At 66.0% G+C, this 57671-nt stretch carries 42 protein-coding genes, 1 tRNA gene and 1 pseudogene (1 of these 44 running past the window's edge); 30 read left to right on the top strand and 14 right to left on the bottom strand.

The window, feature by feature from the left end; genetic code table 11:
* Together QP140_RS02955 and QP140_RS02950 are read left to right on the top strand one after the other, a co-directional pair.
* Positions 1 to 912, top strand: partial view of a sugar phosphate nucleotidyltransferase gene (locus tag QP140_RS02955; RefSeq protein ID WP_070758273.1) — the 3' portion only. The gene continues 201 nt to the left of window position 1, outside the view; 912 of the gene's 1113 nt are visible here — the last part of the coding sequence; the start codon falls outside the window, past its left edge; the stop codon is at positions 910 to 912.
* A 487-nt stretch (positions 913 to 1399) separates the two neighbouring features.
* Positions 1400 to 1708 (top strand): WhiB family transcriptional regulator, encoded by a 309-nt coding sequence (locus tag QP140_RS02950; protein ID WP_012359725.1) that lies wholly within the window; start codon positions 1400 to 1402, stop codon positions 1706 to 1708.
* Positions 1709 to 1832: 124 nt separating this feature from the next.
* Here QP140_RS02950 and QP140_RS02945 read toward each other — a convergent pair whose 3' ends face one another.
* On the bottom strand, positions 1833 to 2297 hold the full coding sequence (locus QP140_RS02945; RefSeq protein WP_070758275.1) for a metallopeptidase family protein: 465 nt from the start codon (positions 2295 to 2297) through the stop codon (positions 1833 to 1835).
* A 79-nt stretch (positions 2298 to 2376) separates the two neighbouring features.
* On the opposite strand from QP140_RS02945, the gene QP140_RS02940 reads away from it, so the two are divergent.
* From QP140_RS02940 to manA, 3 genes are all read left to right on the top strand, one after another.
* On the top strand, positions 2377 to 2859 hold the full coding sequence (locus QP140_RS02940; protein WP_284758148.1) for a DUF3499 domain-containing protein: 483 nt from the start codon (positions 2377 to 2379) through the stop codon (positions 2857 to 2859).
* A 76-nt stretch (positions 2860 to 2935) separates the two neighbouring features.
* Positions 2936 to 4324 (top strand): phosphomannomutase/phosphoglucomutase, encoded by a 1389-nt coding sequence (locus QP140_RS02935; protein WP_070761499.1) that lies wholly within the window; start codon positions 2936 to 2938, stop codon positions 4322 to 4324.
* A gap of 129 nt (positions 4325 to 4453) precedes the next feature.
* On the top strand, positions 4454 to 5725 hold the full coding sequence (manA, locus tag QP140_RS02930) for a mannose-6-phosphate isomerase, class I (RefSeq protein ID WP_284758032.1): 1272 nt from the start codon (positions 4454 to 4456) through the stop codon (positions 5723 to 5725).
* Between the two features lie 95 nt (positions 5726 to 5820).
* Here manA and QP140_RS02925 read toward each other — a convergent pair whose 3' ends face one another.
* Entirely contained in the window at positions 5821 to 6645 is an 825-nt protein-coding gene (locus tag QP140_RS02925) for a hypothetical protein (RefSeq protein WP_070761494.1), read from the bottom strand.
* A 223-nt stretch (positions 6646 to 6868) separates the two neighbouring features.
* Here QP140_RS02925 and ahcY point away from each other — a divergent pair, with 223 nt between their 5' ends.
* The 8 genes from ahcY to secA all read left to right on the top strand — a co-directional run bounded on the left by ahcY (position 6869) and on the right by secA (position 18096).
* The gene (gene ahcY, locus QP140_RS02920) at positions 6869 to 8356 is read left to right on the top strand and encodes an adenosylhomocysteinase (RefSeq protein WP_148813296.1); all 1488 of its coding nucleotides are present in this window, start codon (positions 6869 to 6871) and stop codon (positions 8354 to 8356) included.
* Between the two features lie 63 nt (positions 8357 to 8419).
* The gene (locus tag QP140_RS02915; RefSeq protein WP_284758030.1) at positions 8420 to 9115 is read left to right on the top strand and encodes a dTMP kinase; all 696 of its coding nucleotides are present in this window, start codon (positions 8420 to 8422) and stop codon (positions 9113 to 9115) included.
* An 81-nt stretch (positions 9116 to 9196) separates the two neighbouring features.
* Complete coding sequence (mtrA, locus tag QP140_RS02910; RefSeq protein ID WP_070758285.1) at positions 9197 to 9877, top strand: MtrAB system response regulator MtrA; 681 nt, start codon at positions 9197 to 9199, stop codon at positions 9875 to 9877.
* Positions 9878 to 9880: 3 nt separating this feature from the next.
* Positions 9881 to 11956, top strand: coding sequence for an MtrAB system histidine kinase MtrB (gene mtrB / locus QP140_RS02905; RefSeq protein ID WP_284758029.1), 2076 nt, complete (start codon positions 9881 to 9883; stop codon positions 11954 to 11956).
* Positions 11953 to 13683: an MtrAB system accessory lipoprotein LpqB gene (gene lpqB, locus QP140_RS02900; protein WP_070758288.1), complete on the top strand. Its 1731-nt coding sequence runs from the start codon at positions 11953 to 11955 to the stop codon at positions 13681 to 13683. The genes mtrB and lpqB overlap by 4 nt, the downstream gene beginning before the upstream one ends.
* 110 nt (positions 13684 to 13793) lie before the next feature.
* Complete coding sequence (locus QP140_RS02895) at positions 13794 to 14513, top strand: ComF family protein (protein WP_284758028.1); 720 nt, start codon at positions 13794 to 13796, stop codon at positions 14511 to 14513.
* 136 nt (positions 14514 to 14649) lie between these two features.
* A complete protein-coding gene (gene hpf / locus QP140_RS02890; RefSeq protein ID WP_012359737.1) occupies positions 14650 to 15327 on the top strand; it encodes a ribosome hibernation-promoting factor, HPF/YfiA family in 678 nt (225 codons plus the stop codon).
* Positions 15328 to 15501: 174 nt separating this feature from the next.
* On the top strand, positions 15502 to 18096 hold the full coding sequence (secA, locus tag QP140_RS02885) for a preprotein translocase subunit SecA (RefSeq protein ID WP_284758027.1): 2595 nt from the start codon (positions 15502 to 15504) through the stop codon (positions 18094 to 18096).
* Positions 18097 to 18166: 70 nt separating this feature from the next.
* Here the strand turns inward: secA and QP140_RS02880 are convergent, their stop codons facing one another.
* Positions 18167 to 18946, bottom strand: a complete 780-nt coding sequence (locus tag QP140_RS02880; protein WP_284758026.1) for a hypothetical protein — start codon at positions 18944 to 18946, stop codon at positions 18167 to 18169.
* A gap of 114 nt (positions 18947 to 19060) precedes the next feature.
* Here QP140_RS02880 and QP140_RS02875 point away from each other — a divergent pair, with 114 nt between their 5' ends.
* Together QP140_RS02875 and QP140_RS02870 are read left to right on the top strand one after the other, a co-directional pair.
* A complete protein-coding gene (locus QP140_RS02875; RefSeq protein WP_070761479.1) occupies positions 19061 to 19471 on the top strand; it encodes an HAD family hydrolase in 411 nt (136 codons plus the stop codon).
* A gap of 1 nt (position 19472) precedes the next feature.
* Positions 19473 to 19991 carry a DUF6912 family protein gene (locus QP140_RS02870; protein ID WP_284758024.1) on the top strand — a complete coding sequence of 173 codons (519 nt, stop codon included), beginning with the start codon at positions 19473 to 19475 and terminating at the stop codon, positions 19989 to 19991.
* A gap of 130 nt (positions 19992 to 20121) precedes the next feature.
* Here QP140_RS02870 and rsgA read toward each other — a convergent pair whose 3' ends face one another.
* Complete coding sequence (gene rsgA / locus QP140_RS02865) at positions 20122 to 21132, bottom strand: ribosome small subunit-dependent GTPase A (protein ID WP_070761475.1); 1011 nt, start codon at positions 21130 to 21132, stop codon at positions 20122 to 20124.
* A 3-nt stretch (positions 21133 to 21135) separates the two neighbouring features.
* Positions 21136 to 22515, bottom strand: a complete 1380-nt coding sequence (gene aroA, locus QP140_RS02860) for a 3-phosphoshikimate 1-carboxyvinyltransferase (RefSeq protein WP_284758022.1) — start codon at positions 22513 to 22515, stop codon at positions 21136 to 21138.
* 37 nt (positions 22516 to 22552) lie between these two features.
* On the opposite strand from aroA, the gene QP140_RS02855 reads away from it, so the two are divergent.
* Positions 22553 to 23251 carry an SOS response-associated peptidase gene (locus tag QP140_RS02855; RefSeq protein ID WP_284758020.1) on the top strand — a complete coding sequence of 233 codons (699 nt, stop codon included), beginning with the start codon at positions 22553 to 22555 and terminating at the stop codon, positions 23249 to 23251.
* A gap of 270 nt (positions 23252 to 23521) precedes the next feature.
* Here QP140_RS02855 and QP140_RS02850 read toward each other — a convergent pair whose 3' ends face one another.
* The gene (locus QP140_RS02850) at positions 23522 to 29626 is read right to left on the bottom strand and encodes a G5 domain-containing protein (RefSeq protein WP_284758019.1); all 6105 of its coding nucleotides are present in this window, start codon (positions 29624 to 29626) and stop codon (positions 23522 to 23524) included.
* 369 nt (positions 29627 to 29995) lie between these two features.
* Here QP140_RS02850 and QP140_RS02845 point away from each other — a divergent pair, with 369 nt between their 5' ends.
* Positions 29996 to 30628 (top strand): sigma-70 family RNA polymerase sigma factor, encoded by a 633-nt coding sequence (locus tag QP140_RS02845; protein WP_070761648.1) that lies wholly within the window; start codon positions 29996 to 29998, stop codon positions 30626 to 30628.
* Between the two features lie 12 nt (positions 30629 to 30640).
* Positions 30641 to 30925 carry a mycothiol system anti-sigma-R factor gene (gene rsrA, locus QP140_RS02840; protein WP_284758018.1) on the top strand — a complete coding sequence of 95 codons (285 nt, stop codon included), beginning with the start codon at positions 30641 to 30643 and terminating at the stop codon, positions 30923 to 30925.
* Positions 30926 to 30997: 72 nt separating this feature from the next.
* Here the strand turns inward: rsrA and QP140_RS10400 are convergent, their stop codons facing one another.
* Together QP140_RS10400 and QP140_RS02835 are read right to left on the bottom strand one after the other, a co-directional pair.
* Positions 30998 to 31072, bottom strand: a complete 75-nt coding sequence (locus QP140_RS10400; protein WP_012359748.1) for a 50S ribosomal protein bL37 — start codon at positions 31070 to 31072, stop codon at positions 30998 to 31000.
* A gap of 134 nt (positions 31073 to 31206) precedes the next feature.
* Positions 31207 to 31467, bottom strand: a complete 261-nt coding sequence (locus tag QP140_RS02835; protein WP_148812280.1) for a WhiB family transcriptional regulator — start codon at positions 31465 to 31467, stop codon at positions 31207 to 31209.
* 661 nt (positions 31468 to 32128) lie between these two features.
* Here QP140_RS02835 and QP140_RS02830 point away from each other — a divergent pair.
* Positions 32129 to 32542 (top strand): hypothetical protein, encoded by a 414-nt coding sequence (locus QP140_RS02830; RefSeq protein WP_070758715.1) that lies wholly within the window; start codon positions 32129 to 32131, stop codon positions 32540 to 32542.
* On the opposite strand, the gene QP140_RS02825 is transcribed toward QP140_RS02830, so the two are convergent.
* Positions 32539 to 33825, bottom strand: a complete 1287-nt coding sequence (locus QP140_RS02825) for an Rv3212 family protein (protein ID WP_284758016.1) — start codon at positions 33823 to 33825, stop codon at positions 32539 to 32541. The genes QP140_RS02830 and QP140_RS02825 overlap by 4 nt on opposite strands.
* Positions 33825 to 35303, bottom strand: coding sequence for a DEAD/DEAH box helicase (locus tag QP140_RS02820; RefSeq protein ID WP_284758014.1), 1479 nt, complete (start codon positions 35301 to 35303; stop codon positions 33825 to 33827). Before QP140_RS02820 ends, QP140_RS02825 begins: the two co-directional genes overlap by 1 nt.
* 103 nt (positions 35304 to 35406) lie before the next feature.
* Between QP140_RS02820 and QP140_RS02815 the strand changes: the two genes are divergently transcribed.
* The 7 genes from QP140_RS02815 (at position 35407) to QP140_RS02785 (ending at position 48491) form a co-directional block, all read left to right on the top strand.
* Positions 35407 to 35640 carry a DUF3107 domain-containing protein gene (locus QP140_RS02815; protein WP_070761653.1) on the top strand — a complete coding sequence of 78 codons (234 nt, stop codon included), beginning with the start codon at positions 35407 to 35409 and terminating at the stop codon, positions 35638 to 35640.
* A gap of 31 nt (positions 35641 to 35671) precedes the next feature.
* Positions 35672 to 36676 carry a DUF3152 domain-containing protein gene (locus tag QP140_RS02810; protein WP_284758011.1) on the top strand — a complete coding sequence of 335 codons (1005 nt, stop codon included), beginning with the start codon at positions 35672 to 35674 and terminating at the stop codon, positions 36674 to 36676.
* 13 nt (positions 36677 to 36689) lie between these two features.
* Positions 36690 to 37844, top strand: coding sequence for a TIGR02569 family protein (locus QP140_RS02805; protein ID WP_284758009.1), 1155 nt, complete (start codon positions 36690 to 36692; stop codon positions 37842 to 37844).
* A 63-nt stretch (positions 37845 to 37907) separates the two neighbouring features.
* Positions 37908 to 41450, top strand: a complete 3543-nt coding sequence (locus QP140_RS02800) for an ATP-dependent DNA helicase (RefSeq protein ID WP_284758008.1) — start codon at positions 37908 to 37910, stop codon at positions 41448 to 41450.
* Positions 41451 to 41453: 3 nt separating this feature from the next.
* Complete coding sequence (locus QP140_RS02795) at positions 41454 to 45128, top strand: UvrD-helicase domain-containing protein (RefSeq protein ID WP_284758007.1); 3675 nt, start codon at positions 41454 to 41456, stop codon at positions 45126 to 45128.
* A 138-nt stretch (positions 45129 to 45266) separates the two neighbouring features.
* Positions 45267 to 46340 (top strand): potassium channel family protein, encoded by a 1074-nt coding sequence (locus tag QP140_RS02790; protein ID WP_148812292.1) that lies wholly within the window; start codon positions 45267 to 45269, stop codon positions 46338 to 46340.
* Complete coding sequence (locus tag QP140_RS02785) at positions 46341 to 48491, top strand: ATP-dependent DNA helicase UvrD2 (protein ID WP_284758003.1); 2151 nt, start codon at positions 46341 to 46343, stop codon at positions 48489 to 48491.
* Positions 48492 to 48516: 25 nt separating this feature from the next.
* On the opposite strand, the gene QP140_RS02780 is transcribed toward QP140_RS02785, so the two are convergent.
* Positions 48517 to 49491, bottom strand: a complete 975-nt coding sequence (locus QP140_RS02780) for a hypothetical protein (protein ID WP_284758001.1) — start codon at positions 49489 to 49491, stop codon at positions 48517 to 48519.
* Positions 49492 to 49666: 175 nt separating this feature from the next.
* Between QP140_RS02780 and QP140_RS02775 the strand changes: the two genes are divergently transcribed.
* Positions 49667 to 50263: a M48 metallopeptidase family protein gene (locus tag QP140_RS02775; RefSeq protein ID WP_070761659.1), complete on the top strand. Its 597-nt coding sequence runs from the start codon at positions 49667 to 49669 to the stop codon at positions 50261 to 50263.
* On the opposite strand, the gene QP140_RS02770 is transcribed toward QP140_RS02775, so the two are convergent.
* Positions 50260 to 51894 carry a zinc-dependent metalloprotease gene (locus QP140_RS02770; RefSeq protein ID WP_284758000.1) on the bottom strand — a complete coding sequence of 545 codons (1635 nt, stop codon included), beginning with the start codon at positions 51892 to 51894 and terminating at the stop codon, positions 50260 to 50262. The genes QP140_RS02775 and QP140_RS02770 overlap by 4 nt on opposite strands.
* A gap of 183 nt (positions 51895 to 52077) precedes the next feature.
* Here QP140_RS02770 and QP140_RS02765 point away from each other — a divergent pair, with 183 nt between their 5' ends.
* The gene (locus QP140_RS02765; protein ID WP_284757999.1) at positions 52078 to 53154 is read left to right on the top strand and encodes a YlbL family protein; all 1077 of its coding nucleotides are present in this window, start codon (positions 52078 to 52080) and stop codon (positions 53152 to 53154) included.
* A 25-nt stretch (positions 53155 to 53179) separates the two neighbouring features.
* Here the strand turns inward: QP140_RS02765 and QP140_RS02760 are convergent, their stop codons facing one another.
* Positions 53180 to 53716, bottom strand: coding sequence for a PPA1309 family protein (locus tag QP140_RS02760; protein ID WP_043951981.1), 537 nt, complete (start codon positions 53714 to 53716; stop codon positions 53180 to 53182).
* A gap of 141 nt (positions 53717 to 53857) precedes the next feature.
* Here QP140_RS02760 and QP140_RS02755 point away from each other — a divergent pair, with 141 nt between their 5' ends.
* A complete protein-coding gene (locus QP140_RS02755) occupies positions 53858 to 56863 on the top strand; it encodes a UPF0182 family protein (RefSeq protein WP_284758147.1) in 3006 nt (1001 codons plus the stop codon).
* Between the two features lie 211 nt (positions 56864 to 57074).
* Positions 57075 to 57148, top strand: a tRNA-Met gene (locus QP140_RS02750).
* A gap of 116 nt (positions 57149 to 57264) precedes the next feature.
* Here QP140_RS02750 and QP140_RS02745 read toward each other — a convergent pair.
* Positions 57265 to 57671 (bottom strand): annotated as a pseudogene (locus tag QP140_RS02745) (IS1249 family transposase); the annotation flags it as partial.

Raw genomic sequence — 57671 nt, 5'->3', positions numbered from 1 at the left:
CTCGGCACCAGTTTCAAGGCGGAGGTCTTCGAGCAGTACTTCGGCGACGGCTCCGAGATGGGGCTGGAGATCGAGTATGTCGTCGAGGACGAGCCGCTGGGCACCGGCGGCGGTATCCGCAATGTCGCGAGTAAGCTGCGCCACGACCGCGCGATGATCTTCAACGGTGACGTGCTGGGCGGCACGGACCTCGGCGCGATCCTGCGCACCCACGTGGAGCAGGACGCGGAGGTCACCCTGCACCTGCTGCGCGTGGCCGACCCGCGCGCCTTCGGCTGTGTGCCGACGGACGAGTCCGGCCGTGTCGAGGCTTTCCTGGAGAAGACGGAGGACCCGCCGACGGACCAGATCAACGCGGGCAGCTACGTCTTTAATAGGGACGTCATCGAGTCCATCCCTCAGGGACGTGCGGTGTCCGTGGAGCGGGAGGTTTTCCCGGAGCTGCTGAACCGCGGGGCGCGCGTGTTCGGGCACGTGGATCAGGCCTACTGGCGCGACCTGGGCACCCCGGGGGACTTCGTGCGTGGTTCCTCCGACCTGGTCCGTGGGATTGCTCCCTCGCCGTTGCTGGAAGGACGTCACGGTGAGGCGCTGGTGGACGAGTCCGCCGCGGTGTCCAGCGGTGCGCTGGTTTATGGCGGTTCGGTGATCGGCCGTGGTGCGGAGATCTCCGGTGGTGCTCGCGTGGAGTCCTCGGTCGTTTTTGATGGCGTGCAGATCGAGGCTGGGGCCACGGTGGAGCGCTGCGTGATCGCGGAGGGGGCGCGCATTGGGGCGCGGGCGCACCTCGAGGACTGCGTGATCGGCGAGGGGGCCGTGATCGGTGCCCGCTGTGAGCTGGAGTCCGGGGCGCGCGTGTGGCCGGGCGTTGCGATTCCGGACGGCGGAATCCGCTTCAGCAGTGACGTCTAGCGCAGCCTGGTCGCGCTAGGGGCGGGGGTCGGTAGACCCCACCGGCGACACCGGTGAGGCGTCATGCTGGCCCTGCGGCGGGACTTTCGGGGGTGGAAATAAAAATTCTTCGAATTTCCAATATCTTGTGCGTGAGACGTCACTTCCGCTGATCGCAGGCCCATATGTAGTGGTTCCGGTGGGGGTGTGCGGAATATCTCGTTACCTTCGAACGTCTGTTCTAGATGTCTGCTGCGGACGATATAGTGACCTCTGTGACAGCTGTGACTTTTGGGGCGGGCGGGATTTTCAGAAAGTTTGACGGGACGTAACTACACGTGTGTAATCTTCGATATAGCTGCAATAACAACACACCCGGTGAGGCGCTTGACTTTCACCTCAGGCGATACCTTCACAGCGCCGGGAGTGCGAACCAGTAAGGAGTATTGCCGTGGATAAGCCAGCGAGCTCGGCCTATCCCGCCCCGCCGCAGCAGGGGTCGGCGGCAATGGAAAGGGAGGCTCGAGTGGACACAGGTGCCCGCCAGCACAACCTCTTCGACCTTACGCAGGATTTCGACAAGCTCTTCGACGCCGTGGAGCAGGACTGGCAAGAGCAGGCGCTGTGCGCCCAGACGGACCCGGAGGCCTTCTTTCCGGAGAAGGGTGGCTCCACCCGCGAAGCCAAGCGGATCTGCATGGCCTGCGGGGTGCGCGATGAGTGCCTCGAGTACGCCCTCGCTAATGACGAGCGTTTCGGTATCTGGGGTGGCCTCTCCGAGCGCGAGCGGCGCAAGCTGAAGAAGCGCCTCGGCTAACAGTCCGGACGACACCCCGGCCGCTATGGCCGGACTGCACGAGTGACCTCACGCGCCCTGAACGGGACCGCGTGAGTTTTTCTTTTCCCGGGGGCTTTCCCCGGCGTTCCCGCGCAGTGGCCGACTAGCGATCCCAGTCGAAGCGCGGGTCGATGATCTCCGGGCCGACGTTCAGATAATGCGCGACCAACCGGGTCACGATGTAGCGGAGCATGTCCGCCCGCTCCTCTTTGCTGCGCGCCCGCATCTCCACGGGGCGGCGGAATACGATCAGCCGGGGGCGGGTGGGGGAGCCGCTGGAATCCACGCCCGCGGGGATCAGCCGCCCCAGCGGCACCTTGCCGTCGGCGACGACATCCGAGGGCCACTGCGTGTAGCCGTGTTGCAGGCGCATGCGGGGCACTAGGTCCACCGCCAGATCCAGGGAGACGAGCTGATCGTCGAAGCGGTCGAGGATCCGCTCGTAGGCGTCCAGCACCGCCTGATCAAAGTCCTCAGAGCGGGTCCGGTAGCGCGGCAGATCCGGCAGCAAAATGCCGCGCGGGCCGCGCCCCCGGGGGTCGTTCCTCACTCTGCGGATGTGACTCATGGATATTGAGCCTACGCGGTTGGCGGCCTCGCGCCCCGCGGCGCGCGGGCAGATGTGAAAGCTGGTGAATCTGGCTAAGATGTTCCGCGTGACTGTACACCGAAATTGCTCCCGCCCCGGCTGCCAGCGCCCGGCCGCGGCGACGTTGGAGTTTAATTACGCGGATCAGATCGCCATCATCGGACCGCTGCAGCCGGCCGGCAATCCCCACCGCTGGGATCTCTGCGAGGACCACGTGGAGCGCACGTCCGTCCCGCAGGGGTGGCGCCTCGTCCGCAAGACTGAGGACGCGACCCCGCCACCGGCGCTCGGCGGCACGAGCACCATCGGAGCCGCCGACGGCTACGCGGCGGACGACGGGGCTGATGAGGAGGAGCTCCTCGCCCTCGCCGAGGCGGTGCAGCAGGCCTACGAGGAGTCCGGCGAGCTGCCGAACGACCCGGGCCCGCGGCTGGTGCGCCGAGAGGAGATCCCGCTGCCCACCGGCCACCACCCGGCCCGCGGCAACCTGCCGAGCAGCCGCCCCCGCCGCCACCTGCGTGCGGTGCAGGAAAACGACTAGAATCTGACCTAGCACCAACGCCGACCCCGCCCGACCGCCCAGCCTGCGCTGGGCAGCATTGCAATCAGGAGAAAATATGGCACAGCAGTCCGCTCAGCGCGATATCGACGCCGTGAACGCCGTCATCAAGGCCTACGACGTCCGGGGCGTGGTCGGCGACCAGGAGGGTCAGATCAACGAGGGCTTCGTCCGCGACGTCGGGGCCTCCTTCGCCCGCCTCATGCGCGCAGAGGGCGCGAAGAGCGTGGTCGTTGGCCACGACATGCGCGATAGCTCCCCGGGCCTGGCCGCCGCTTTCATCGAGGGCGTGACCGCCCAGGGGTTGGACGCCGTGAACCTCGGACTGACCAGCACCGACGAGCTCTACTACGCGGCGGGCGTGGGGGAGTGCCCGGGCGCGATGTTCACCGCCTCCCACAACCCAGCCCAGTACAACGGCATCAAGCTCTGCCGTGCCGGTGCCAAGCCGGTCGGCCAGGGCACGGGTCTGGAGCGCATCGTGGAGGAGCTCGTCGCTGGCGTTCCCGCGTATGACGGCGAGCCGGGGACGTCCTCCGAGAAGGACGTTCTCGACGGCTACGCGGACTACCTGCTCTCCTTGGTCCCGATGGACATCCGTCCGCTGAAGGTTGCGGTGGACGCCGGTAACGGCATGGGTGGGCTGACCGTCCCTGCCGTGTTCGGCAAGCTGCCGGTGGAGCTGAAGGACCTCTACTTCGAGCTGGACGGCAACTTCCCGAACCACGAGGCCAACCCGCTGGAGCCGAAGAACCTGGTGGACCTGCAGAAGTTCACCGTGGACAACGGCTGCGACCTGGGTATCGCCTTCGATGGCGACGCCGACCGTTGCTTCATCGTCGACGAGAACGGGGATGCGGTTAGCCCGTCCACGGTCTGCGCGATGATCGCCGAGCGCTACCTGGGACAGAATCCGGGGGCGACGATCATCCACAACCTCATCACCTCGAAGTCCGTCCCGGAGATCGTCTCCGAGCTGGGTGGTACCCCGGTGCGCACCCGCGTGGGCCACTCCTTCATCAAGGCGAAGATGGCCGAGACGGGCGCGGTCTTCGGCGGCGAGCACTCCGCTCACTACTACTTCTCGGACTTCTTCAACGCGGACTCCGGCATGCTGGCCGCGCTGCACGTGCTCGCTACCCTCGGCGCGCAGGATAAGCCGCTCTCCGAGCTGAAGGGCAAGTACGAGCGCTACATCGCCTCCGGCGAGATCAACTCCGAGGTCGCGGATCAGGCTGCCAGTACCAAGGCGGTCGTGGCGGCCTTCGCGGATCGCACGGAGAACAGCGACGACATGGACGGCGTGACCGTCGAGCTGACCGGCGGCGCATGGTTCAACGTGCGCGCGTCGAACACCGAGCCACTGCTGCGCCTGAACGCCGAGGCGGCGACCCAGGAAGAGGTGGACGCGATCGTCGAGGAGGCTCTGCGTCACATCCGCGGCTAGCTGCGGGAACTCCGCGGGCACGCCCCGCGGATTACCGCCGGCGGGCGGGTGAGAGGCTAGAATAGCCGGCTAGTTGAATGGCCGACCCCGCGGCGGTAAGCGGTCAACGAGCGTTGAAGGCTGAGGAAAGTGTATCTACTGAAGGGCAACATCCACTCTTTCGAGTGGGGCTCCGCTGAACTCCTTGCGGGAGTCATGGGGCGCCCTTCGCCGACCCCGGAACGCGAGGCGGAAGCGTGGTTTGGCGCACACCCGGGCGGTCCCAGCGAAATTCTTGCGGACCCGGCTGGTGCAGGATCGGGGCTGCCCCACGACCTGGCCGAGGCTATTAGTCAGGATCCGGCGGGCCAGCTGGGACCGGACCTGGCTGAGCTGCCCTTCCTGGTGAAGCTGCTGGCCGCCGATAAGGCGCTGAGCATCCAGGCGCACCCCTCCAAGGCGCAGGCCGAGGCCGGGTTCGCCGCGGAGAATGCCGCCGGGCTGCCCGCGGGTGATCCGACGCGTAATTACCAGGATAAGAACCATAAACCGGAGCTGCTCGTCGCGCTGACGGAGTTCCACGCGCTCGCTGGCTTCCGGCCAGTGGCGCAGACCGTGGAGCTGCTGCGCGAACTGGACGTGCCGGAGCTGGCCCCGCAGTGCGAGGCGCTCGCGGCCACCCTGCCGGGGGCGGAAGGTAGTGCGGCTCGGGTCACCGAGCCGGCTGCCCTGCGCGAGGTGCTGGGCGAGTGGCTGAGCCTCTCGCCCGGCGATGCTGAGAAGCGCGTCGCCGCCCTGCTTCAGCGCTGCGAACCGCTATGCGGAGAACCGGGTGTCCTGGGGGAGGCAGCCCGCACGGTGGTGGAGCTGCAGCGTGATTACCCTTCCGACCCGGGCATCCTGGTCGCCCTGCTGCTCAATCGCGTGTCTCTGCGCCCCGGGGAGGCGGTGTTCCTTGCCGCAGGCCAGCTGCACGCCTATCTGAAGGGCATGGGCGTGGAGGTCATGGCGAACTCCAATAACGTGCTGCGCGGTGGCCTGACCGCCAAGCACATGGATGTCGCCGAGCTGCTTAATATTTTGGACGCCTCGCCGCTCGCCGAGCCGCGCTGCGAGGTTTTCGCTGACGGCGACCAGGCGACGGCCGAGTACCGCACCCCGGTGGCGGACTTCCGGGTGCGCACACTGCGACCAGGGGCCAGCATGGTGGTCGAGGAGCCAGCGGTGGTTCTGGCCGCTGGCGGTGAGTTGACGGTGACGTCAGCGACGCAGGAGCTGCCCGTCGCCTCCGGTTCCGCGGTGTGGGTGGGAGCTGCCGACGGCCGCGTGTCCGTTACTGCTCGCGGTGAGGGGACTCGGGAATCTGAGTTCGACGCCACGGGCTTTATCGTGACCGTGGGGGATGCCGCCGCGCTCGACTAGCCTCGCTGCGACGGTGTCATGTAGTCCCGTGGGCGAATTGCTCTGGCTACGGGGTATCGCTCGACATGCGCGGGGAAGGGGTCTGCCCCGGTGCTTTAGCGCCCTGGGCGGGGCTTCGGCTCGGGGGTTGGGGTCGCCTCAGGCTGCGGAGAGTCCTGCTTGCCTGCTTCCGCACCGTCCGTTTTGGTGCCCTTATCCGGCTTCGTGGATGGGGCGGGCGTGCCGCCCTGGCCGCTGTCGCTCGAGCCTGTATTCGGTTGATCGGGCTGCTGACCCGGGTCGGCCTCGCCGGCACCCGGTGTCGTGGTCGTGCCGTCCTGCACACCTGGCTTCCCTGGCTTCGGTGTCGTTGGATTGGACGGCTTCGGGTCGCCCTTCGACGGTGGCTTCCCAGGAACCCCGGGCAGCTTGGTCGGCCACTCAGAGGGCAGGGGTGGGAGGTTCATGTCCGGCATCTGCGGCTGCTTCGGCAGCTTCTGCGGGGACGTGCCGCTGGGCTCTGCGTCCTCCACGATCGTCTGCTGTGGGGAGGGCGCCTGGTAGCCGCCCCGCCAGGTGTCCGGCGGCAGGAGCGGGTCGTTGCCCAGCGGGGCGAGGTTGCCGCCACGGGCGAGCGCGTCGATCTTCTCGGTCGGGTCCGTAGGGGTCCCGTTGCCATTCATGCCCTCGCCCTGCTCCGGCGCGGGGGAGGACGTGGATCGGGTGGCCTTCGAGCTGGTGTTCGTGGCGGTGGACCGGGAGGCCTGATCGCTGGCGAGCTCGCTCGTCGCCGAGGTGTTCGTCTCGTCCGGGCCGGCCGCGGTGTTGGACACTGCTGAATTCCAGGTCCAGACGGTGATGCCCACAGCGAGTGTCAAACCGGCAGCGGCGAAGCTGAGGATGCCCTTGGAGCCGGAGCGCGGCTCGTCCGTGTTAGTCACGGCACTGTCCTCCTTTGCCTGCTTGTGCTGCGCGTGATGATGCGGAGCGCCGATCGACGTCTTTTATAACGTTTTCATCACGCTATCTGATCTTGGCAGCTCACGCCACCCCCACCGCGAGATTATTTCCCTCCGCCCCACGCCCAGGGCGGCACCGTGTCGGGTGGGGCGGCTAGACTTAGGCGAGTTAAAGCATTCGGAAACCCAAGGAGAGTATTCGACCATGGCAACCCTGACTCCAGACAGCATCGGAGACCTCGAGTTCAAGATTCGTGACCTCAGCCTCGCTGAGTCCGGCCGCCACCAGATCCGCCTGGCGGAACACGAGATGCCGGGCCTGATGGAGTTGCGCCGCGAGTACGCCGACGAGCAGCCCCTGGCCGGCGCTCGCATCGCCGGTTCCATCCACATGACGGTCCAGACCGCCGTCCTCATCGAGACCCTCACCGCCCTTGGCGCGGAGGTTCGCTGGGCTTCCTGCAACATCTTCTCCACGCAGGACGAGGCCGCCGCGGCCGTCGTCGTCGGCTCCGGAACCCCGGAGCAGCCTGCGGGCGTGCCCGTCTTCGCCTGGAAGGGCGAGTCCCTGGCCGAGTACTGGTGGTGCCTCGAGCAGATCTTCACCTGGGGCACCGACGCCAACGGTGAGGCCATCTACCCGAACATGATCCTGGACGACGGCGGCGACGCCACCATGGCCGTCATCAAGGGCAAGGAGTTCGAGCAGGCCGGCCTGGTGCCGGAGCCGGGCGAGGGCGACTCCGATGAATACGGCGAGTTCCTGGGCATGCTGAACCGCGTCTTCCAGCGCGATAACACCTTCTGGACCAACAACGCCGAGCAGATCAAGGGTGTCACCGAGGAGACCACCACCGGCGTGCACCGCCTGTACCACTTCGCCGAGCAGGGCACCCTCCCGTTCCCGGCGATGAACGTCAACGACGCGGTCACCAAGTCCAAGTTCGATAACAAGTACGGCACCCGCCACAGCCTCCTGGACGGCATCAACCGCGCCACCGACATGCTCGTCGGCGGCAAGTCCGTCCTGGTCTGCGGCTACGGCGACGTCGGCAAGGGTTGCGCCGAGGCTTTCGCTGGTCAGGGCGCGCGCGTCGTCGTCACCGAGGCGGACCCGATCAACGCGCTGCAGGCGCTGATGGACGGCTTCCCGGTCGTCACCGTCGACGAGGCCATCGGCGAGGCGGACATCGTCATCACCGCGACGGGCAACCTGGGCATCATCACCTTCGAGCAGATGCAGAAGATGAAGGACCACGCCGTCCTGGGCAACATCGGCCACTTCGACAACGAGATCGACATGGCCAGCCTCCTGCACCGCGACGACGTCACCCGCGTGAACATCAAGCCGCAGGTCGACGAGTTCAGCTTCCCGAACGCTGAAGGTGAGCAGATCAGCATCATCGTCCTCTCCGAGGGGCGCCTGCTGAACCTGGGTAACGCCACCGGCCACCCGTCCTTCGTCATGTCCACCTCCTTCGCGGACCAGACCATCGCGCAGATCGAGCTGTTCAAGAACACTGATCAGTACAGCAACGAGGTCTACCGCCTGCCGAAGATCCTGGACGAGAAGGTCGCCCGCATCCACGTCGAGGCGCTCGGCGGCAAGCTCACGAAGCTGACCAAGGAGCAGGCGGAGTACATCGGCGTGGACGTCGAGGGCCCGTACAAGCCGGAGCACTACCGCTACTAAAGGCACGTCCCCGCCCGTTGCTGGGGCGGGGAACGGTAGGAAAGTAGAGACCGAGAAGAACCCATGATCATCGCTTTTGAGGGCATCGACGGCGCCGGGAAGAATACCCTGGTCACCGCGCTGGAGGCCGAGTTGCTGGCCCGGGAGCTGCCCGTCGCGCGGGTGAGCTTCCCCCGCTACGAGGACTCCGTGCACGCCCAGCTCGCGCAGCGGGCACTGACCGGCAAGATGGGGGATCTCATCGACTCGGTCCACGGCATGGCCACCCTCTTCGCGCTGGACCGTGCGGAGGTCGCCGAACAGCTGGAGGACCTGGATGCCGATGGCTACATCGTGCTGATGGACCGCTTCGTGGCCTCCAATGCGGCGTACTCCGCGGCCCGGTTGGCTGGCGAGGCGGCCGAAGGCGAGGAGCCTGTGGAACCCGCCGAGCACCCGGTCGTCGAGTGGGTTCGCAGTCTAGAGGTCGATGACCTGGGTTCCCCGGTGCCGGACCTGCAGGTGCTGGTGGACGCTAGCGCGGAGGTCGCCGGCGAGCGGGCGAAGTCCCGCGAGCAGCAGGACGCTGCCCGCACCCGCGATGCCTACGAATCCGACGGCGGGCTGCAGCAGCGCACCCTCGAGGCCTACCGCAGCTTGGCCACCGCCGAGTGGCTGGGCCCGTGGCAGGTCGTGGCCTCGGAGGCCGGGGGCGTGGCCGAGCGGGCCAGCCAGCTCGCCGACCGGATTGAGGGCGAGTACCGGGAGCTGGACTCCTAAACCCGGCGGGCATGTCTGCCCGGCATAGTACAAAGAAGCTAAGACTTTAAACTCAAGAAAAATGAAGGAAGCACTGCGCTCATGACAGCCAAGATTCTGGTGGTCGACGACGATCCGGCGATCTCGGAGATGCTCACCATCGTGCTGCAGAACGAAGGTTTCGAGACGGTCGTGGTCGGCGACGGCAATGACGCCGTCACCGCAGCCCGGGAGCACGACCCCGACCTGATTCTGCTGGACGTCATGCTGCCCGGAATGAGCGGGATCGACGTCTGCCGCACGGTGCGCGAGTTCTCCACGGTGCCGATCGTGATGCTCACTGCCCGCACGGACACGGTGGACGTCGTGCTCGGCCTGGAGTCCGGCGCGGATGATTACATCACCAAGCCCTTCAAGCCGAAGGAGCTCATCGCCCGCGTCCGCGCCCGGCTGCGTCGCAGCCCGGAGGAGGCCACTGAGTCCACCACCATTCGCGTGGGAGAGGTGGAAATCGACACGGCTGGCCACGAGGTCACCCGGGGCGGGGAGGTCATCAACCTGACCCCCATCGAGTTCGACCTGCTGACCACCCTGGCCTCCCGGCCGGGGCAGGTGTTCAGCCGCGAGGAGCTGCTGGAGAAGGTCTGGGGCTACCGCAAGTCCGGCGACACCCGCCTGGTGAACGTGCACGTCCAGCGCCTGCGCTCCAAGGTAGAGCGCGACCCGGATGACCCGCAGGTGGTGCTGACCGTCCGCGGTATCGGCTACAAGTCGGGCGAGTAGCGTATGCCCAACCCCGTCCCGCCGAATGGCCCGGCCGAGCCCGATGCGCTGACTGATACCGAGTCGCGCCGCCCGGCCGGCTCGCCAGCGCGCGCGGATGGGGATACCTCGCCGCTGAGCACGGGCGTGGATCGTGTCGCGCAACGAGGGGAGAGTGCCTCTCCGGCAGCGTCCGCTGGGGAGGGCGAGCCACGGGCGGAGGCTGCTGGGGCAGGGGCGTCCTCGGAGCTGGACATCGCGCCGGAGTCGGGGCCGGAAAAGCCCACGTGGCGCTCCGCGCTGCGTCACCCTGCCGCTACGGCGAAAAGCCTGTGGTACCGCCTGCTGTTCAAGTGGCGCACCTCGATCCAGGTGCGCGTGATTGGCTCCGTATTCCTCTCCTCGGTGCTGGTCATTCTGGCGCTGGGCTTCGTGCTCATCAGCTTTTTGAACCAGCAGCTGCTGAATGCGAAGTACTCCTCGGCAACCGAGGAGATTCACCGGGCACGTGCGACCGTGGAGGAGCAGATCGCCGCCACGGATACCTCGAACCCGCTGCCCGTGCGGCTTAGCGCAGCCAGGGCAGTGCTGGCGGACTCCGGCTCCACCGCGAAGGCCAATTCCGCGGTCTACGAGCCGGTGCTGATGGCGAGCTCCTCCGCTGGCGACGAGGTCCGGGTGCCGCAGGAAGCGGTGATCCCGACGAAGCTGCGCAACTTCGTACAGCAGGGGCAGGTTTCCTACCAGTACACGACGATGACGGAGGGCACGGAGACCTTCAAGGCCCTGGTCATCGGCACGCCCGTGGCCAGCGATGTGTCTGGCATCGAGCTGTACCTAGTGATGCCGCTGGATGCGGAGGAGTCCACCTTGAACCTGATGCGCGGCCTGCTGCTGGCGGGCGCGATCGTGCTGCTGGTTCTCCTGGTGGTCATCGCGTGGGTTTTCGCCCAGCAGCTGACCGTCCCGGTGCGTTCGGCTTCCCGCATCGCGGAGCGCTTCGCGGCCGGCCATCTGCGCGAGCGTATGGTCGTGGAGGGCCAAGACGAGGTCGCGCGCCTATCCATCTCCTTCAACGAGATGGCTGAGTCGCTGTCCGCGCAGATCCGCAACCTGGAGGAGTTCGGCTCCCTGCAGCGCCAGTTCACCTCGGATGTTTCCCACGAGCTTCGCACTCCGCTGACGACCGTGCGCATGGCCGCGGACCTCATCAATGACAACGCGGAGAACCTCGACCCGTTAACCGCGCGTGCGGCGGAGCTGATGGACAAAGAGCTCGATCGTTTCGAGATGCTGCTGGGCGATCTGCTGGAGATCTCGCGCCACGACGCGGGCCAGGCGAACCTCTCTGCTGAGAAGATCGATATGCGTGGTGTCGTCCACTCCGCGCTGGCGCAGGTGCGCGGCATCGCGGAGGACCTAGGCGTGGTCTTCAACCTCGACCTGCCGGAGGAACCAGTGACCGCGGAGGTGGACTCCCGCCGCGTGGAGCGCATCCTGCGCAACCTGCTGGCCAACGCCGTGGACCACTCCGAGGGGCACCCGGTGGAGGTGACCTTGGCGGCCACGGAGCGCAACGTGGCGATCACCGTCACGGACCACGGCGTGGGCCTGAACCCGGGCGAGGAGGAGATGGTGTTCAACCGCTTCTGGCGCTCGGACCCATCCCGCGAGCGCCGGACGGGTGGCACGGGCCTGGGCTTGGCGATTGCCAGGGAGGATGCCAAGCTGCACGGCGGTGTGCTGGACGCCATCGGCGAGCCCGGGGTGGGCTCTTGCTTCCGGCTGACGGTGCCACGCAAGGCGGGCTCGAAGGCCGGGATCTCGCCACTGCCGCTGGCCGTCCCAGCGGTGGTCGAGCACGATACCGAGGACGTCCAGACCGATGGCGTCCAGGATGCCGAGCCCCAGGACGCCCAGGTCCAGGGCGATGAGCGCCAGGTCGAGGGAATAGGGGCAGCTGGAGCCCAGGCCAATGCGGAGAATGAGGGTCAGCCTGTCGACAACGCGGCGGAGCAGCATGATGAGCACGCGGCGGACCCTGCGCCGGGCGCTTTTAGCAGTGAAGAGGCCCCACGGCCGGAAGGGGAGGACTCGTGAGGAAGCTCAAACTGATCGGCACCACGCTGGTGGCCTGTGGCACTCTCGTGGCCACCGGATGCACGACCTTGCCGGGCGATTCCGCCCCGGAGGTGATCAGCTCCTATTCGCCCATGCCGGACGTGGAGGACGTCGTCGAACCGAAGGACAACCAGCCCTCGGACCTGCTGCTGCGCGATTTCTTCGCGGCGAGTGCCCACCCGGTCAGCGACTACGCTGCGGCCCGGAAGTTCCTCACTACCGAGCGGGCGGATCAGTGGCACCCGGAGCGTAAGACGAAGGTGCTGGACCGCGTGTTCATCAACTCTGATGGCGCGGTGCGTGACGGAAAGATCACCTACCGGGTGCGCGGCAACGTACTGGGCACGCTCTCCCCGGGCGGGGTGTTCACCCCGGAGTTCACGGGCTATGAAACCACCTACGAGATGGTGCAGGAGCGGGGCCAGTGGCGGATTTCCAACCTGCGCGACGCGGTGGTGCTGGACCGCGCGGACTTCTTCTCTGCCTACGAGGCCCGGGACCTGTACTTCGTGAACCCGCGCGGCTCGATGCTCGTACCCGATCGGCGCTGGGTATACACCCGCCAGCAGTCCATCGGGGCCTCGATGGTCTCTCTGCTGAACAATGGCCCGAACCCGCTGCTGGGCGACGCAGTGAACTCGCTGATTCCGCCGATGGCGACGGTGCGAACCCAGCGGACCGGGGAGGGCGAGTTTGAGGTCGAGTTCACCGGCCTGACCGGGCTGAATCCGGAGGCTCGTCGGCTGCTGGGTGCCCAGGTGGTGTGGACGTTGGCGGGTGCGGACGTGCGCGGCCCGTACCGGTTGATCGCGGACGGCACCCTGCTCTCCGAGGAGGTGGGGGAGACGTGGCGGGTCAATGACGTCTCCGAGTTCGACCCACGAGCCAGCGCTGCGGGGACGCTGCGTGCGGTCTCTGGTGGCCAGGTGCGTGAGCTCAGCGAGTCGAACGCCGATGCCGTGGCGATGGGCGGCTGGTTGGCGTCGAACTACATCGAGTCTTTGGCGGTCTCCTCCCAGGAGAACATGTTCGCTGCCGTCGCGGGGATGGGCGAAAGGCCGCGTCGCCTGCTGGTCGGCAAGTCGGAAGGAGCGCCGCAGGAGCTGTTGGAATCCAAGTCCCTGACCCGCCCGACGTGGAGTGGCGACGCCCACGCCCTGTACACGGTGGCCGATGGGCAGGAAATCAAGCGTTTCGTGCGTTCTGGGCGTACCGGAAACCTCGTGGAGGAGCCAGTGGACGCTGAATCGGTGGAGCGCCTGGGGCCGGACGCACGGATCAGCATGTTCCGGGTCTCCCGCGATGGCGTGCGCGCCGCCCTGCTGATCGACGGCAAGGTGTACGTCGCGGTCCTGCACGACCGCGAGCGTGGTGGGGTGCGCCTGGGCAAACTCGAGGAGATCGGCTACCAGCTGGGGGACACCGCCGTCTCCGTGGGCTGGCAGCACGACGGCACGCTGCTGGTGGGCACCCGCGCCAACGACGCCCCGGTGTGGCACCTGGCGGTGGACGGGTCGATGGCCCGGCAGGAGTCCGCGCGCAACATCGCGGCCCCGGTGGTGGCGGTGACGTCCACGGGGCAGGCGCTGTACGCCACGGATGGTCGGGCGCTGGTGATGCTGAACCGGGATGATTCCGACCCGAAGTACTGGCGCGAGGTGCCGGGGCTCGTGGGGCAGCGGGCGATCCCGGTGGTCGCCCACTAGCGTTGCGCGATTGCGGGGGCGGGGAACCCTGGAAGAAAATGTCCGATCCCGGGGCTCCCTGGGCGATGCCGGGGTAAAACAAGGGGAGTACGGGGACAAGGGGGCTCTACGTGTCAGCTGGGGGCTGGATCGAGACCGCGGCGGATCTACTGCTGCGTAACGACTGCATGTGCTGCGGCCGGGTCGCGGAACGGGCCAGCCGGGCAGGTGGCTTGGCCGGGGCGGCGCTGTGTGCCGACTGCGCCCTCGAACTCACGGTGGCTCCGCAGCGGATCGACCCGCAGGTGCCGAGCGTTCCGGTGTTCGCCTGCGGGCCCTACGGCGGTGCACATCGGGCGATCGTGCTCGCGGCCAAGGACCACATGCGGGCACCCGCCGCGAAGGTCATTGGCCGGGTGTGGGCCGGGGCGGTGGAGTACCTCGCGGCCGGGGGAGAACTCCCGCACCCCAGGATGTGCCCGGTCGCGCTCGTCCCAGCGCCCACGCGCCGGGCGGCGGCGAAGGCCCGGGGCGGGGATATCGTCACGGCGGCCGCCCGGGAGTTGGCGCGCACACTGCCTGGGGCGCAGGTGGCGGCCATCGCCGAGCTGGACGACCGCGCCCCGGACGCGGTGGGGTTGAGCAGGCTGCAGCGGCGGGCCTCCCTGGCGGAGAACCTGCGGCTGCACCGAGGTGACGTCCGAAAACTGGCGGAATTCAACCGTGCGGGAGGGGAGGTACTGATCCTGGATGACGTCTGCACGACCGGGGCGACGATCGCCCAGTTGGCACTGGCGCTGGCGGCCCGAGGCGTGCGCGTCCGGGCGGCGCTGACGGTCTGCCACGCATAGCGAAAAAGCTCCACCAGGGGTTTGAGAGTACGCTGCAGCCGGGGTGGCGGATCGGTATAGTTGCGGGTGAAGCATTCGTTACCAGCCAGCGGTAATTCCGTCGCTGGTCTGAAGCGAAAGAACCAGGAGGGTGAGCATGTCGACCGACAACAAGAAGGCTGATTTCCAGGCTGAGGAGCAGGCTGTGCCGAACGCTCAGGTTGAGATCACCGGTCGCAATGTCACGGTGCCAGAGCACTTCGCGGAGCGCGTCAACACGAAGTTGGCCAAGATCGAGCGCCTGGACCCGACCCTGACGTACTTCCACGTGGAGCTCAAGCACGAGAACAACCCACGCCGCGCTGATGAGTCCGATCGCATCCAGATCACCGCGTCCGGCAAGGGGCACATCGCCCGCGCCGAGGCGAAGGAGGACTCCTTCTACGCCGCGCTCGAGGTCGCACTGGCCCGCATGGAGCGCTCCCTGCGCAAGGTGAAGGTACGCCGCAAGACCCCGAAGTCCGGCCACCGCGCGCCGGTCGGCATGGGCGAGGCAACCGCAGCCCTGGTCGAGGAGGCAAAACCGCACCAGGAGGAGAAGCCGGGCAAGTACGACGTCGACCCGTACGAGGATCAGTTCCAGCCGGGTCAGGTCGTCCGTTCCAAGACTCACTCCGCTAAGCCGATGAGCGTCGACGAGGCGCTCAGCGAGATGGAGCTGGTGGGCCACGACTTCTACCTCTTCGTTAACGAGGAGAACTCGCAGCCTTCCGTGGTGTACCGCCGCCACGCTTTCGACTACGGCCTCATCACGCTGAAGCCGGAAAACAACTAGCGGATAACTCCTGAACTCGGGGTGGCCACGAAGCCTAGAGCCGTGTGGCCGCCCCGAGTTTTTATGTGTTGCCGTCAGCCCCATCGAACAGAGTAGAATGATGGGCTGATCATGCGTCGAAGCTAAACAACGAACGTACGAGACGTAGAAAACGTAGAAAAGGACGAGCAGGTCGTGCTAGGACTATCCAAGATTTTGCGCTGGGGCGAGGGTCGTGCCGTCAAGCGGCTCGACAAAATTGCCGATCAGGTTCTCGAGCTAGAGGACGAGTACTCGGCACTCAGCGACGAGGATCTCCGGGCGAAGACGGATGAGTTCAAGAAGCGCCTCGAGGACGGCGAGAAGCTCGACGACATCCTGCTCGAGGCCTTCGCCACCGCCCGTGAGGCCTCCTGGCGCGTGCTCGGCCAGAAGCACTACAAGGTGCAGGTCATGGGCGGTGCCGCGCTGCACTTCGGCTACGTGGCGGAGATGAAGACCGGTGAGGGTAAGACCCTGACCTGTGTGCTTCCCGCTTACCTCAACGCCCTCGAGGGCAAGGGCGTCCACGTCGTCACCGTGAACGACTACCTGGCAAAGCGTGACTCCGAGTGGATGGGCCGCGTCCACCACTTCCTTGGGCTGAGCACCAACGTGATCCTCTCCGAGAAGCGTCCGGCGGAGCGTCGCGAGGCTTATAACGCGGACATCACCTACGGCACGAACAACGAGTTCGGCTTCGACTACCTGCGCGACAACATGGCGCACTCCCTCGACGACCTGGTGCAGCGTGGCCACCACTACGCCATCGTCGACGAGATCGACTCCATTCTTATCGACGAGGCCCGCACCCCACTGATCATTTCCGGTCCGGTGGAGGGCTCCTCCCAGTGGTTCACCGCGTTCGCGCGCATCGCGCCGCGCCTGACCCGCGACATCCACTACGAGGTCGACGAGCGGAAGAAGACCATCGGCGTGAAGGAGGAGGGCGTCGAGTTCGTCGAAAATCAGCTCGGCATCGATAACCTCTACGCCCCGGAGCACTCCCAGCTGGTCAGCTACCTGAACAACGCCATCAAGGCCAAGGAGCTGTTCATCCGGGATAAGGACTACATCGTCCGCGACGGCGAGGTCATGATCGTCGACGAGTTCACCGGCCGCATCCTGGACGGGCGCCGCTACAACGAGGGCATCCACCAGGCCATCGAGGCCAAGGAGAACGTGGAGATCAAGAACGAGAACCAGACTCTCGCGACGATCACCCTGCAGAACTACTTCCGCCTCTACGACAAGCTGTCCGGCATGACCGGTACCGCGGAGACCGAGGCTGCGGAGCTGAAGCAGACCTACAAGCTGGATGTGGCCCCGATCCCGACGAACCGCGAGAACCAGCGCGTCGACAACGTGGACCTGATCTACAAGACGCAGGAGGCGAAGTTTGAGGCAGCTGCCGAGGACATCGCCGAGCGCGTGGAGAAGGGCCAGCCGGTGCTGGTCGGTACCACCTCCGTGGAGCGTTCCGAGTACCTGTCGAAGCTGCTGCAGCGACGCGGCATTAAGCACAACGTGCTGAACGCGAAGTACCACGAGCAGGAGGCGGAGATCGTCGCCCGCGCTGGTCTGCCGGGTGCGGTGACCGTCGCGACGAACATGGCCGGCCGCGGTACGGACATCGTGCTGGGCGGTAACCCGGACATCATTGCCGACCAGGATCTGCGTGAGCGCGGTTTCGACCCGGTGGAGGACCCGGAGGCCTACCAGGAGGCCTGGGATGAGGAGATCATCAAGGCCCGCGAGAGGTCCAAGAAGCAGGCTGAGGAGGTCCGCGAGGCCGGTGGCCTCTACGTGCTGGGCACGGAGCGCCACGAGTCCCGCCGCATCGATAACCAGCTGCGTGGCCGTTCCGCGCGTCAGGGTGACCCGGGCGAGACCCGTTTCTACCTCTCCATGCGCGACGACCTGATCACCCGTTTCGTGGGCCAGTCGATGGAGGCGATGATGACTCGCCTGAATATCCCGGATCACGAGGCGATCGACTCGAAGATGGTCACCAACGCCATCAAGGGTGCGCAGTCCCAGGTGGAGGCCGCGAACCTTGAGATGCGTAAGAACGTCCTGAAGTACGACGAGGTCATGAACGAGCAGCGCAAGGTGATCTACGCCGAGCGCCGCCAGATCCTCGAGGGCGAGGACGTGCAGCGTCAGATCCGCGGGATGCTGGAGGACACGATCACCGCGTACGTCACCGCGGCGACCGCCGAGGGCTACGTGGAGGACTGGGACCTGGACGAGCTGTGGCAGGCACTGCAGTCGCTATACGGCCCGACGATGAGCTACGAGTCCCTGATCTCCGGCAGCGAGTACGGCAAGCCGGGCGAGCTGAGCTCCTCCCAGCTGCTGGAGGCCGTTCTGGCGGACGCGAACGCGCAGTACGACAAGCTGGAGGACGCGGTCATCGAGATGGGCGGCGAGGAGCAGATGCGCGGCATGGAGCGCGGCGTGCTGCTGAACGTCGTGGACCAGAAGTGGCGCGAGCACCTCTACGAGATGGACTACCTCAAGGAGGGCATCGGCCTGCGCGCGATGGCGCAGCGCGACCCGCTGGTGGAGTACCAGCGCGAGGGTGGAGACATGTTCAACCGCATGAAGGAGGGCATCCGCGAAGAGACGATCCGTCAGCTCTTCCTGGTGCGCACCCAGCTCGCCCAGGCGGGAGCCTTCCAGGTGGAGGACCCGGCAGAGAGCGACGGCGACGAGAACGCCAAGCCGGAGCACACCATCGGCGGCTAGTCAGGCAGCGGCTAGGTTGGCCGCCCGGGTCGGCGGTCGGCTGGTCGGTGGCCAGCTCGTCGGCGGCTAGCTAGATCAGGTGGATGTGTTCCACCCGCCACAGGCCGGCACGGAGCTCGCCCCGCGAACGTTGCGGGGAACGGGTACCGTGCCGGCCTTCGCCGTCGTCGAGGAAGCCCGCGATGGCGCGCACGCGACCGTCGTAGAACGCGGAGGCGGAGAAGCGGATCTGCCCGAAGCGGGTTTTCTGGGCGTGCACCCGCAGCAGCCGGGCACCACCCGTGGCGAGGCTGGTGGCGCGGCGGAGGTCCTCGATCACGGCCGGGGAGTAGGGCCCGCGCCGCAGGCTCATCGGGGCGCGGCGGCCTTCCCTCGCCTCCAACCACAGGACGATCCAGCGGCTCAGCGTCGCTAGGTCCACAGTGCCCTGCGGGCTGCTGTTCGAGCTGTCTGCCGGTGCCTGCTCCGGGGACGACGCCACCGGCACGGTTGCCGGGAGGGCTCCAGGTTCCCGGTGGTTCTTCTTCGTGCCTGCCTCTACCGGCCCAGCTCCCGCCGACCCTCTCGCCGCAGTCGGCCCAGGCACCGCCGCTGGAGCTGCGCTGAGGAAGCGGCCCGCTGGCCCCTCCGCCCGCAGCCCCGCGGGGATGCGCAGGAAGTTATAGCCCGGCTTCGGTGTGGACGCCAGCGGCGGGATCTTCTTCGGCTTCCTCCCAGGCGTTTTTACTCCGGCCAGCTGTACCCCGCCACCATGCCGCTCACCTCGAGTGGTGTCACCTCGCGCGGCCCTGTGTGTCGCGCTGGTTTCAGCCCCGCGGCTACCCGGTTTGGTCAGTGTTGGGCTCGTCATCTTTCCCCCTTGTCCCCATGCTGCCTCCCGCGCATCCCCCGATGCGCGCAGCCTGTGCGCCTCAGCGTAGCCGAGTGCTGCGCGCCGGTAGTGGAAAATGGCAGAATATAGGGCATGCGAGGACTAGTTGTTGACCATAATGGTGTGCTCGATGGAGCCGAAGAAGACCGCCGCCGCTGGCGCAAGCTGCTGAGCGCTGTCCGCGAGGAGGGGCTGGCCGTGGCCATCGTCTCCAACGCGCCGGATGACGCCTCCTCCGACCCGATCCGTCAGTGGGAGAAGGACGGCTACGTGGACACCGTCGTCCTTTCCGGCGAGGTCGGCGTCGAGAAGCCGGACGAGAAGATCTTCCAGGAGGTCGCGAACCGCCTGGAGCTGCCCGTGAACGACCTGGTGCTGGTGGATGATTCCATCATCAACGTCAAGGGCGCGGTGGAGGCCGGCATGATCGGCGTGTACTACCAGCAGTTCGACCGGATGATCGTCGAGGTGCAGAATATCTTCGAGCTGGAGGGTGAGTTCTAGGATGCGCGTTTTCATCCCAGCGACCCACTCGATGCTCGCGGATTTCGCCCGCGACCAGGTGCTTCCGATCCGTTCCGGGGTGGTGTTCGGGCTGACCCAGGCGGTGCGTGATTTCTACACCTCCGGGGATGACGAGGAGCTGGAGTACACGGCTTTCCTGGATGCCGCGCGTGCGTCGTTGCGGCTGTTGGCGACGGAGGACGCCTCCGGTGCCGACGAGAAGTTCCCGAACCGCAGGGTCGTCTTGGCTGCGGATATTCCGGACACCAACCTCACCGCCGATCCGACTGGCGGGGATTCCGTGCTGCGTGTGGACCCTGCTCAGCTGGAGCTGACGCAGCTGCGCGCGATCCACACCGATGACGAAGACGCGGAAGCGGCCACGAAGCGGGCCAAGGAGTGCATCGATGATGCGGACCTAGGGGATGAGGACGCGGAACTCGCGCTGGGGGACTGCGAGGATAACCTCATGAGCTGGTACGACAGCAAGGAGCTGGGGGTGCTCGTCGACCTGATGTAGCGGGAGGCTACTGAAAGGTACGGGAGCTACTGAAGCTACGCGGCAAGCCACAGCCCGCGTGCGCCGCCAATTCGGCGGCCCGCGCGGGCTTATTTGTGTCTATGGCCTTGCCTGGGCCTGGGCTATGTGGCTATTCCGTCTCGAAGGGGAGCTCCCACTCGTTGTTGCTGCGCAGCGCGGTCAGCAGGCGGCGCACCGCGGCGGCCCGGCGCCCGGAGGCGCCCTCCAGGGTGTCGAGCGCGCACTCCGGGTCCGCTGGCGGGCCCAGGTGCGTGCAGCCGCGGGGGCAGTCCTGCACGACCTCCCGGAGGTCGTCGAAGACCTGCACCACGGTGTCCGGGTCCACGTGGGCCAGCCCGAAGCTGCGGATGCCTGGGGTGTCGATGATCCAGCCGCCACCGGGAAGGGGCAGGGCGACGGACTGGGTGGAGGTGTGGCGGCCCTTGCCGACCCCGGAGACGTCCCCGGTTTCCCGGTCGGCGTCCGGAACCAGCCGGTTGACCATCGTGGACTTACCCACACCGGAGTGGCCGATCAGGGCGGAGACCTCGCCGGTGATGACCTCGGTGAGCTCTGCCAGCTCGTTGCTGGTGCCGGTGTAGTGCACGGGCACGTCCAGTTCCCGGAATTCGGCGGCGAAGGCCTCCGGGTCTTCCAGGTCGGTCTTCGTCAGGCACAGCACGGGCTGCAGGCCACCGACGAAGGCGGCGATCAGGGCGCGCTCCACGAACCCGGCCCGCGGTGGTGGGTCGGCGACGGCGGTGACGATCAGCAGGTTCTTCGCATTCGCGACGACGATGCGCTCGTAGGGGTCGGTGTCGTCCGCGGTGCGGCGCAGCACGGTGTCGCGCTCGGCCTGGCGGACGATGCGGGCCAGCGTGTCCTTCCGCCCGGAGGTATCGCCCACCACGCCGACGCGGTCGCCGACGACGATGGGGGTGCGCCCCATCTCCCGGGCGAGCATGCAGGTGACTTCCACGCCGGTCTCGTCGAGAACCACGCCCCAACGCCCCCGGTCGCGGGAGATCACCATGCCCCACTTGGCGTCCTTGTGCTTGGGGCGTTGCTTGGTGCGGGGCCGCGATCCCCGGCGGTTGGGGCGCACGCGGACGTCGGACTCATCCCACTGGTAGCGTGCCATCGCTTAAGCCTCCCCGGTGCCGCTGGCAGCGGTGGTGTCGGTGCCGTCCAGCATCTGGGCCCACATGTGTTCGAAGCCGGGCATGGTCTTGGCGGTGGTGGCGATGTCCTCGACTTCCACGCCGGGGACCAGCAGGCCGATGATGGCGCCGGCGGTGGCCATCCGGTGGTCGGCGTAGGAGCGCCAGCGGGCACCGGCCAGGGGGACGGGGGTGATGTGCAGGCCGTCTTCGGTTTCGGCGACGTTCCCACCGAGCGCGTTGATCTCCGCGGCGAGGGCGTGGAGGCGGTCGGTTTCGTGTCCGCGCAGGTGCGCGATACCCCGCAGTCGGGTCTCGGTGGTGGCCAGGGCGGCCAGGGCTGCGACGGTGGGGGTGAGTTCACCGATGTCGCCCATGTCCCAGTCCACCCCCTGCAGGGGGCTGGTGGCGCTGGCGGTCAGGGTGCCGTCTGCCAGGGTGACGGTCGCTCCCATGGCTTCGAGGATGGGGCGGATCTGGTCGCCTGGTTGGGTGGTTGTGGCAGGCCAGTGCGGGATGCTCACCGCGCCCTTGGTCAGCGTGCCCGCGGCGAGGAAGGGCGTGGCGTTGGAGAGGTCCGGTTCGATCACCCAGTCCACGGCCTTGATGGGGCCGGGGTGGACCGTCCAGGTCGGGTTGCCGGTGGTGTCCTCCGTCCCTGTTTCGACGACGACGCCCGCCTGGGCGAGCATGTCGATTGTCATGTCGATGTGGGGCTTGCTGGGCACGGAGGTGCCGGTGTGGACGATGCGCACGCCGTCGGCGAAGCGGGCGCCGACCAGCAGCAGCCCGGAGACGAACTGGCTGGAGCCGGAGGCGTCGATGCGGACCTGGCCGCCGGCTGGGGCAGCGTCGCCCGTGGTGGGGAGGACGGTGAAGGGCAGGGTGCTGGTCTCCGCGTTGGGCTCGGTGGCGTCCGTGCCCTCGCCGATCCCGGCGCCGAGGCCGCGGATGGAGTCCAGGGTCTGGTCCATGGGGCGGCGGCGTGCCTGGGGGTCGCCGTCGAAGCTGACGGGGGCGGTGGCGAGTGCCGCGATGGGCGGGACGAAGCGCATGACGGTGCCCGCAAGGCCACAGTCGATGTGCCCGCCGGTGAACTGGGTGGGCGGGGTGATGCGCACGGTGGCAGCCGCACCCTCGGAGCTCAAGATCTCTACACCCACCCCGAGGGTGCGCAGCGCGTCGAGCATGAGGTTCGTGTCGCGGCTGATGAGGGTGTTGGTGATGGTGGCCGGCCCGTCGGCGAGCGCTGCGAGGACGAGCGCGCGGTTGGTGATGGACTTGGAACCGGGAACGGGCACCGTCGCTGTGACGGGGCCAGATGCGGTGGGGGCGGGCCAGGCGGGGTGGGTGCTAGTCGACATGGCTCTAGTCTCTCATCTTTTGGGGATAATGGGTCCCATGTGTGGCCGTTATGTCCTTTACAGTACGCCCGAGCAGCTCGTGGACGCCGTGCGGCGCCGGACCGGGCAGCAGCGGGTCGCGATGGTCGGGGAGGGGCTGCGGGAGAACTACAACATCGCGCCCACCCACACGGTGCCGGTGCTGCGGCCGTTCCGTGGCGTACCGACGCTCGGGCCGGCGGTGTGGGGTTATCCGCCGAAGACGGTCTTCAACGCGCGCGGGGAGACCGCCTTCGATAAGCCAACCTTCGCCAGCTCGGAGCCGTGCGTGTTCATCATGGACGGCTGGTACGAGTGGCCCGCCGACGAGGATCCCGCGCCGGGGGATCGGCGGAAGCAGCCGTGGTTCACGCACGCGGGTGGTGAACCGATCTTCATCGCCGGGTTGTGCAAGGCGGTGGATGGGGTGGTGTACGCGACGATGGTGACCACGGCGGCCACCCCGGAGCTGGAGTGGCTGCATCACCGGATGCCGCGGGTGCTGGTGCCGGGCGAGGGGAGTGGCGCCGATGGCGGCGTGACTCGCGGGGACGGCGCGGCCGATGAGGTGCGCCGCTGGCTCGAAGGTGACGAGGCGACGTTGCGCGCGATGGCTGAGGCAGCTCCTCAGCACGGGTTGGGTGGCCTGGTGAGCGAGAAGGCGGATAAGGCGGTCGGCAACGTGGCTAATAATGGGCCGCAGTTGATCGGCCGGTAGCTCGACGCGTGGGGTTTGAGGGGTGGGGTGAGGACGGGGCTTGCCTGCCCGGAGTTAGCGGCGGGGAACAGGGGGAGTGGTTGGTGCAGGGGCAGAGAGCGTCCGTGTCGCTGGGGTCGGGTTGTGCCGTGTGGTTGCTTAGGTAGTGCGGGTGTGGGTGGGAATGCGGAAGCGGCGGGAGCCGCGGGGTGTTCCCCGCGGCTCCCGCCGCTTCTATGTCGGGTCAGTGTTGAGGTGTGGTGGCCTCAACGCTGACCCGGGGTGCGCTGTTTAGTACAGGCGCTTGCGCAGAGTCATCAGCGCGGTGCCGATGAGGATCAGCAGTGCTGCGATCCCTGCTGGCATGGCGATGCTTGCGCCGGTGCGTGCCAGTGCGGACTGGCTGCTGGACTCGGCCTGCTCTGGCTGGCTGCCCTGCTGGGCAGAGCTGCCGGAGCTACCGGCGGAGCCGGAGGAACCGGAGCTGCCACCCGAGTTACCCGGAGCAGCTGGCTGCTCGCTCGGCTTCTCGGACTCGCCTGGCTCCTTGTCGCCCGGCTTGTTCGGCTCGGACGGCTTACCTGGCTTCTCGTCGCCCGGCTTGTTCGGCTTGGACGGCTTCTTGTCGCCTGGCTTGCTTGGCTCACCCGGCTTGTTGTCGCCCGGGGTGCCACCACCTGGCTTGTCGCCCGGCTCCGAAGGATCGTTTGGCTTTGGATCCTTCGGGTTCTCTGGGTCCTTCGGATCCTGAGGGGTCTGGCCGCCAGGGTTGTCGCCCGGGGTCTGGCCGCCTGGGTTGTCGCCCCCAGGGTTGTCACCTGGGTTGTCGCCGCCAGGGTTGTCGCCAGGGCCCTCGCCTGGGTTGTCGCCCGGATCCTCACCTGGGTTGTCACCCGGGTTCTCGCAGTCGCACTTGGTGCCCACGCGGATCTTACGATCCTGCTTTTCCTGCGTCACCGTCTCGGAAGTCTCTGGCTCGCCTACCGGCTGGCCGTCGACGAGCTTCCAGGTCTTGGAAACTTCCTTCTCACCGAGCACGCCAGCCTGATCCTCTTCAATCTTGCCGGCTTCGAGGTTCGGGTCGTACTCGATGATGGTCTCGTACGGAATCACCTCGGTGTGCTTGTCCGTGAGCTCGGTCTCAATGCCCTTAGCTGGGCCGACCTCGATGATGCGCGGGGAAGGCTTGCTGATCTCCTTAGAAGACTCCTGCTTGCTCACCTCGCCGTTATCAACGGTCACCTTGACGGTGTGCTTGACCTCGCCAGGGGTGCCCTCCTGGATAACCTTGGTCTCGCCTGGCTGCAGAGCCGGGTTCACGCGGATCTCGGTCTCATACGGGGTCTTTTCAATCCACTCGACATCCGTGGAAACAGCCTCGGTCTTGGTGCCCACGCGGATGATCTGGTTCTTCGGCTCCTTGGTGCGCTCCGAAGTGATCTTCGGCTCGCCAACGAGCTTGCCATCCTTAAACTCCTGCGTGGAGGTGATGGTCTCCTCACCATTCTCACCCGGGGTGATCGCCGTTTGACCTGCCGGGAGGTCGGGGTCAGTGATAATGGTCGTCTCGAACGGGATGACCCGCTTCTCAGTACCAGTGACCGTCTGATCCTCAGGCGTCGGACCGTACTCGATGATCTCGTCAACCGGATCCTTGGTCTGGCTCTCCTCCGCCTTTACCTCGGCGTTATTACCCACAGCGGTGAAGTCAGCAGTGTAGGTCTTCTCACCAGGCACGCCCTTCTGGAAGACCTTGATCTCACCCGGCTTCAGCTCCGAGTTCGGGCGGGTCACAACATTGAACGGAACCTGGGCAGTCCAGGTGACCTTTGAAGACGCCTCGGACGGCTTGGTGCCGACCTTGATGACCTGATCGACCGGCTGCTTGGTGATCTCCTCAGAGATCTGCGGATCGCCCGGCTTGGAGTTGACGATGTCGCGCGTGATCGTCACAGTCTTCTCGCCCGGCTCACCCTTGGTGGTCACCTTGGACTCGCCGGCAGGCAGTGTCGGATCGAACTCGATCTTCACGCCGAACGGAACCTCAGACTTAACGGTCTCAGTGTTGGTACCAGTGGTCTTGGTGCCGATGCGGATCTTGGCATTCTTCGGTGGCTTGGTCTGCTCGATGTTGATGCTCGGCTCGCCGTCCGGCCTGCCGTCCTTGATCTTCTGGGTAGAAGTGATGGTCTGTTCACCCGGCTCGCCAACAACCTCGGTGACCGACTCGCCAGCCGCGAGCGTGTCGTCGTAGACGTACTCAATCTCGAACGGGACCTCTTGGGTCTTCGTGCTGGTCAGCGTCTGATCCTCGATACCCGGTCCATAGTGGATGATGCGGGTCTGCGGTTCCTTGGCCACCTTCTCCTCGCTCACCCAGGCATCGTCGCCCTTGGCGGTGAACTTGGCGGTGTAAGTCCGCTCGCCGTTTACACCTTCCTGGATGACCTTGGTCTCACCCGGCTTGAGCGTCGGGTCAGCCTTGATCTCAGTCGGGTATGGGATCGGGAACGTCCACGTGACTTCCTTGGCGCTCTCGGCAGGCTTGGTACCGATGATGACGACCTCGTTGACCGGATCCATCGGCTTGCCAGTTGCTGGATCGACGACGCGCTCCCACTTGCCGTCCTTGTTCATCTTCTCCTTGCCCGGCTCGCCCTTGGTTTCTACCTTGTACTCGCCAGCAGGGATGGTGTTGTCGTATTTGTACTCGACCTTGAACGGAGCTTCACGGGTTGGAACGTCAACAACGTTTACGACAGCGTAAGCGGTATCGGTAGAGCCGTCCTCGTAGGTCACGGTAACCGGGATCTTGACCTGGGCACCTGGCTTCGCATCCGCGGGTGCGGTTGCGGTGACCTGGCCATTGTCGTCAATGCTGACGTTCCAGCCGGTAGGAACATCGCCCAACTTGTATGGGTTTTCCTTCGCGACGTTGACGTTCTCCGGCTTGTCGAGATCCAGCGGTAGCTTGGCGGACCCGCCCGGGTACACCGTCTCCTCAGGATACGTCGGGTTAGCCTCCCATTTGTTGGTCAGCTTGACCACGGTGCCAACAGGGACCTCATCAATCGAGCCGTCAGGGTAATTGACGGAGACGTGGTACTTGCGCCTATCGCCGGGCTTAGCGTTTGCCGGCGGGGTCACTGAAACTTCGCCGGTGGCGGGATCGATCTTGTACTTCCATCCGTCAACGGTGTCTTCAGTTTTCGGCTTGTCGCCGTCCATGCCGAAGGAGAAGGTCGAACCATCCGGAATGTTATTCCGATTGACGTTTCGCTTCACCTCTTCGCCCGGGGCCGCATCCTGAACGGAGTAGGAAGGCTCATATACATCATTCTGCGACTCCCTCACTTTGAACGGCGCCAAGACAGTGTCCTGAGAACCGTCGAGGTAGGTCACGGTCACAGGCACCTGGATGCCGTCGCCGGCCTTGGCCGTCTTCGGCGGTGTAGCCGTGACGATACCGGCCTCGTCAATAGTGACAGTCCAGCCGTCGACGGTCTCCGGCACGGAGTAGCGCTTCGACGGCTCTGTAGCCAGATCACGCTCAGGAATCTTCGTATCTTCCGTGATGGAGGAGGCGACACCCTCGCCTGGCTTGGTGGTCTTCTGCTCATATTTCGGTTCATAAATCTGACGCTGCGCGCCCTGTGCCACCACAGTAGCGATGGTGAAGTCCTTCGACCCATCCTTGTAGGTCACACGAACTGGAATATCCGCAGACGAGCCCGGAAGAACGTTCTTACCAATTGGCGTGGTGATCTCACCGGTTTCCGGATCGATCTTCACCTGGTCCCAGGTGAGGTTACGCGGCGGCGCAATGTAGTCCGGGTCCTTCGGGTCGGTCACGAGGGAGAAGCGTGGCTCCGAGTCGTCGCTCAGATTCTTGCGGTCAACCTGGCTTGTCACCGTGGTTCCGATCTTGCCGTTTACCGTCGGGTAGGTTGGTTGGTTGATTCGCGAGTACGAACCGACAACAGTGAAGTCTGCTGGTACCTCAGCCGTGGAGCCATCCGGGTAGATGACATGTACTGGGATGGAGACAGCCTCACCGTTCGGAATGTTCGAATCCGGGGTTGCTGTAACAGTACCGCTTTCGTCGATACTGAACTCCCAGCCCTTCGGCCAGGTCTTCCTATCAGGCAGCTTGAACTTGGCTAGCTTCGGGTCAGGCAGCAGGCTCTGGAAATCGGAAGTAACCGAGTCCCCTGCCTTGGTCAGCTTCGGCAGGTAGTGCGCGGTATCCTCACCCGACTTGTTACCGATCACACTGATGGCGCCGGTGGTGATTTGCGGGTTTGCGCCGGTGGCATAATGCACCTTCACCGGCACGGTCAGCTGCGCACCCGGGAAAACATCATCCGGGATAGTGGTGGATAGGACACCGGTGTTCTCATCAATCTTGATAGTCCACTCACCGGCCTTGTACTCGGTGGTGCCATCCTCGAAGGTGTAGCGGTTCGGCTCTTCGTCCGTTTCCTTGCCGCCCTGACCCACCGGAGGCATGACTGGCTGGAGCGATACCTCTTCACCAACCTGGCCAGAGACTGCGGCGTAGTCCGGCACCTTCACACTGTTGATAACCTGGAAGGTAGTCTTGACAGTATCGGTCGTACCATCAGGGTAGATAGCCTTGATCTCGGGTGTGATCGTGGAGAAGTTCGGTGCACCCACAGGCGAGGTCGCGGTAACCTTGCCGTTTTCATCCACGGTGACCTTCCAACCGTCAGGAACGGTGCCCTCGACCACCTCATAGGACTTTGGCTGGACCGGGTCGCGATCCTCAAAGGAGGGTTCCACAGTCAGCTGAGCGTCCATGCCTTGACCCGGAATGCCCGTGGTGGTTCCAGGGCTGACCAGCGTAGTGACCTGGGTGTTGTTGGGGTCCACAACAACGAGCAGAGGAATGACGTCCCGGGAGCCGTTAGAGTAGGTCACAATGATGCGAGGCTGCGCAAAGGTGCCCGGGTTTGGGTTCTTCGGTGCAGTGACGGTGACCTCGTAGGTGTCGCGATCCAGTTTGGCGTCCCAGCCTGAGTATACGAACTGCTTATCCAGCTTGACCTCGGCTTCAACGCCACCGTCCTCACGCTTTTTTACCAGATTGGCGATCTTGTCACCGGCTTGCGGGAACTTGATAACCTGGCGCTCCGTGATAACAGGTCCGTTCGGGCCCTCTACACCGGAGATGATGGCCTGCTGGGCAGGGTCATACTTGGGGTCGTGGAATTGGGTGTCGTCGAAGCTCCACTGGTGGTTGGCAATAACGTTCGCCTGGTTGTAGCGGGTCAGCGAGTTGGAGCTGTCGAAGACCCCGCCGCCGCCAAAGGCGTTGTTGCGAGCAGCAGCCTGCAACTGGTCAACGGTACGCGGCTTAGCAAGCACGCTAAAACGCATACCCTGCTGGTCGCTCAGGTCCGTACCCTTGTACGCCGGCATGGTGTAGAAGATCTCGCCGGTGTCCTGGTCAATGCTTACGCTCGACGTGCCACCACCAGAAGCGTCGGTGTCACTCGTGCCGATGAAGTTGCCCTGCGCGTCGTAAGCCTCCACGACCATGCGGGACAGGGAATCGTCCGTGCCGCCGTTCTGCACCTTGGGAACGTTGATCTTGCCGACCTTGAGCTTCTCGCCGGGCCTAATGACCAGCTTCTCCCGATTCTCCCACGACACCGTGATCGGGTTACATTCAATATTCTCGCTCGGCCACGGGTTTACAGTAGCGCTGAATTCCGAGCTGGAACCTTGTGTGGCTTGCAGCACACCCGAAGGATTGTCCTTCTTGTAATTGCCCTGCCAGGCGTAGCGCACGGGATTGTCGGCAGTGGCCGAAGCGAACTGCTTGACTTTCTCATCGGTCAGTTCTGCGTAGAGATTCAGGTTTCGTTGTGTGCGAAAAGCAGTAATGTCAATGCTTTCGTCGGCCTTGTCAGTGACGCTCTTGTCAAGGAAGATCTGGCCAGCCTCCATGGAAGGCACTTCGCCGGTATTCAAGTAGTCGCCAAGGTTCGCGCCATTGGTGAAGTACCAATCGGCGAATGTGCGGTCCTTCGAGTTATCAAAGGAGACGCTTAAGCCCCACAAGGTCTTGTCGGGGCTGGTCTCACTCGGCTCCAGGGTGTTCCAGCTGAAACCAGCCTGGCTACCATCCGGTTTGTTTGTCGCTGTAACAACACACGACCCGGCCGGCAGGTCGGACGCCTGCTGGGCATCCTTCTCCACCGCGCCGGACTTGTCGCGGATGCCACCGCTGAGGGTGGCAGCGGTGGCCTCAGGCGTGAGATCACCGTGAGAGAAGATGCTGAGCGAACCCAGCGCGAGAGTGATGGCGGACAGTGCAGCAACGCCAGTGCGTGCGTGACGCCGCGGAACCCTGTTCTGAGAGGAGTTCATTCCCCGGTCCTTCCTTAAAAACTGAGATGTCTCGGTGCATCCGAAGCGTGGAAACGCACAGTCGGGTCTATCTAAGGCCAAAACTGCATCCGCAGCGTGGAAACGCTTGCGGTGCAAAATCCCCTTAGAGTGCAGCAAAAATTATACTCCCCTCAGGGTGAGCAAACAATCGGGATTGTGTAGCAAAGCCCCTAAAAGTGCAGCTCGGGCGGTGTTCTTAGTCACACGAAGGGGTGCAGGCCCTGGAGCACTGGCTTAGGCAACCTTAAAGGGGCCGTTAAGGGTTGGACCGCAGCGGAGCACTCGTTGCGCGGGGAATAGAATGGTTCCACACCACGTTGCAAGAATTGACCCAGCAGAGAGGAGAACATGAGTTCCCCCACCCCCCAGCGCGCCGCCACACTGCGCACCGAGGAGCCCGACGAGGAGCTGCTCGCCCGCTTTGAAAGCGACGCGCTACCGCTGCTGGACCAGCTGTACGGTGCGGCGTTGCGGATGACTCGCAACCCCGCCGATGCGCAGGACCTCGTGCAGGATGCGTACATCAAGGCCTTCCAAGCCTTCCGGTCCTTCAAGCCCGGCACCAACCTCAAAGCCTGGCTATACCGCATCCTCACGAACACTTACATCAACGAGTACCGCAAACAGCAGCGCCGACCCTATGAATCCTCCGCGGAGGACATGACCGACTGGCAACAGGCCGACGCGATGTCCCATACCCCGGACGGCCTCGCCTCCGCGGAAATCGAGGCGCTCAAACGAATCCCGGACCAGCGCATCATCGACGCACTGATGGATATCAGCGAGGACTACCGCATGGTGGTCTACTACGCGGACGTCGAAGGCTTCGCCTATAAGGAGATCGCGGAGATTCTCGACGTCCCCATCGGCACCGTCATGAGCCGCCTCCACCGGGGCAGGAAGGCGCTGCGCAAGAAACTGAAGGACGTCGCCGCGGAGCACGGCATCGGCGTCGAAGAAGAAATCAAGGCGAAGGGATAGGCGAGAAGCACAATGAGTGACAACGTTGAGCCGAATGCAGGAACCCCTCGGCGCGACATCGAATGCCGCGACCTCGTGGACGTCCTCTACGAATATGTGGACGGCGGATGTGATGAGAGCCTCCGAGCCCAGTTGCAGGAACACCTCGACAACTGTCCTAGCTGCGTGGAGAAACTCGGCGTGGAACGCGAAATCCGCCAACTGCTACGGGTTCGCTGCACCCAAGCCGCGCCAGTGGAGCTGCGTAGCCGCATCACCAGCCAGCTGAGGGTGGTCTACCGCGCATCCCCGGGATAGGGGATGAGAAAACGGGCCCGGGAGTTTCCTCCCGGACCCGTTCAGCGACACCCCAGCGCGGGGTGATCGGCATTATGCGTTTGGACGCTTGCCGTGGTTCGCCTTGTTCTTGCGACGGTCCTTGCGCTTACGGCCACGCTTGCTCATGAATTCTCCTTAAAGCATGTGCACCAGCGCTCCCAGGGGAGTAGCCGGCGCAGCGATCGGGCAATGAAATTATTTAACCGCTATAGTCTATCCGCCCAGCAGTGGGCAGCGGAAATCAGGGGCAGCGGGAACTATTAAGCGTTCGCGCGGGCGCGGGTGCGAGCGCGGTTGTTGCGGCGCTTGAGCACGCGACGCTCGTCCTCAGACATGCCGCCCCACACACCGGCGTCCTGGCCGGAGCTGATTGCCCACGCGAGGCAATCCGTGGTCACTGGGCAACGGTTGCACACCAGCTTCGCCTTCGCGGTCTGGGCGAGAGCCGGGCCGGAGTTACCGACTGGGAAAAACAGCTCGGGGTCTTCCTGGCGGCATACAGCCTTGTGGCGCCAATCCATGATCAAGTCCTTTCATGCCTATCGGGCGGTCGTAGTGGTCCGGCACGCCACGGGGGTGGCCTGGCGGGGTTTTCTGCCAGCAGGGAACCGGCAGAAAGGTTAACGGGCGGTTAACTGCGAATCTTTGGGGCATCCCAATGGTTGCTGGCTTCGGCTGCCTGTGGGTGGCCAGTGCGCGGGGCCGATGGTGTCGTCGATGGCGCTCCAGGGAAGGAGCGAGCACGGCCTCGCGGCGCCTTGGCGCAACGCAGTGGGATGCGAAGAATCGCGGGTAAGGGCAGGTCGGGCGGTGTGGAACGAACATGGGTGCCAGGAAAGTGGCACTGCGATACCCGCGCTATGGCATGACTGAAATGTCACAACATAAACGTGAGTAGGCTGTTGTTCCCCCACCGCCTTCGCGGTTACATCAAGGAGTATGGCATGTATTTCCCAGGTTGCCTAGAGTTAACCCAGAAAATGTGTCCAAGCTCACACTGTTTCGATTTGGGTAATGGCTTCAGGTGACGTAGGGACCCTTTATTCGTCTGGTCGGTTTGTCTGGTTGGCACGCTGTGGCTGCGCGGGACGGCCTGCTTCACGCCGGCGCTTCACTAAAGCTTCCAGGAAGGCGGAGCAGCCAGAAATGGGAAGCAAGCCCGCTAAGGCTAGACTCATCGGCATGAGCTCCCCGAAGAACTACTCCAAGCCACCCACAGTGATCCAATACGCCGGCATCTACGGCCTGATCCAGGGCCTCATCGGCATCGCCTTCGGCATCTTCCTCGTCGTCCGCGAAGCCCAAGGCTTCCACGACCCCACCGCGAAAATCAGCGGCTACGGCACCGCCCTGTGGTTCTTCTTCATCTTCGGGGCCGTCGCCGTCTGTGGCTACTTCCTCTACCGCGGACGGTCCTGGGGACGCGGCCCGGTGGTCATGCTGCAGATCTGCCTCGTTCCCGTGGCTTATTACATGTTCCGTTCCGGACGTCCCGAGCTGGCCGTTCCCACCACGCTGGTCCTGATCCTTGGGCTCGCACTGCTGTTCAACCCGACCGCCATCAACTGGTGGACGATGGACCACTACCGCGACTAAGAGCCGAGCACCACGAGCTCGTCACCGCGCTGCTCCACCACGACGTCACCGCTGACCCGCAGGTGTACTGGCGAACCAGCGGCGAGGCCATCCCGGCGGACCGAGAGTGTCCGCTCCTTCTTCTTGTGCTCCGTGTCGTAGACCTGAATGCCACCCTCGACCGGAACCAGCAGCCGGTCAGCCATATTTGCACCTGCGCCCAGCGCGCCGCGCACCGTGAACTCCGGGGCCAGGTGTGTCGGGTGGAAACCCACCACCGAGTCGCCCGTCCACCAGGTCATATTGTGCGGCAGGTCCGCCGTGACCGGCAGCACCGGGCCGTCCTGATCGGAGCTAGCAAGCACCGGGGCGGCAGGCATCGGGTGGTGGCTGACCTCGCCGGAATCGCTCGCCACAATCAGCTGTGGCTTCCCATCGCCGCGGGCGCCCTTCGGCGCGTACACCGCCGCGTGGTGCTGCGCGATCGCCACCAACTGCCCATCCCTGGGCACGTAGAAGGTGTGGAGATCCTCCGGGACGTCCGAGCGCTCCGGCTTGGTCTTGAGTAACCGCAGCAGCATCTTGTCCTCACCCTCGCAGTGCTGGGTCGTCGCCAGCAGCTCGGTGCGGGTCAGGGCAGAGGTAAACGGGCAGTCTGCGTAGCGCTGCTCCTCCTTCTTCACCGGGGTTTCCTGGCGGCCCACCTCCGTGGTGCGCACCAGGTCGCTGCGCCACAGCTCCACCCGGTGCGGGGAGACGATACCCGTGGAGTCATTCGAACGCAGCGCCGTGGCGGAATCCTCCGCCAGGGCCGAGCGGGTATGGGCGTACTCGCCGGTACCAGCGGTCAGGCTCACCACGTCCCCGCAGCCCTTCGGTCCACGATAAACCGCGACGATCCGCTCGTTGCTGAAGGTCACATCGCACAGCGGCAGTCCCCGGTCGTAGGTCCACGCCACCTCACCAGAGCGGAGGTCATGCATGGACAGCACATCGTCCTCGGCGGTGAGCACACCACCGGCAAGCAGGATCGGGGCGAGCGTCTGTGGGGAGGAGCCCCGCCACAGCTCCCGGAGCTTTGTTGGCGCGGCCTCAGCCGCCGCCGGGGCGGAAAGAGTGGAGACCTGGGTGCGCTCCACCCGGCGGGCGTCCGAACCCCACCAGCTGGCGGCCAGCACCACCACGAGAACCAAGGCGATCGCGCCCACCGCGAGGAAATCCTTGCGAGAGGCCCGCTCCGGGCGGGGCCAGCGGTGCTGCTGAGATGTGGGTGGGGCGGGCTGGGCAGGGGAGTGGGGCGCCATTAGTGCTGTGCCCCACCATTCCCGCCGCGCGGGCGACCACCACGGCCGCGGCCATACGCACTCTGGGCGCGACCGCGAGTCTCGTGACCGCGGCCGCGACCACCCTGGCCGCGAGAGCCCGCCCTCTGGCCGCGCTCACCGCGACCGCCACGGGAACGCCGAGCCGGTGCCGTCGCCGCCGCAGAACCAGCAACCCGACGATTCGGTCCCACCCGGTCACCCAGCTCCTCATCCGTGGGCAGCCCCAGGACCTCCAGCAGCTCAGGGGACTGGGAGAACCACTGCGGGGGATTCTCCAAACCCAAGCCCAACGCCTCACTGATGTGGTCCCACCGGGGCACTTCATCCCAACCGACCAGCGTGATCGCGGTGCCGTCCTTGCCAGCGCGCGCCGTGCGACCAATCCGGTGCACATACGTCCGCTCGTCCTCCGGGACCTGGTAGTTGACCACATGGGTGACATCCGTGACGTCGATGCCACGGGCAGCCACGTCCGTGGCCACCATGACGTCCACCGCACCATCCCGGAACAACTGCAGAGACTGCTCGCGGTCCGCCTGGCGCATATCCCCATGAACCGCGCCGACCCTAAAGCCCCACGCGGCCAGGTCCTCTGCGACCATCGCGGCCTGGCGCTTCGTCGGGGTAAATACGATCGTCCGGCCCCGGCCCGGGCTTTGCAGAATCCGGGAAAGCGTAGACATCCGGTCCAACTTGTGGGACTGGAACGCGATCTGGGTCACCCGCTCGTGCGTATCCGCCGCGGCCGTGGAATCCGCCTGAATCATCACCGGCTGCTTCATGAACTGCCGCGACAAGCTCAGGATCGGCCCCGGCATCGTCGCGGAAAACAGCATCGTCTGCCGGTCCGTGCTGGTCAGCGACATAATCTGCCGAATATCATCCAGGAATCCCTGGTCCAGCATCTCATCGGCCTCGTCCAGCACCAGCACCTCCACCCCGGACAGCTCCAGCTCACCGCGGCGGTGCAGATCTAGCAGGCGGCCCGGCGTGCCCACCACCACGTCCGTGCCCCGGCTCAATGCCCGAATCTGCTGGTTGAAGCCCACCCCGCCATAGATCGGAGTGACCGTCACCCGGTGCTTCGTTGACGGAATCACGAGGTTCGCCGCAGCCAGCGTGAGGTCCTCCGCCACCTGCAGGCACAGCTCGCGGGTGGGAACCACCACGAGGCCGCGGACGCTGCCATCGAGTTCGGTGATGCCGGCGTCGTCGAAAATCCGGTCCAACAACGGCACGCCGAAACCCAACGTCTTACCCATTCCCGTGCGGGCCTGACCGATCAGATCATCGCCCCGCAACGCGATCGGCAGGGTTAGTTCCTGGATCGCAAACGCCGTGGGCATACCCGCCTGCTCCAAAGCCTCGGCGATCTCGGCTGCCACCCCCAAGGAACGGAACGTGGGCCCAGGGGCAGCCCCCGAGTGATCATCGGAGGGGAGATGGGGCGCTGGCACGGTCGGAACCTCCCTAAAACAAGGCAGTACTATGATGGTCACATTAGCGCACCGACCAGTGCGCCAGATCTTTCAAGAACCAACGGACGGAGATCGAGAAAGCATGCAACTGAAGATCGGCTTCATCAACTCCCAGCGCGAGCTCGCCATCGACCTCGACAAGAACGAGGTCAAGCAGGCAGAACTCGTCGAGGAGCTGCAGAACTTCCTGACCGACGGCACCGCCACCACCACCGTGGTCGAGGACGCCCGCGGCACCAAGACCGTCCTGCTGCGCGAGCAGATCGCCTACATCCAGGTCGGCGCCGAGAAGCCACGCTCCGTGGGCTTCATCTGATCCGTTAAAGGGCAGATAGAAGTTGAGCGAGGTGAGTAACCCCCAAGGCACGGGTAGCGAGAACACGCAGGACGGGCCGCGTCACCAGCGTGCGCGCCGCGAGGAATTTGCGCTGCCCGCGCCCGAACACGCCCACACCCCGCCCCGGATCGACCGGCAGTCTCAGGGGCAGGGGCCTCACTGGCTCAACTTCAGCGACCCCCGCGTCCGCATCGGGATCGTCGCGGTCCTCGCGCTGGTCAGCGTGCTCGTCCTCGTCGACGCCCTCCGTGGGGCAGGGGAGGACGCCGCCACCGACGTGGCAGCCACCAGTAACAGCGACGACCCAGCCGAGGGCGCTGCCGGACCCGTCCCAGGTTCCGGTTACGGTGACCTGCCGACCGGACAGCTCCCACCCGGCGGACCGGTGACCGAGAACAGCAGCGGCAACTTCCGCACCGTCGGCGCCCCAGGTCCGAAGGTCGGCGACGGGAAACTCTTCACCTACACCGTCGAGGTCGAGGACACGATCAACACCGCCGCCTTCGGCGGGGACGACGCCTTCGCCGCGACGGTGGACGCGATCCTGTCCGACCCGCGCGGCTGGACCGGGCGCGGGAAGTTCGCCTTCCAGCACGTCGCAGCCGGGGAACTACCGGAGGGTAAGGAACCCGACCTGCGGATCCAACTGGCCTCCCAGAACCACACCCACGAGGTCTGCGGCAACACCTTCAAGCTGGAGACCAGCTGCTTCTACTCCGACGGCAACCGGGTCGTCATCAACGAATCCCGCTGGATTCGTGGCGCGATCCCGTTCCAGGGGGACCTCGGGGCCTACCGGCAGTACGTCATTAACCACGAGGTCGGCCACGGCATCGGATTCGCCGCACACCAGCCCTGCCCGAAGGACGGGCAGCTCGCGCCGATCATGATGCAGCAGACCTTGAGCGTGGATAACCGCGTCCTCCGGGAGATCAGCGACGAGGACATCTACGAGGAAAGCGACTCCACCTGCCGTGCGAACCCGTGGCCCTACCCGGTTGCGGAAGAACAATAAGAGGTGACCCGCCGTGAATGATGCCCACTCTGCTCGTGACGCTGGTCGCTCTGCCGGTGCTGCTAGCTCCGGCGCAGCTAGCCCTGCTGGCGCGCTGGGCACCCCGCCGCCAGCCCACATCCTCAACGGCTTCCACGCGCATGTGGACGACCCCGTGCAGCTGGATCAGCCGTGGTCATACGGTTGGCGCTGCGACCGCGCGGTGATCTCCCTGGCTGAGGAGCCAATGCGTGCGTCCTGGATCGCCAAAACCACCGCGAAGATGCGGCCCGCTGGGGTGGGCGTATCCCGCCCCATGCTCTCCACCGATGGCCGGTACACGGTCTCCGGGTGGCGGGCACGGACCTTCCTCTCCGGGCACCGCGCGCCGCGTTTCGACGAGATGGCCGCCGCTGCACTGCGCATCAACGAATCCCTCCGCGGCCTGCCACGACCGGAGTTCCTGGCGCCCCCGGAGCTCACGGGCACCTGGGGGCAAACGGAGATCTTCGTCGCCGCGGATGCTGCCGCCTTCGCCGAGCAACCCCAAGAGTGGATCGCCCCAGCCATGGATGCCGCGGCGGTGCCCCGCAAGGACATCGCCGAGGCTCTGGCCAAGGCCGTGGAAATCACCGCACTGCGCACCGAGATCACGGCGGAAGACCAGCTGGTCCACGGCGACGTCATCGGTTGCATGATCTTCGACGGTGCCGCCGACCCCGCGATCACCGACCTGGTGCCTGCCTGGCACCCCACCGGCTGGTCCGTTGCGCTGCTCGTCGTCGATGCGATGGCCTGGGGCAACGGGGACGACGCCCTCCTGGACCGCTGGTCCCACATCCCGGACTTCATGCAGCTCGCCCTGCGCGCCGTGCTCTACCGGCTCGCGCTGCACGCCATGCTGCCCAACTCGCGGCCGGAAGCCTGGCCGGGGCTGTCGCGCACCGCGGACGTCATCGCCGCGCGCGAGCAGCAGAACGAGGCACGGCAGGAGTGGGAAGACGAGGGCGAACCTGCGGAAGAAAGCGGGGAGCACGTCGGGAACGAGGCCGAGGAATCGGTGAGCGAGCCGGCCGTGGAACAGGGCAGCGACGAGACCGGCGAGCATGCCGACGAGGATGGCGCCGAGGATTCCGACGAGGGTGGCGCCGAGGACGTCGATAAGTACCCTGATCAGGGGCGAGAGTAAGAAAATCGAACACCGCGGAAGGACGCGGCGGGGCGTGTCTGCCCCGGGTGCCATACTGTTGGCATGACGGACACAGCCAAGAATCAACAGCCGACCGCCGTGGCCTCACCGAGCACGCCGAAGGACCGCTTGGGGGCGCGCGAGGCGGCGAAGGTCGTGCTGCAGCCACCACGCCGGGTGGGGGAGGAAGGCCACGAGTGGGACGGGCTTGCTGGGGCCATCGTCACCGGCGATGAACGCATCGATAATTCCGCGCCGTGGACCGTCCTGGGCGGTCCGGGGACAGGTAAGACGAGCCTGCTCGTCGACACGCTGGTCCACTTCCTCGCCGCGGGGGGTTCGGCGGACGAAGTCATGGTGGTCACCCCCACTAAGGACGCCGCCACGGCCGTGAACACCCAGCTGGTAGCCAGGCTGGCAAGCATGAGCAGCTTCGCGGCGACGCGCACGCCGGTGCGTTCTGTGCACTCCTGGGCCTTCGCGGCACTGCGCAGCATGCTGCTGGCTAGCGACCGGGAAGCACCGCGGTTGCTCACCGGTGCTGAACATGATGCGGATGTGCGGCTGCTGCTGGCCGGGCACGCCGAAGACGGGGCGGGGGCGTGGCCGGAGCACATCAGACCAGCGTTGGGCTACGTGGGTTTCGCCCGCCAGCTGCGCGATCTGCTGCTGCGCGCTGAGGAGCGCGGGGTGGGGCCGGGCGAGCTCACCGGGCTGGGGGAGAAGTACGACCAGCCGATGTGGGTGGGGGCTGGGCAGTTCCTCGACGAGTACCGGCAGACGAGGCGGCTGGCCCAGTCCATTAGCCTTAACGCCTCCGAGCTGCTGCACACCACGCTGCAAGAGATGGCCGATGGGCCGGGGCGGGCTCAACTCGACCGGTGGCGGGAGAAGCTACGGCTGATCCTCATCGATGATGCCCACAACCTCGACCCGGCAGCCGCCGAGTTCCTGGAGCAGTTCTTCACCCCGGAAACGCGGGTGGTGCTCGCCGGGGACCCCGACCAGTGCGTATTCCACTTCCGCGGGGCGGATGAGGAGCTGCTCAGCAAGTACGCCGCCGACGAGAGCCACCGCGTGGTCCTGAGTGGCTCCCAGCGCTTTGGAGTGCCCACCGCACGGGCCATCAACGCGCTGACCGGGAATCTGCCGCACGTGGACACCCGCATCCCGCTGCGCGTGGCCGAGGACGCTGAGGTGGCCGGGGGCATCGGAGTAGCCGGGGAGAATGCCGCGCCGGATGCCAGCGACGCTGGGGCCACGTCCGGTGCCGCGGGGGAGCGGAACCAACCGATCCGAGTGCTGCGGGCGAACTCCGGGACCGCGGAGCGGCTGCACATCACCGACACCCTGCGCCGCGCCCACGTCCGCGACGGTGTGGCCTGGCAAGACATGGCCGTGATCGTGCGCTCCGTCGGGGAGATCGCGCCGATCCGGCGTGCCCTGCTGACCCACGGGGTGCCCGTGCGGGTCGACCAGACCTCCATCATCCTCGCGGAACAGCCCCTGATCCGGCTGCTGCTCACCGCCCTAGAGGCCACTTACCGACCGTTGGAGAACTCCGAGGTCCGGGTACTCATGGAGTCTATGGTCGGTGGCGCCGACCCCATCATGGTGCGCCGCCTCGAGCGCGTGCTGGCCCAGGCGCTGGCCCGCCAACGCCTGCAGGGCAAGCCGGTGCCGGAGAACGCCGCGGGCCTGCCGTACCAATCCAGCGACGCGCTCAGCGCCCTGCTCAACGGCACCGCCAGCGCGGAGGATGCGGCGGAGTGGACCGCGGGATTCAACAACCGCGAGCTGCAGATCCTGCAGGACATGAGCGACGTCCTCACCGCGGGCAGGGAGGCACAACGGGCGGGACAGTCCGTGGAGATGGTGCTCTGGGAGATCTGGAAGGCCACCGGGCTGGACACCCGCCTGCAGGAACGGGCCCTGCGCGGCGGGACCTTCGGCTCCCAGGCGGACCAGGACCTCGACTCGGTGATGATGCTCTTCGACATGGCCGGGGACTTCGTCGAGCGCCACCCCAACGCCTCGATTCGCACCTTCTGCGAGGAAGTCCGCGCCCAGGAGCTGCCCACCGGTGGCCGTGAGCGCGGGATCGCCAGCAACGCCGTGGAGATCCTGCCCGCCCACGCCGCCGTGGGCCGCCAGTGGCATACCGTGGTCGTCTCCCGCGTGCAGGAAGGCAGCTGGCCCGCCGGGCCTACCGTGGGCGGGCTCTTCGGCCAGCTAGAGCTTGTTGATCTACTGGACCGGGGCATTGAACCCGGAACGCGGGTCTCGCGCGTGGCGAGTGCGGTCCACGAGGAGCGGAGGCTCTTCCTCGTCGCCATCTCGCGAGCCACCCACAACACCCTGGTGACCTGCATCGACAACGCCAGCGTGGAAAACGGCGTGCCCTCCCGCTTCGTCGAGGAGATCGCCGACGCGCCGGGCGCCGCCACTCCGTTGGGAACCGTTGACCAGGTTGAGCAGAACGGTCCGGTGGGGCAGGAGGCCGCGCCGGGCGAGCCCGTGCAAGGGGAGCTTGGGCTGGGGCTGGAACTGGGTGAAGCTGCGCAGCAGGGTGAAGGTGCAGCGCAGGCAAGCGCGGTCGAGCAGACCAGCCCAGCAGAACAGCTCAGCGCCCTGCCGCGAGTGCTCGCTCTCGAGCCGCTCATCGCCGAGCTGCGCGACGTGGTCACCGACCCCACCCAACGGCACCACCGCCGCCGCGCCGCCGCGCGTAACCTCGCCGCGATGGCTGACGCCGGGATCTTCGGCAGCCACCCCGTCGACTGGTGGGGCATGGCCGAACCCACCACCACGGAGCGGATCACCGACCGGCGCGGAGGGGTCTCCCTGAGCCCCTCCAAGCTGGACAATATCGATAACTGCGCGCTCAAAACCTTCTTCGACGACCACCGCGGGGCGCAGGAGGAAACCAACGCGATGCGGGTGGGCATCGTCGTCCACGCCATCGCCCAGGCCATCGTCCAACAAGACCTCAGCCTTGAGGATGCTCGCTACGCCGCGCGGGCCGCGCTTCGCTGGGCGGTCGTGGGGCCAGCATTTGAAGTCAACGCAGCACTCGAACGCTGGGAACAAGGCATCGAAAACCTCCACAGCTGGATCACCGGCACCCGTGGTGAAGTCGAGGGCACGGAATGGGAGGTCGAGCAACAGCTTTCAACCCCCCTGGGAACCCTGCCCACCGGGGAGGAGGTCACCCTCCGCGGACGCATCGACCTCATGGCCACCGATGAGGACGGCCGGGTCATCGTCTACGACTTTAAGACCGGGAAAACCCCAAAAACCAAGCCCGAAGCCCAGGCCAGCCGCCAGCTTGGCGCCTATCAATTCCTCGTGCACGCGGATCGCGGCAAGCAGCCTTATGGTGCGCACCTGATCTACCCAGCCGCCAGCGATGGGAAGCTCAAGAAAGCCAGCCAACCGGACTTCTCGCCCGAGCAGCTCGCCGAGACCAAGCAGAATCTGCTCGCCGCCGCCGAACAGATCAGCGAGCCCGTGCAGAGAGCCACCCCAGGTGACGCGCAGTGCAAGTACTGCAGCTACCACCTGATCTGTCCGGCCAAAGACGCCGGCCGGAAGGTGGTCAGCTAGACCATGAGCCAGTCACAATCCACCCGCGAGGAAAACACAAGCAACGCGCAGCCCGCGACCCCGCACAACGCACAGCAGCGAAAGGCAGCAATGCAGAAACCAGCCGGCGGAATCATCAGCCCTGAGGAACTCGCCACCCGGTGGCTCAAGCAGCCCTACCCACCCACCCCACAGCAATCCGCGGTCATCAGCGCGCCACCGCAGGGCAGCTACATCGTCGTCGCTGGTGCCGGGGCAGGAAAGACCGAGACGATGGCCGCGCGCGTGGTCTGGCTCGTCGCCAACGGCTTTGTGCTGCCCGAACACGTCCTCGGCCTGACCTTCACCCGCAAGGCCGCCAACGAGCTTGGCCAGCGCATCCGTGGCCGGCTGGAAACACTGGCCCGCAGCGGCTTCCGCGACCAGCTGCCAGCCGACGACCCGCGCCACGAAGCGCTGCGCAACATCTCGCCCGCCGTCTCCACCTACGACTCCTACGCCGGCAACATCGTGGGAGAGTACGGCCTGCTCGCCCCCGTGGAACCCAGCGGGCGGATCATCAGCGACGCTGAAAAATGGATGATCACCCGCCAGCTGCTCATCGATCACGACCGCGAGCTGACAACCTCCCGTTCGATGAACCGCATGATCGAATTCATCCACACCCTCTCCGAGGAGATGGATAACCACCTCGCTGACCTTAAGGACGTCCGCGGCGAAACCGAAGCGCTGATCGACACCTTCCAACAGGTCGAACACGGCGTGGGCAAGCCCCTCTCCCTCAAGGCATACGAGCTGCGCGACGCCAACCAGGAACGCCTGGACCTGCTGCCCTGGATCCCCAAGTACTGGGAGCGGCTAAAAGAGCTCGACGTGCGCACCTTCGGCCAGCAAATGACCCTCGCGGCGAAACTGGCCTCCGAGCACGCGATCGTCGGCCAATCCCAGCGCGAACGCTTCCGCGTGGTCATGCTGGACGAGTACCAGGACACCTCCCACGCCCAGCGCGTGCTGCTGCGCTCCCTCTTCGGGGACGGGCAGGACGACCAGCTCGCCGTCACCGCCGTGGGCGACCCCATGCAGGCGATCTACGGCTTCCGTGGGGCGACCTCCTCCAACCTCGGGAACTTCGAAGCCGACTTCCCCTTCCGCGGGCAACCCGCCCAGAAGCTCGAACTAACCACCTCCTGGCGCAACCCCGCCTCCGTACTGGACTTGGCGAACGTTGTCTCCTCCCGCACCCTGGGTGAGAACCGCACCGTCTCCGAGCTGAAACCCCGCGAGGGCGCCGACGACGGCGACATCCAGGTGGCCTTCTTCGACGAAGAGGACCAGGAACTCGAATGGCTCACCGACCAGCTGCAACAACGCTGGGAGAGCTTCAAGAAGCGCAAGGAGGCCGCCGCAGTATCGGGGGAGAAGATCAACCCCTTCAGCGCGGCCGTGCTCGTGCGGAAAAACAAGGAAGCCCTACCGATCTTCGAGCTCCTGCGTGCCAAGGGCGTGCCTGTGGAACTCACCGGCGGGGCGGGGCTGCTGGACATCCCGGAGGTCGCGGACGTCTACGCCACCCTGCGTGCCCTCGTCGACCCGGAGGACGACCCAGCCATGCTCCGCCTGCTCACCGGCCCGCGCTTCAACCTCGGGGCCCGGGACCTCCAGATCCTCGCCCGCCGCGCCCAACAGCTCCAGCGCCGCGCCAAGGGGGACACCGACCCAGGGGAGATGAACCAGGCCGCAGACAGTACTGCGACCAGCCCTGGTGCAGAGGACCCGTGGATCCACAATCCCGCCTACGAGGAGCTGAAGAGCCTCGAATCCCCACTGCGTGAGCAGCTCCTCGACGCGATTCCCAACCCCGCGGATGCCACCGTGGGGTTGGCAGACGCCATCGCGGACTTCGCGGACGCCGAAGAGCAGGGTATGAGCCCGCAGGGCACGCGAGCTATCGCCGAACTCTCCCGCGAGCTCGGCCATCTGCGCCGCAACTGCCTCACCAAGCCGCTGCCGGACCTCATCGCTGATATCGAGGACATGATCGGCATCCGCACCGAGGTGCTCACCCGCTGGCACCGCAACCCCGATGACTCGATCGGCACCAGCCACCTCGACAAGTTCGCAGAGATCGTCCAGGACTTCTCCCGGCTGGTCGGCAGCAATGCGTCTGCCCTGGTGGACTACCTGCGCGCCGCTCACGAGCACGATGCCGGCCTGGAACCCGGCGAAGTGGAGGCGAAAACCGATACCGTGCAGATCCTCACCGTCCACCGCTCCAAGGGGCTGGAGTGGGACATCGTTGCCGTGCCTTATGCGCACCGCAAGAATTTCTACGACGCCGAGGCTCCGGGGATCACCATCGACCGGTGGATCTCGAAGGCCGAGCTCCTGCCCTCCAGCCTGCGCGGCGACGCGGAAACCGAAGGCGAACCCGGTGGTTACCCGATCTACGACATCAGCCACGCCGAGAAGAGCGTGGACCTCACCAATGCCGCTGAGGCCTTCCGGGCCCAGCTGCTCGCGACCGAGGCACAGGAGAGCGAAAGGCTGTTCTACGTGGGCATCACCCGCACCGAGCGGGTGCTGCTGGTGAGCGGGGCCGCGTACCGCCCCGGCAACGATACCGCCCTGGACCCCTCGCTGAACCTGGTGCTGCTGAGAAACCGCATCACCGATGCCCGTGCGCCCCTGGCAGGGGCGAGCGTGCACACCTGGTCCGACCTTGGCCGCACCCCGAGCAAGAAGGATGCCGCGAGGGTAGAGAAGGGCAAGGCCACCGAGATCGACCACTACCTCTATCCCACGGCCGAGCAGCTCACCGCGCGCGAGGACTACGCCGCCACCCGCCACACGTCAGCCGCCGAGGAGCAGGCCAGCTGGCCACAGCCCGCACCACTGGCCAGCCGACCTGGCGCGGCCGAGGGGGCAAGCATGGTCGTTGATGCGCTCGGCGCGGCCACCACCGGCGACCCCGCAAGCCAATCCACCGCCAACCAGGACATGCTGACCCGGCAATGGGACGAGGAAACCCGCCTGCTGATCCAAGAGCACCAGCAGCGCACCCTCACCGCCGTGGAGGTCCCGCTCGACCCGATGCTCACCGCAACCCAAGCGGTCGCGATGAACCAGGACCCGGAACAGTTCGCGCGGCGTCGTCGTCGTCCCATCCCGATGCAGCCGCAGCCCTACGCCAAGCGCGGAACGGCCTTCCACAACTGGGTGGAGCAGCACTACAACCAGGCCATGCTCTTCGACGAGGACGAAATGCCCGGCGCCTCCGACGCCACCCTCCAGGACCCGCAGCTCGAGGAGCTAAAAAACAAGTTCCTCGGCTCCGAGTGGGCACAGCGCACCCCGGAATCCGTCGAGGGCTCCTACCTGGTCAACATCGGCGGCTTCGTCTTCAACGGCCGCATGGATGCCGTATTCCACGAAGGCGATGACCCCGCCGCAGGCTGGCTCGTCGTCGACTGGAAGACCGGGCAGATGCCCACCGGCCGGGACATGAGGAATGCCGAGCTCCAGCTCGCCGCCTACCGGCTGGCTTGGGCGAAAATCCTGAGTCGCCAGCTGGGTGTGGAGGTCCCGGTGGACAATGTGCGCACCGCGTTTTTCTATGTCCGCACCCAACACACCCACTACGTGCAAGACTTGCCGCACGAAGAGGAACTCATCGCCCGGCTAGGCTTGGACAAGTCCTAAGCCCTAGAATTTGATGGTTCACGACAACCCGCCCCGGGCCACGGGGCAGGGGCCAGCCCCACCGACGGGCCGGGCACCCAACAACTGATGGGGCAGGGCACGAGCCCACCCCACGCACCCACCTCAGGATAGGAAGTCATGCGGTTTAGAATGCGGGAACGCTTCCAGACGGAAGGCGAACTTGACGGTCTCCCGCCGCACGCGCTGCTCAACATCCTCCGCCTGCCGGAAGAGGAATACCGCAGCCCCTGGCGGCTGATCGGCCGCCGCATGCTCTACGCCCTCGGCCTCATCCTCGGGGTGGCGCTCCTGACCTACCGGGGAAGGGCGGGATACACCGGCATCGAAACCTTCATCGACGCGCTGTACTACTCGACTATCACCCTGTCGACCACCGGTTACGGCGACGTTACCCCAGTCAGCCAGCAGGAACGCCTCATCACGGCGCTGATCGTGACCCCCTTAAGAATCATCTTCCTCGCCCTGCTGGTCGGCACGACGCTGACCGTGCTGACGAAGGAATCCCGCCAAACCTTCATGATCCGCCGCTGGAGGAAAAGAATGCGCAACCACACCATCGTCATCGGCTACGGCACGAAGGGGCGGTCCGCCGTGGCAGCCCTCCTCGCCGACGGTGTCTCCCCATCCCAGATCGTGGTCGTGGACCTCGACCGGGAAGCCCTCGACCTCGCCAACGCCCAGGGCCTGGTCACCGTCCACGGCTCCGCGACCCGCTCCGACGTACTGAAACTCGCCGGCGTGAACCGCGCCCGGGCCGTCGTCGTCGCCCCGAACCAGGACGACACCGCCGTGCTGGTCACCCTCTCTGTCCGAGAGATCGCGCCCTCAGCCACGATCATCGCCAGCGTGCGCGAATCCGATAACTCCCACCTGCTGCGCCAATCAGGCGCGGACTCCGTGGTCGTGTCCAGTGAGACCGCCGGCCGCCTCATGGGCCTGGCGACCGTCACGCCATCCGTGACCGAAATGATGGAGGACCTGCTCTCCCCGGACGAGGGCTTCTCCATCGCCGAACGCCCCGCCAAGGAGGAGGAAGTCGGCGGCAACCCGCGTGTGCTGGAGGACATCGTCCTCGGCATCGTGCGCTCCGGCGCGCTGTACCGCATCGACTCCGCCGAAGCCGAGACCGTCGAACCGGGCGACCGCATCCTCTACGTCCGCGGCATGGGCAACCTCGAGGAGGGAGAGTAATTGGAGACCAGGGACCACCTGGATCCGGAACAACTTCGCGCAGCAACCGCCCCCCGCGGACCCGTCGCGATCATCGCGGGCGCCGGCACCGGCAAGACTCGCACCATCACCCACCGCATCGCCCACCTCGTGGACGGCGGCTTCGTCAACCCTGACCAGGTGCTGGCCGTGACCTTCACCTCCCGGGCTGCTTCCGAGATGCGGGAACGCCTCGCGATGATGAACGTCGCGCGCGTCCAAGCCCGCACCTTCCACGCCTCCGCCATGCGCCAGCTCGGCTACTTCTGGCCGAAATACGCCGGCGACCTGCCGTGGAAGCTCGTGGACTCCAAGTTCCCGCTCATGAGCCGAGCCACCCGTGGCGCCGGCCTGGAACCCACCACCACGCTGCTCAAGGACCTGATCGGTGAGGTGGAGTGGTGCAAGTCCTCCCTCGTCGTCGCGGAGGACTACCCGAAGGTCATGGTGCCGGAGCGCCGCGACTGCCCCGTGAGCCCCGAGCAGTTCATCAAGGTGTTTCAGAACTACGAGCAGCTCAAGGCCACGCCCGAGGGCATGCTGCTAGACTTCGACGACCTGCTGCTGAATATGGCTGCCGCCATCGAGTCCAACGTCGGTATTGCCGAGGAGTTCCGCTCCCAGTACCGCACCTTCGTGGTCGACGAGTATCAGGACGTCACCCCGCTGCAGCAGCGCCTGCTTGATGCCTGGCTCGGCGAGCGCGACGACCTCACCGTCGTGGGCGACGCCAACCAGACCATTTACTCCTTCAACGGAGCTAGCCCCAGCTACCTACTGGACTTCACCACGAAATTCCCCGAGGCCACCACCGTGCGCCTGCACCGGGACTACCGCTCCACCCCGCAGGTCGTGGAGCTGGCCAACGAGGTGATCGGCAAGGCCAAGGGCCGGGCCGCCGGGACCCGGCTGAAGCTGGAGGGGCAGCGCCCCGACGGCCCGGAGGCGGAGTTCGTGGAATACCCCGACGAGGCCGCAGAGGCCAAGGGGGTGGCGGAGAAGATCGCCCAGCTGATCAAGCAGGGCGTGCAGCCCGCCGAAATTGCGGTGCTGTACCGCATCAACGCCCAGGCCGGTGCCCTGGAGTACGCCCTGGAAGAGGCCGGGATCCCGTACCAGGTCAAGGGTGGAGAAGGGTTCTTCTCCCGCGCTGAGATTCGCCAGGGACTGGGGGCGCTGGCGAAGAGCGCCCGGAACTTCGGCGGCCAGCCAGGCGGCGGACCAGGCGGCGCTACCGGCGCGGACAGCACAGGCCCGGAGACCCGGGAGGAGATCCTCAACGCCGCGAAGGCGGCACTCGCCCCGGTCGGCCTGACGGCCACCGAACCCAGCGGTGCGCAGGAACGCCAGCGCTGGCAGTCCCTCAACGCCCTGGTGGAGCTGATCGAGGAGATCCTCACCGCGAACCCACAGATCAGCTACCTCGGGGTCATTGGCATGCTCCAGGAGCGAGTGCGCTCCAAGAACCCGCCGAAGGTGCAGGGCGTGACCCTGGTCAGCGTCCACATGGCCAAGGGCCTGGAGTGGGACGCCGTTTTCCTCGTCGGCCTCTACGAGGGCATGTTCCCGATCCACCACGCCCTCAAGGGCGCGGGCGCGGCCGACGCGATCGAGGAGGAACGCCGCCTGCTCTACGTCGGCGTCACCCGCGCCCGCGAACACCTCCACCTCTCCTGGGCACTCGCCCGGCAGGAGGGCGGCAAGCAGTCCCGGGTGCGCACCCGATTCCTCGACGACCTGGTGCCGTGGGAGGACGAGGACGACGGCGAACTGGCCATCGACCTGGACCAGGCGCGGCGTCGTCGGAAAACGGGCGCCCCGAAGAACGCCTGCGCCGTCTGCGGCACGCCCCTGTCCACCCCGGAGGCGAAGATCCTCGGCCGTTGCGGCCAGCACTCGCTGGAAACCGACCAGGTGGTCATCGGGGAGCTGCGGCAGTGGCGGCTGGACACCGCAAAGTCCATGGGGGTTCCGGCATACGTGGTGTTCACGGACGCCACGCTGCTGGCCATCGCGCAGCGCATGCCCGCCAGCCCAGAGGAGCTCATCCAGGTCCCGGGCGTGGGACCGATGAAGATCGAACAGTTCGGGGAGGACGTCCTCGCCATCACCGCGAACTACGCCACGGGATAATGGTGCCCGCGGGGGGGAGCGGGGCCTAGCGGGCCACGTCCAGCCCAAGGCCAGCCTCCGCCATGCGGCACAGCACGCACTCCGGTTCGCGCCGCACCTCCTCGGGCTGGATGGCGAAACCGGTGGTGTCGAAGAACTGCCGCTGGGTGAGCAGTGGCGGGAGCGCGGCTGGGTCCGAGCCAGCATCGCGCCAGGGGATGATGTGCTCCCGGATGATCTGGGTGGTGATCTCCGCCAGCAGACCGTGCTCCGCGGTGGTGTAGCTGACCGGCCGGGCCGTGGCCTGCGCACGGGTGCTGCGCCACAGCGCATCGCGTTCCAGGTAGGCCTGGTCGATGCAGCTCAGGCAGGCGGTGCGCCCGGGGATAATCAGTGGGCCGAAGGTGAGGTACCCGTCGATCACCCCGGTGGGGTAGTGGGGGATGAGCTTTTCGTGCAGCCAGAACTGCACATCCGGTGGCGGGAAGAGCTCACCCGGCAGGATCAGGACGTCCTTGCGGGCCGTACGCCCCTGGCTGGTGATGACCTGCCCGGACCGTGCCTCGCTGGTGGTGCGTGGCGCCTCCAACCAGTCCACCTTCACACCGTGGGTGAAGAGGGCATCGGCGAGGGCCAGGGAGGGCTTGCCGAAGCGCAGCAGCGGGATGGCCTGCTCCTCGGTGGCGACCAGCACCCCGGCCCGCGTGAGCTCCTCGGCGATGGAGCCCGCCTCAACAGAGGTGAAGCCGCAGTAGCCCAGGGTGGCCGCGAGATCCTCCGCGGTGAGACCTGCGCGGGCCTGCATCATCACCTGCAGCACCTGGCCGGGGTCCACGGAGGCCGGCACCGGGAGGATCACTGCGTTGCCGGGGTGGATACCGAACTGGATGCTGCGGTCTGGTCGCAGCAGCACCGCCGTGCCCGGGCGGAGCACCATCCGGGCAGGCGGACCGGAGCTGGCTGTGGCATTCGCGGTTCGCGAGCCCTGTGGCCTGTCTTTTTCGGCGGTTGCGTGCACCATGATTCCCCCTCGGATTCGCAGCTCCCCTGAGGCGCGGCCCCATCCGCGCCCGGGCGACCCCCGCCGCCCGCGTTCTGTGTCTGCGCAGAATTCTAGCCACGCGGGCACCGGGGCGTGGGCAAAGTGCGAAACCGCGAAGGATTAGCGACAAGCGCGGCGGCTAACATGTGCTTCCATGACCAGAGCCCAGCCCACCGCCACGCAACGCAAGGCCCAGCAGGCCGCCGCGCGGCTCAGCACCCCGGCCCGCCCGGTGGAGGTGCGGCTCTCGGCGCGGCGGAAGAAGACCATCACCGCCCGCTGGGAAGGGCAAACAATCGTGATGCTGGCTCCGGCCGCGATGGGCCTGGAGCGGCTGGTGGCCGCGGGGGAGGGGCTCATCGCCCGGCTAGAAAAGAAAGCCACCCGTGCCACGAACCACAAGCGCAGCGACGATCAGCTCCAGGCCCTGGCCGAGGCCTTGAATGACAAATACTTAGGCGGCCAGGCGGAATGGTCTTCCATCACCTGGGTGAAGAACATGACCACCCGCTGGGGCAGCTGCACCCCCAGCACCGGGCGCATCCGCATCTCCCACCGGCTTAAACAGGTGCCGGATTACGTCCTGAACTCCGTGATCATCCACGAACTCGTGCACACGTGGATCCCCAACCACGGTGCGGACTTCTGGCACTGGGCTAGCCGCGCGCCACAGCTCGAGCGGGCCCGCGGCTACCTTGAGGCCTATCAGCGCTGGGGCTGCCCGGGCGACGGCCCGGAACCGCAGCCCTAATCGTCCTCGTCGTCCTCAGACTCCGAGCCCTTATCCGGCTTGTCGTCCTGCTCCGGGCGGCGGCGGTTGGTGCGCTCCTCGCGCGGCCCGCCCTGGCGGTTCAGCTCCGCCTCCAGCTTCTCGATCTCGCTGATCGGGTCGAAGTCCTCGTCCTCGCCGTCGAACGCCACCTTGCCGATGAATCCAGCCGGGTTGTCCAGGTCTTTGGCCAGCGGCAGCAGGTCCGGGTGATCCCAGATTCCGTCGCGCTTCTCCGCGCCCACGGCCTCGTCCAGCTTGTGCCACAGACCAGCGGCATCGTTGGCGCGCGGCGCGAGCAGGGAAATGCCCACGGTCTTGCTCAGCGCCTCCATCTCCGGGGACTCGGTGTTGCGGTAAGAGGACCACGCCGCGGTGAGGATCGACGCATTCGGCATCCGGTCCGCCAGCGCCTGGCCGACCACGTAGTCCACCCAGCCCTCCACGAGGCTCAGGCTGGTCTCCAGCCGCTCGCGGGCGTGCGCGTTCGCGGACACGACCTTGGGGGAGAGGTCCTGGCCCTGCATCTGAGCCATCATTTCCTGCATCTTTGCGGGATCATTCATGGACTCCGGGTTGAACTCCCGCATCGCCTCCTCCATCGCGGAGGTATCCAGCGCCAGCCCGCGGGCGAACTCCTCAACATCCAGGATGAGGCGCTCGGCCAGCCACGGGACGTGCTTGAACAGGCGGTGGTGTGCGGCCTCGCGGGTCGCCAGGTAAATCAGCGCCTCCCGCTTATCCGTGCCCAGCTTCTCGGCCATGGACTCCAGTTGTGCGGTCGCCACAGCCGCCACGTTGCCGCTTGCCAGTGGCATACCCCACTGCGTGGAGTGGCTGACACCCGTCGCCAGCTCGCCGAGTGTGTGGCCCAACTGCATGGAGAAGTTCATCGCGTTGACCTGGCGCATGATGCCGGCCAACGGGCCCATCTGATCCCGCATCTCCTCCGGGATCTCGCCCATCGCGGCCTCGCCGAGCTTCTCCGCCAGCGGGGTGAAGATCCGCTTCCACGTCTCGAGCGTTTCCTCCAGCCACTGCTCCGGGCCGAAGGCGACGGAGCCGGTCGCGCCCGCAGGCAGCGTGGTCGCCCCGTCCAGCCACAGCTCCGCGAGTCGCACGGATTCCGCCACGGCCTGGGAATCCGACTGGCTCGGCGTGCTGGACCCCGATCCGCGCTGGGGGCCAGCGCCGAAGCCGAAGAACAAACCGCCGAACGGGTGCTGCCCACCCTCGCTGGCCTGCTGCTTGCTGCGGATGTGCTGGCGAGCGGTGCGCTCCACCATCGAATAGTTCACAGCATCATCTGCGCCCGTGCTGTTCAGATCCGCGCCGAAGCCGCTAAACATCGAGCCGAACTGGTTCAGCAGGTCGCCGAGGTTCCCGCCGCCGAAGCCACCGCCGAAGGGATTCGACTGCTCAGAACCACCCGAGCCCGGGCTGCCGAAGATAAATTCGAAAGGATTATTGCCTCGACCGTCGCCCTGGCCGCCACGACCGTCGCCATCGTCGCCACCGTTGTGACCATCCTTGTGGTCATCATCGTCGCGGCCGTTGTCGTCGCCGTTGCCACCGTTGTTATTGGGGTGCATGCCGAAGCCGAAATTACTCATGCCAACAACCTTACTGATCGCAGCGGACAGCGCCCCACCAAAAACCGCCCGTTCCGTGTGCTGTGAGCGAACGGTCCCGCCATCGCTTCCCGTCACCCTTTCCATATTGAGGACGTCACCCCGCACCCACCGCCCGGCCTCGCCTCAACCCAGCAGTCCCCACGAGCAGGTAGGGTATGAACGATGAAAATCTGGAACCGTCGCAACCGAACGATCGCGCTGGGCGCCGCCCCGGTCGTCGTCTTGGTGACCCTGCTTGGCCTGCCGAGCATCCCGGGCACCGATATCGACCTGACGGTTCCCTACGCGGCAGAGGGCAAGGGGCCGACCTTCAACACCCTCGGCGAGGAGGGCGGCAAGCAGGTCGTCGAGATCACCGGTGCGGAGACCAATAAACCCGCCGGTCACCTCAACATGACCACCGTCTCCGTGCACACCAAGCTCACGCTCGGCCAGGCGCTCGCCCGGTGGCTGACCACCGACGACACCCTCGTGCCGATCGGGCAGATCTTCCCCGCGAATAAGTCTCCCGAGGAAGTCCAGCAGCAGAACCAGGCGGCTTTTGCTGCCTCGGAATCCAACGCCACCACCGCGGCGATGAACTATCTCAACAAGCCGCTGGAAACCGCCGTCATCGACGTCCTAGACGACGCGCCGGCAGCCGGAAAGATCAAGGTCAACGACGTCATCCGCGAGGTCGGCGGCCGACCCATCACCACCCCCGATGAGCTCGCACGGGTGGTCGGCGAGCACGCGCCGGGCGACGAGATCGACGTCCTGGTCGACCGGCAGGGCAAGGAGGAGACGGTGACCGTCACGCTCGGCGAGCCACCGAAGCACCTCCAGCGGGCCGAGCAGGGCTCCGCCTTCCTGGGCGTGACTTCTGTATCCCAGCCCGCGGGTGAGATCCGCGTGCGCTATAACCTGCAGGACGTCGGCGGCCCTTCCGCGGGACTGATGTTCTCCCTCGCCGTCGTGGACAAGCTCACCCCGCAAGATCTGACGGGTGGCGCGTTCGTCGCGGGTACCGGCTCCATCGATGCTGCCGGCCAGGTCGGCGCGATCGGCGGGATCACCCACAAGATCCGCGCGGCTGCGGACGCCGGGGCCGAATACTTCCTGGTGCCCGCCGGCAACTGCGCCGAGGCGCTCACGGTGGAGGACGCGGGGCCGAAGCTGGTGAAGGTCGACTCCCTCGAGGACGCGGTCAAGGACTTGGAGGGCATCCGCTCCGGCGGCGACTTCGACACCTGCAGCTAGGGCGCAGCGAGGCCCTAGCGAGGCCCTAGTCCACGAAGGTGGCGCGCAGCGCGGCGATCACGCCCGGCGCAATATCCTCCCCGCCCCGCAGCTCCACGCGGTCCTGGCCGAAGGGATCGGCCGCGAGTTCCTCCTCGGTCGGGCGCAGCTGCAGCAAGGTGCGCTCGGAACCATCGCCCGCCGCCGCGGCGCCGTCCCGGGCACCCGCGTCCAAGATGCCGCTGAACAGTCGTGCCTGCTGCGGGGCTGCGTCCTCGCCTAGGGAGGAGTCCACGAAGGAGATCTCCTGGGCCAGGATCGCGCCCACCACCTGCGCAGGCCAGCGGATGGAGGCGACGAACTCGCCCAGCTCCTCCGAGCCGGGGCGGATGTGCTCCGGCAGGTCGTCCTGCACGATCAGGGAGAGCGGGTTGCGGTCCTCGGTGAGTTCCAGGGCGTCGGCGACGAGCTCCGTCGGAACGAGGGCGAACAGGGTGGCGGGGCGATCCCAGCCCTCGGCCTGGATGAAGTCCACGGCCTCCATGAGGGCGGCGTTCAAGATGCGGTCATCGTTGAGGTTCATGGCCGCGAGTTTAGCCCGCCGCCCCATATGTGGCGGCAGCCAGCATCGCTAGGGGCAAAAACTCATTTCGCGAGGGAAGTTTTACTACGTATCCTGGACTGTTAGATCTGATTCTGCGTAGGAAGTAGTGAACCCTTGAGTATGTCGGCACAGCCTCCATCTGGCGCCTCATCTGCAAATTTCACGCCCTCGCGCCGTTCCAAGATTATCGCCGGCCTGGTCATGGCGCTGGGCGTGGCGTTCTTCTTGGTGCCCATCGTGGTTGGTGCGTACACGGACTGGCAGTGGTTCCGTGACCTGGAATATCAGGGCGTATTCTTCAGCGTCATCGTGACCCGCGTGATTCTATTCCTGATCTTCGGTCTGGTTGCGGGGGCGATCGTCTGGCTCGCGGCCTTCGCCGCCTACCGCAAGGGGCCGACCAGCCTGGAGTCGCTCGGCTCAGCCTCGCCATTGGCCGCGAACCGCCCGACGATCCGGCAGACCGTCCGCCCGATGTTGGTGTGGCTGCCGATCCTGGCGGGCATCGTCGTCGGCTTGGTCTCGCAGGGCAACTGGCGCCGCGCGATGCTGTTCTGGAACTCCTCTTCCTTCGGGGTGGAGGACCCGCAGTTCGGCAAGGACTTAAGCTTCTACGCGTTCAACCTGCCGATGCTGAACCTCATCCTGGGGCTGCTCAGCTTCATGCTCATCATCGCCTTCTTCGTCAACGGCATCGGCCATTACCTGCTGGGCTCTATCACCACCGGTAACCCGCGGGTGGGGGAGAAAGCGAAGGTCGCCCCGGCGGCCCGCCGCCAGCTGGCGATCATCGCCGGCATTTGGATGATCGTGAAGGCCGTGGGCTACTGGTTCGACCGCTACGACCTGCTCAACCGCCAGCACGACACCTTCACTGGTGGTTCCTACACGGACATCAACGCTGTCCTGCCCGCGAAGATCGTCCTGCTCGTCGTCGCCATCTTCGTCGCTGCCTTGTTCTTCCTCACCATCGTGATGAAGGACCTGCGCATCCCGGCGCTCGCCGTGGCCCTGATGCTGCTGACCTCCCTCGTCGCCGGCGTAGCCTGGCCAGCAATCCTGGAGCAGTTCTCCGTCGCGCCGAACCGCGCGGAGAAGGAGCGCGAGTACATCGCCCGCAACATCGACGCCACCCGCCACGCCTACGGACTCGGGGACGATAACGTCACCTACGAGCGGAACTGGGGCACCAAGCAGGGCGGCAAGAAGGCGGAGCGCTCCATCGCCCAGGACGACGTCACCCTCTCCAACATCCGTCTCCTGGACCCGCAGGTCTTGTCCCCGACGTTCACCCAGCAACAGCAGCTGCGTAACTTCTACGGCTTCTCCGATGAGCTCGCCGTGGACCGCTACGAGGTCGATGGCAAGATGCGTGACTTTGTCGTCGCCGCTCGTGAGCTGAACCCCAATACCCTGGAAGGCAACCAGCAGGACTGGATCAACCGCCACACCGTCTACACCCACGGCAACGGCTTCATCGCCGCCCCGGCCCGCAAGGTCGACGAGGTGGCCCGCGACGTCGGTTCCGCCCGCGGTGGCTACCCGGTCTACACCGTCGCTGACCTGCAGTCCCTGGAGCGGGGTCGCCAGGGTGGCGAGCTGGAGCTGGATCTGAAGCAGCCGCGTATCTACTTCGGCCCGCTGATCGCCTCCAACCCGACGCCGAACTCGGACTACGCCATCGTCGGCCGTACCGGCGGCAACCCGCTGGAGTACGACACCGAGGACAGCAACTACACCTACACCGGTAAGGGCGGGGTGGACGTCAATAATCCATTCAACCGCCTGATGTACGCCGCCCACTTCGAGTCGATGAACCTGCTGCTCACCGACCGCATCGGCGAGGACTCCCGCATCCTGTACAACCGCGACCCCCGCGAGCGCGTGCACAAGGTTGCACCGTGGCTGACCACCGACTCGAAGACCTACCCGACCGTCATCGACGGCCGCATCAAGTGGGTCGTCGACGGCTACACCACCCTGACGGATCTGCCCTACTCCGAGCGCACCAGCCTGACGGAGACCACGACGGACACCACCAACCCTGATGGTGTCCGCCGTGAGCAGCTGGTCACCGACAAGGTCAGCTACATCCGTAATTCCGTCAAGGCCACCGTCGACGCCTACGACGGCACCGTCGAGCTCTACGAGTTCGACGAGAAGGACCCCGTCCTGAAGGCCTGGCGCGGCGCGTTCCCGGACGTCGTGAAGCCGAAGTCCGAGATCAGCGACGAGCTGATGCAGCACATGCGCTACCCAGGTGACATGTTCAAGGTGCAGCGCGAGCTCATCGCCCGCTACCACGTCAGCGACCCGGGCGTGTTCTTCCAGAACGACGCCTTCTGGTCCGTGCCTTCCGACCCGACCGCCAAGGAGAACAAGGGTGAGCTGGCGCAGCCGCCGTACTACGTGGTCGCCGCCGATCCGGAGACCGGCAAGCCGAGCTTCCAGCTGATCACCCCGTTCCGCGGCCTGCGTCGTGAGTTCCTGGCTGCGCACATGACCGTCTCCTCCGACCCGGAGAACTACGGCAAAATCCACGTGCGCGTGCTGCCGACCCAGACGCAGACCCAGGGTCCGAAGCAGGCGCAGGATACGATGATGTCCTCCGACGAGGTCGCCCGCGAGCGCACGCTGCTTGAGGGCACCAACGACGTCATCAACGGCAACCTGCTGACCCTGCCGGTGGGCGACGGCCAGGTGCTCTACGTGGAGCCGGTGTACTCCAAGCGTAAGGACCAGGAGTCCGCGTTCCCGAAGCTGCTGCGCGTCCTGGTGTCCTACAACGGTCAGGTCGGTTACGCGCCGACGATCGCCGAGGCCCTGGAGCAGGTGGGCATCGACCCAGCTGCCGCCACGGACCTGGAGGAGGTCGACGGTAGCGTCGTGGACCCAAGCAAGGGCGACAAGAAGGACGAAGGCGAGTCCGATAAGAAGGACGAGGGCAAGGATCAGGAGCAGGGCTCCGGGGCGGCTGGTCAGCTGCCACCGGGCGACGCTGCCGCCAAGGTCCGGGATGCGATGGACAAGGTCAACCGCACCCGCCAGTCCGGCTCCTTCGAGGAATTCGGTAAGGCTCTCGACGAGCTGGATAAGGCCGTCCGCGAGTTGCAGTCCCAGCAGTAGGGGCTGGCTGGGTGCCCTGGAGGCGCCCGGCAGGCTGGGTGACCGCATGGCCGCCCAGTGGCTAGCCCGCTGATCGCCCGTTGGTCGCAGCGCTCGATGGAAGAGTGCAGGACAACGGGCGATTTTGCTTTTGTATAGAGCCTTGTTAGGCTAGTCGATGTTGCAGACAGAGGTCAGCCAAGGAATTGGCTGGGTCTGTACTCGCAAGCGTCGCGGGGTGGAGCAGCTCGGTAGCTCGCTGGGCTCATAACCCAGAGGTCGTAGGTTCGAATCCTGCCCCCGCTACTAAGAGCAAGGCCCCCTCACTGGAAACGGTGAGGGGGCCTTCGTCATGCCAATCTGGTTCAGTGTCGGCTGTGGGTTAAGTAAAGAAAAGTGTGTCTTTTCCGGGCGTGTTGCGGTTATTTGATCCAGCCTTTTTGGATGCCGAGGTTGTGTTGGTAGCTGGTGTCGATGGCAGTGTCGTATTCTGCTGGTGCACCGATGTCATTGATAGTGGCTGTGGTGTCGTGGGTGATCAGGTCTGTTGCCGTGGAAAGTGCGTCTTGACCCCATCGTTGGTCCCTGGCGATCTTGACCGGATCGTCAGGGGCTTCTGTATGTAGATACAGCCACCAATCCATCACTGTGCGTTGATGCGGTAGTGATAGTCCGCGGTGTCTGCGGGCTAGTTCTTTTATGGGGGCGTTGATGCCACCTTCGAGGCTGTTTGTTGTTGCTGCAAGGTTGTTGGGGTCGATGGTTGTTGGTGGGGGTTGCAGGTAGGTAAACAGCAGGTCTCTGCGGTGCAGAGATAGCAATGATTGAT

It is taken from the genome of Corynebacterium sp. UMB9976 (assembly GCF_030212265.1).
In the GTDB taxonomy this organism is placed as follows: Bacteria; Actinomycetota; Actinomycetes; order Mycobacteriales; family Mycobacteriaceae; genus Corynebacterium.
This window is presented reverse-complemented; position numbering and strand designations above follow the sequence as displayed.

Coding starts and splice junctions, on each gene's coding strand:
- QP140_RS02880 (WP_284758026.1), bottom strand. CDS start 18,946: ATGACGAGCCCAACACTGACCAAACCGGGTAGCCGCGGGGCTGAAACC.
- QP140_RS02875 (WP_070761479.1), top strand. CDS start 19,061: ATGCGAGGACTAGTTGTTGACCATAATGGTGTGCTCGATGGAGCCGAA.
- QP140_RS02815 (WP_070761653.1), top strand. CDS start 35,407: ATGCAACTGAAGATCGGCTTCATCAACTCCCAGCGCGAGCTCGCCATC.
- QP140_RS02870 (WP_284758024.1), top strand. CDS start 19,473: ATGCGCGTTTTCATCCCAGCGACCCACTCGATGCTCGCGGATTTCGCC.
- QP140_RS02795 (WP_284758007.1), top strand. CDS start 41,454: ATGAGCCAGTCACAATCCACCCGCGAGGAAAACACAAGCAACGCGCAG.
- QP140_RS02755 (WP_284758147.1), top strand. CDS start 53,858: ATGTCGGCACAGCCTCCATCTGGCGCCTCATCTGCAAATTTCACGCCC.
- QP140_RS02825 (WP_284758016.1), bottom strand. CDS start 33,825: ATGGCGCCCCACTCCCCTGCCCAGCCCGCCCCACCCACATCTCAGCAG.
- QP140_RS02935 (WP_070761499.1), top strand. CDS start 2,936: ATGGCACAGCAGTCCGCTCAGCGCGATATCGACGCCGTGAACGCCGTC.
- QP140_RS02940 (WP_284758148.1), top strand. CDS start 2,377: ATGTTCCGCGTGACTGTACACCGAAATTGCTCCCGCCCCGGCTGCCAG.
- QP140_RS02915 (WP_284758030.1), top strand. CDS start 8,420: ATGATCATCGCTTTTGAGGGCATCGACGGCGCCGGGAAGAATACCCTG.
- mtrB (WP_284758029.1), top strand. CDS start 9,881: ATGCCCAACCCCGTCCCGCCGAATGGCCCGGCCGAGCCCGATGCGCTG.
- QP140_RS02855 (WP_284758020.1), top strand. CDS start 22,553: ATGTGTGGCCGTTATGTCCTTTACAGTACGCCCGAGCAGCTCGTGGAC.
- aroA (WP_284758022.1), bottom strand. CDS start 22,515: ATGTCGACTAGCACCCACCCCGCCTGGCCCGCCCCCACCGCATCTGGC.
- hpf (WP_012359737.1), top strand. CDS start 14,650: ATGTCGACCGACAACAAGAAGGCTGATTTCCAGGCTGAGGAGCAGGCT.
- QP140_RS02770 (WP_284758000.1), bottom strand. CDS start 51,894: ATGAGTAATTTCGGCTTCGGCATGCACCCCAATAACAACGGTGGCAAC.
- QP140_RS02765 (WP_284757999.1), top strand. CDS start 52,078: ATGAAAATCTGGAACCGTCGCAACCGAACGATCGCGCTGGGCGCCGCC.
- QP140_RS02760 (WP_043951981.1), bottom strand. CDS start 53,716: ATGAACCTCAACGATGACCGCATCTTGAACGCCGCCCTCATGGAGGCC.
- rsrA (WP_284758018.1), top strand. CDS start 30,641: ATGAGTGACAACGTTGAGCCGAATGCAGGAACCCCTCGGCGCGACATC.
- QP140_RS02775 (WP_070761659.1), top strand. CDS start 49,667: ATGACCAGAGCCCAGCCCACCGCCACGCAACGCAAGGCCCAGCAGGCC.
- QP140_RS02800 (WP_284758008.1), top strand. CDS start 37,908: ATGACGGACACAGCCAAGAATCAACAGCCGACCGCCGTGGCCTCACCG.
- QP140_RS02950 (WP_012359725.1), top strand. CDS start 1,400: ATGGAAAGGGAGGCTCGAGTGGACACAGGTGCCCGCCAGCACAACCTC.
- QP140_RS02850 (WP_284758019.1), bottom strand. CDS start 29,626: ATGAACTCCTCTCAGAACAGGGTTCCGCGGCGTCACGCACGCACTGGC.
- QP140_RS02945 (WP_070758275.1), bottom strand. CDS start 2,297: ATGAGTCACATCCGCAGAGTGAGGAACGACCCCCGGGGGCGCGGCCCG.
- QP140_RS02835 (WP_148812280.1), bottom strand. CDS start 31,467: ATGGATTGGCGCCACAAGGCTGTATGCCGCCAGGAAGACCCCGAGCTG.
- QP140_RS02780 (WP_284758001.1), bottom strand. CDS start 49,491: ATGGTGCACGCAACCGCCGAAAAAGACAGGCCACAGGGCTCGCGAACC.
- QP140_RS02830 (WP_070758715.1), top strand. CDS start 32,129: ATGAGCTCCCCGAAGAACTACTCCAAGCCACCCACAGTGATCCAATAC.
- QP140_RS02790 (WP_148812292.1), top strand. CDS start 45,267: ATGCGGTTTAGAATGCGGGAACGCTTCCAGACGGAAGGCGAACTTGAC.
- QP140_RS02845 (WP_070761648.1), top strand. CDS start 29,996: ATGAGTTCCCCCACCCCCCAGCGCGCCGCCACACTGCGCACCGAGGAG.
- ahcY (WP_148813296.1), top strand. CDS start 6,869: ATGGCAACCCTGACTCCAGACAGCATCGGAGACCTCGAGTTCAAGATT.
- rsgA (WP_070761475.1), bottom strand. CDS start 21,132: ATGGCACGCTACCAGTGGGATGAGTCCGACGTCCGCGTGCGCCCCAAC.
- mtrA (WP_070758285.1), top strand. CDS start 9,197: ATGACAGCCAAGATTCTGGTGGTCGACGACGATCCGGCGATCTCGGAG.